Source organism: Flagellimonas eckloniae, assembly GCF_001413955.1.
In the GTDB taxonomy this organism is placed as follows: Bacteria; Bacteroidota; Bacteroidia; order Flavobacteriales; family Flavobacteriaceae; genus Flagellimonas; species Flagellimonas eckloniae.
Genome location: NZ_LCTZ01000002.1, coordinates 1816201 through 1873871, shown reverse-complemented (window position 1 = coordinate 1873871; position 57671 = coordinate 1816201). Strand labels below are relative to the sequence as shown.

At 37.4% G+C, this 57671-nt stretch carries 34 protein-coding genes and 1 tRNA gene (2 of these 35 only partly in view); 31 read left to right on the top strand and 4 right to left on the bottom strand.

Annotated features, from left to right (window positions below; translation table 11 throughout):
• The 6 genes from murC to AAY42_RS07950 all read left to right on the top strand — a co-directional run.
• Positions 1–723 carry the 3' portion of a UDP-N-acetylmuramate--L-alanine ligase gene (gene murC, locus AAY42_RS07975; RefSeq protein ID WP_055394002.1) on the top strand. The gene continues 630 nt to the left of window position 1, outside the view, so 723 of the gene's 1353 nt are visible here — the last part of the coding sequence; its start codon lies beyond the left edge, outside the window; its stop codon occupies positions 721–723.
• A complete protein-coding gene (locus AAY42_RS07970) occupies positions 713–1432 on the top strand; it encodes a cell division protein FtsQ/DivIB (RefSeq protein WP_055394000.1) in 720 nt (239 codons plus the stop codon). The genes murC and AAY42_RS07970 overlap by 11 nt, the downstream gene beginning before the upstream one ends.
• A 3-nt stretch (positions 1433–1435) precedes the next feature.
• A complete protein-coding gene (gene ftsA, locus AAY42_RS07965; RefSeq protein WP_055393997.1) occupies positions 1436–2761 on the top strand; it encodes a cell division protein FtsA in 1326 nt (441 codons plus the stop codon).
• A 41-nt stretch (positions 2762–2802) separates the two neighbouring features.
• A complete protein-coding gene (gene ftsZ / locus AAY42_RS07960; RefSeq protein WP_055393996.1) occupies positions 2803–4767 on the top strand; it encodes a cell division protein FtsZ in 1965 nt (654 codons plus the stop codon).
• Between the two features lie 102 nt (positions 4768–4869).
• Positions 4870–5322 (top strand): GatB/YqeY domain-containing protein, encoded by a 453-nt coding sequence (locus AAY42_RS07955; RefSeq protein ID WP_055393994.1) that lies wholly within the window; start codon positions 4870–4872, stop codon positions 5320–5322.
• Between the two features lie 6 nt (positions 5323–5328).
• A tRNA-Arg gene (locus AAY42_RS07950) sits at positions 5329–5402 on the top strand.
• 101 nt (positions 5403–5503) lie between these two features.
• Here the strand turns inward: AAY42_RS07950 and AAY42_RS07945 are convergent.
• Entirely contained in the window at positions 5504–6121 is a 618-nt protein-coding gene (locus tag AAY42_RS07945) for an RNA polymerase sigma factor (protein ID WP_175288742.1), read from the bottom strand.
• Positions 6122–6242: 121 nt separating this feature from the next.
• Here AAY42_RS07945 and AAY42_RS07940 point away from each other — a divergent pair, with 121 nt between their 5' ends.
• From AAY42_RS07940 to AAY42_RS07900, 8 genes are all read left to right on the top strand, one after another.
• Positions 6243–7397, top strand: a complete 1155-nt coding sequence (locus AAY42_RS07940) for a FecR family protein (protein ID WP_055393990.1) — start codon at positions 6243–6245, stop codon at positions 7395–7397.
• A gap of 133 nt (positions 7398–7530) precedes the next feature.
• The gene (locus AAY42_RS07935; protein WP_082433365.1) at positions 7531–11031 is read left to right on the top strand and encodes a SusC/RagA family TonB-linked outer membrane protein; all 3501 of its coding nucleotides are present in this window, start codon (positions 7531–7533) and stop codon (positions 11029–11031) included.
• 9 nt (positions 11032–11040) lie between these two features.
• Positions 11041–12381: a RagB/SusD family nutrient uptake outer membrane protein gene (locus AAY42_RS07930; RefSeq protein WP_055393986.1), complete on the top strand. Its 1341-nt coding sequence runs from the start codon at positions 11041–11043 to the stop codon at positions 12379–12381.
• Between the two features lie 620 nt (positions 12382–13001).
• A complete protein-coding gene (locus AAY42_RS07920) occupies positions 13002–13790 on the top strand; it encodes a hypothetical protein (RefSeq protein ID WP_055393982.1) in 789 nt (262 codons plus the stop codon).
• A gap of 323 nt (positions 13791–14113) precedes the next feature.
• Positions 14114–16930: a M16 family metallopeptidase gene (locus AAY42_RS07915; RefSeq protein ID WP_055393980.1), complete on the top strand. Its 2817-nt coding sequence runs from the start codon at positions 14114–14116 to the stop codon at positions 16928–16930.
• 440 nt (positions 16931–17370) lie between these two features.
• A complete protein-coding gene (locus AAY42_RS07910; RefSeq protein ID WP_055393977.1) occupies positions 17371–18612 on the top strand; it encodes a M14 family metallopeptidase in 1242 nt (413 codons plus the stop codon).
• A 28-nt stretch (positions 18613–18640) separates the two neighbouring features.
• Positions 18641–21874, top strand: a complete 3234-nt coding sequence (locus tag AAY42_RS07905; RefSeq protein WP_055393975.1) for a SusC/RagA family TonB-linked outer membrane protein — start codon at positions 18641–18643, stop codon at positions 21872–21874.
• Between the two features lie 13 nt (positions 21875–21887).
• Positions 21888–23309 carry a SusD/RagB family nutrient-binding outer membrane lipoprotein gene (locus AAY42_RS07900; RefSeq protein ID WP_055393973.1) on the top strand — a complete coding sequence of 474 codons (1422 nt, stop codon included), beginning with the start codon at positions 21888–21890 and terminating at the stop codon, positions 23307–23309.
• Between the two features lie 100 nt (positions 23310–23409).
• On the opposite strand, the gene AAY42_RS07895 is transcribed toward AAY42_RS07900, so the two are convergent.
• The 3 genes from AAY42_RS07895 to AAY42_RS07885 are packed head-to-tail and all read right to left on the bottom strand — an operon-like array spanning position 23410 to position 27222.
• Entirely contained in the window at positions 23410–24990 is a 1581-nt protein-coding gene (locus AAY42_RS07895; protein ID WP_055393971.1) for an N-acyl-D-amino-acid deacylase family protein, read from the bottom strand.
• Between the two features lie 11 nt (positions 24991–25001).
• Positions 25002–26294, bottom strand: coding sequence for a M20/M25/M40 family metallo-hydrolase (locus AAY42_RS07890; RefSeq protein WP_055393969.1), 1293 nt, complete (start codon positions 26292–26294; stop codon positions 25002–25004).
• Positions 26295–26349: 55 nt separating this feature from the next.
• On the bottom strand, positions 26350–27222 hold the full coding sequence (locus AAY42_RS07885) for an aminotransferase class IV (protein ID WP_055393967.1): 873 nt from the start codon (positions 27220–27222) through the stop codon (positions 26350–26352).
• Between the two features lie 263 nt (positions 27223–27485).
• Between AAY42_RS07885 and pdxR the strand changes: the two genes are divergently transcribed.
• From pdxR to AAY42_RS07800, 17 genes are all read left to right on the top strand, one after another.
• Positions 27486–28976 (top strand): MocR-like pyridoxine biosynthesis transcription factor PdxR, encoded by a 1491-nt coding sequence (gene pdxR, locus AAY42_RS07880; RefSeq protein WP_175288741.1) that lies wholly within the window; start codon positions 27486–27488, stop codon positions 28974–28976.
• A 238-nt stretch (positions 28977–29214) separates the two neighbouring features.
• Positions 29215–30270 carry a sensor histidine kinase gene (locus AAY42_RS07875; protein ID WP_055393964.1) on the top strand — a complete coding sequence of 352 codons (1056 nt, stop codon included), beginning with the start codon at positions 29215–29217 and terminating at the stop codon, positions 30268–30270.
• A gap of 54 nt (positions 30271–30324) precedes the next feature.
• Positions 30325–31035, top strand: a complete 711-nt coding sequence (locus AAY42_RS07870; RefSeq protein ID WP_055393962.1) for a LytR/AlgR family response regulator transcription factor — start codon at positions 30325–30327, stop codon at positions 31033–31035.
• A 549-nt stretch (positions 31036–31584) separates the two neighbouring features.
• Entirely contained in the window at positions 31585–34875 is a 3291-nt protein-coding gene (locus AAY42_RS07865) for a SusC/RagA family TonB-linked outer membrane protein (protein WP_055393960.1), read from the top strand.
• Between the two features lie 10 nt (positions 34876–34885).
• The gene (locus AAY42_RS07860; RefSeq protein WP_082433364.1) at positions 34886–36598 is read left to right on the top strand and encodes a RagB/SusD family nutrient uptake outer membrane protein; all 1713 of its coding nucleotides are present in this window, start codon (positions 34886–34888) and stop codon (positions 36596–36598) included.
• 301 nt (positions 36599–36899) lie between these two features.
• A complete protein-coding gene (locus AAY42_RS07855; RefSeq protein WP_055393956.1) occupies positions 36900–39149 on the top strand; it encodes a GH92 family glycosyl hydrolase in 2250 nt (749 codons plus the stop codon).
• Between the two features lie 11 nt (positions 39150–39160).
• On the top strand, positions 39161–41038 hold the full coding sequence (locus AAY42_RS07850) for a sodium:solute symporter family protein (protein WP_055393954.1): 1878 nt from the start codon (positions 39161–39163) through the stop codon (positions 41036–41038).
• Between the two features lie 8 nt (positions 41039–41046).
• On the top strand, positions 41047–42012 hold the full coding sequence (locus AAY42_RS07845; protein WP_055393952.1) for a glycoside hydrolase family 130 protein: 966 nt from the start codon (positions 41047–41049) through the stop codon (positions 42010–42012).
• A gap of 30 nt (positions 42013–42042) precedes the next feature.
• On the top strand, positions 42043–43650 hold the full coding sequence (locus tag AAY42_RS07840) for a sulfatase family protein (protein WP_082433363.1): 1608 nt from the start codon (positions 42043–42045) through the stop codon (positions 43648–43650).
• A 6-nt stretch (positions 43651–43656) separates the two neighbouring features.
• The gene (locus AAY42_RS07835; protein ID WP_082433362.1) at positions 43657–45171 is read left to right on the top strand and encodes a sulfatase family protein; all 1515 of its coding nucleotides are present in this window, start codon (positions 43657–43659) and stop codon (positions 45169–45171) included.
• 12 nt (positions 45172–45183) lie between these two features.
• On the top strand, positions 45184–46782 hold the full coding sequence (locus tag AAY42_RS07830; RefSeq protein ID WP_139063687.1) for an alpha-L-fucosidase: 1599 nt from the start codon (positions 45184–45186) through the stop codon (positions 46780–46782).
• A gap of 23 nt (positions 46783–46805) precedes the next feature.
• Complete coding sequence (locus tag AAY42_RS07825; protein ID WP_055393947.1) at positions 46806–48398, top strand: sulfatase family protein; 1593 nt, start codon at positions 46806–46808, stop codon at positions 48396–48398.
• Between the two features lie 36 nt (positions 48399–48434).
• Positions 48435–50201 carry an arylsulfatase gene (locus AAY42_RS07820; protein ID WP_055393945.1) on the top strand — a complete coding sequence of 589 codons (1767 nt, stop codon included), beginning with the start codon at positions 48435–48437 and terminating at the stop codon, positions 50199–50201.
• A gap of 23 nt (positions 50202–50224) precedes the next feature.
• On the top strand, positions 50225–52528 hold the full coding sequence (locus AAY42_RS07815) for a glycoside hydrolase family 95 protein (RefSeq protein ID WP_222836838.1): 2304 nt from the start codon (positions 50225–50227) through the stop codon (positions 52526–52528).
• Complete coding sequence (locus tag AAY42_RS07810; RefSeq protein WP_222836837.1) at positions 52525–53889, top strand: sulfatase family protein; 1365 nt, start codon at positions 52525–52527, stop codon at positions 53887–53889. Before AAY42_RS07815 ends, AAY42_RS07810 begins: the two co-directional genes overlap by 4 nt.
• A 12-nt stretch (positions 53890–53901) precedes the next feature.
• Positions 53902–56580, top strand: coding sequence for a glycoside hydrolase family 3 N-terminal domain-containing protein (locus AAY42_RS07805; RefSeq protein WP_082433564.1), 2679 nt, complete (start codon positions 53902–53904; stop codon positions 56578–56580).
• A gap of 6 nt (positions 56581–56586) precedes the next feature.
• Positions 56587–57671: the beginning of a GH92 family glycosyl hydrolase gene (locus AAY42_RS07800; RefSeq protein ID WP_082433360.1), read on the top strand. Its footprint extends 1228 nt past the window's final position; 1085 of the gene's 2313 nt are visible here — the first part of the coding sequence; the start codon lies at positions 56587–56589; the stop codon falls past the right edge of the window.

The following is a 57671-nucleotide window of genomic DNA, read 5'->3' as shown; positions in this document are numbered from 1 at the left end:
CAAAAAATAAAACCTAGCGGAATGCTTTTCATTAGAAATGGACTTCCATTAAAAGGCATTACCTACGGTATTGAGGATGAGTCAGATTACTGCATTGAAAATATTTTAATTGAACATGGTACCTACATATTTGATTTAAAAACGCCAACCGAGATATTGAAGCAAGTTCGTTTCAATAAACCTGGTAGGCACAATTTACTCAATGGATTAGCTGCTTTTGCGATGGCGGTACAAGCCGGTTCCCCGCCGTACCGCCTTGCCAAGGCATTAGGAACTTTTAAGGGGGTTCAAAGAAGATTTTCCTATCAAATTAAGGACTCTGATTTTGTTTTCATTGATGATTACGCACATCATCCCACAGAGATTTCTGCTGTTTATAACGCAATAAAGGAAATGCACCCTAATGAGGAAATAACAGCTGTTTTTCAACCCCATTTGTTTTCGAGAACAAAGGATTTTGCAGACGATTTTGCAAATAACCTTTCAAAATTTGATATGATCTTGTTATTGGAAATCTATCCAGCCAGAGAAGAGCCCATTGAAGGAATTACTTCTGCTTGGCTATTGAACAAGATAGACAACCCAAGGAAAAAGTTGGTTTCTAAGTCAAACCTTATAAACGAAGTAAGGGATTGTAAATCAGGAGTTTTAGTGACAATGGGTGCTGGAGATATTGGATTGGAAGTACCAAAGATAAAAAGAGAATTAGCATATGCGAGTTAATTGGAATTACATAAAATTGACGTTTCTGTCCATTACAATAATTGGACTTTACGGCTTTGCGGAACACCGTAGCAAGAAAAAAAGAGTGAGTGATATCTCTATTAATTTTTTGGGAGACAGTGACTTATATCTTACTGAGGCCTCAGTTAATAAATTGTTAATACAAAATTATGGCGTGGTAAAAAATAGGGCTAAAGAAGAATTAGTTTTGAATACCATAGAGGATGTTATTAGGTCCAATGAAATGGTGAAAAACGCCCAAGTCTATCTTACTGTAAATGGAGAACTTATATCTAAGATTGTTCAGCGTAAGCCAGTTGGAAGAGTTGAGGGAGTCTCTAAATTTTATTTGGATGATTTGGGAGAGCGTATGCCCTTGTCCAGTCATCATTCGGCTAGAGTGCCAATAATTACGGGCAAAATCACGGGAAATAGCCTTGAGGATGCCTACACGATTTTAAATTATATAAACGAGGATGATTTTCTTAGGAAGAATGTTATCGGGATACATATTGAGGAAGAAGGTAAGTATCAATTGAAGTTTCGTTTGGAAAACTTTGTTGTGAATTTGGGAGGAGTTGAAAACCTTAACGAGAAGTTCAAAAATTTTATGGCATTTTATGCAAAAGCTGCTAAAGACAATTCTTTGGAAAAATATGCAACAGTAAGTCTAGAATTCAATAATCAAGTGGTTTGCACCAAAATATAAAGTATGGAACAGGGTAATTATTCAGTTGGTTTGGATATTGGAACTACCAAAATCGTAGCGATTATTGGTAGGGAAAATGAGTACGGTAAAATTGAGATTTTAGGTACAGGTAAGTCAAAAAGCTTAGGTGTGCATAGAGGTGTGGTCAATAATATTACACAGACCATTTCATCTATTCAACAAGCAGTGGAACAAGCAGAAGTGAATTCTGGGCTGAAAATTGGTTCCGTAGTTGTTGGTATTGCAGGGCAACACATTAGAAGTCTTCAGCATAGTGATTACATAACAAGGCCAAATTCTGAAGAAGTCATTGATGATGATGATTTGGAGAAACTTTGTAATCAGGTATATAAATTGGTTATGCTTCCGGGTGAAGAGATTATCCATGTTTTGCCACAAGAGTATAGAGTAGATGGCCAACCGGAAATAAAAGAACCCAAAGGAATGTACGGAGGGCGCTTAGAGGCTAATTTCCATGTTGTGGTTGGACAGGTTTCATCCATCAAAAATATTGGTAGATGCATTAAGAGCGCGGGTCTGGACTTGGCAAATATCACCTTGGAACCATTGGCATCAGCAGAAGCTGTGCTAAGTCAAGAAGAAAAAGAAGCTGGTGTAGCACTGATTGATATAGGTGGTGGTACCACGGATCTTGCAATTTTTAAAGATGGAATTATTCGTCATACCTCAGTAATCCCGTTTGGGGGGAACGTAATAACCGAAGATATAAAGGAAGGTTGCTCAATTATTGAGAAACAAGCCGAATTATTGAAGATAAAATTTGGTTCTGCCTGGCCAGGTGAAAACAAGGATAACGAGATTGTATCCATTCCCGGATTAAGAGGGCGTGAACCAAAAGAAATTACCCTTAAAAACCTCTCTAAGATTATACATGCTAGAGTTGTGGAGATCATAGAGCAAGTGTATGTGGAAATTAAGAACTACGGACATGAGGATCAGAAGAAAAAGTTGATTGCGGGAATTGTCCTTACAGGAGGAGGAAGTCAACTAAAGCATTTAAAACAATTGGTTGAATATATCACTGGCATGGATACACGTATTGGATATCCCAATGAGCACTTGGCTGGAGATTCAGATGAAGAGATTGCAAGTCCGTTATATGCAACCGCGGTTGGTCTTTTAATGAATGCCTTGGAAACAAAATCAATGGAGGCTGTTTTAGAAGAAGAGATTCAAAATGAAGAGCAGGTTTTGGTTGGGCAAGAACATGCGGCTTCGCAACCCAAAAACATATCGACCAGAGAAAGAAAATCCATTTTTGACAAATGGTCCGAGAAGTTGAAAGACTTTTTGGACAACGCAGAATAATAACCCTATAAAGCATACCCTAATAAGTAACAAAAAGCATCATGAGTAAGAACACTGAATTTGATAACATCGCTTTTGATCTTCCAAAGAACAAGAGCAACGTAATAAAAGTAATTGGCGTTGGTGGAGGTGGTGGTAATGCCATCAACCACATGTTCCAGGCCGGAATCAATGGAGTGGATTTTGTAATCTGTAACACTGATGCACAGGCATTGCAGAATAGCCCGGTTCCCAACAAAATTCAGTTGGGTGTGTCATTAACAGAAGGATTGGGTGCAGGTGCCAATCCAGAAGTGGGAGAGCAGGCCGCTTTGGAGAGTATGGAAGATGTAAAAACTATGCTGGAGCATACCACAAAAATGGTTTTTATCACTGCCGGTATGGGTGGTGGAACGGGAACTGGTGCAGCTCCAATTATTGCTAAAGCAGCTAGAGAGTTGGATGTTCTAACTGTAGGTATTGTTACTATACCCTTTCAGTTTGAAGGCGCCATGCGTAACAAACAAGCACAAGCTGGTATTGAAAAATTACGGGCAAACGTAGACTCTTTAATAGTAATCAATAACAATAAGCTACGTGAGGTTTATGGAAATTTGGGTTTCAAAGCCGGTTTTTCAAAGGCAGATGAAGTGTTGGCAACTGCAGCTAAGGGTATTGCAGAAGTAATTACACATCACTACACTCAAAATATTGACCTTAGAGATGCTAAAACGGTTCTTTCCAATAGCGGAACGGCAATAATGGGTTCATCTACGGCCTCAGGGTCGGCTAGAGCTGGTGAGGCTATCATGAAAGCGTTGGATTCCCCATTATTGAATGATAATAAAATTAGTGGGGCCAAGAACGTATTGTTACTTATCGTTTCCGGTTCACAAGAAATTACCATTGATGAGATAGGGGAAATCAATGATCATATCCAAGTTGAAGCGGGACATGGAGCAAACATCATTATGGGTGTTGGTGAAGATGAGAATTTGGGAGATGCCATTGCTGTAACGGTTATTGCTACGGGGTTTAATGTAGACCAACAAGATGATATTGTAAACACGGAAACAAAGAAGGTTTTTTACACCTTGGAAGATGAGCAAATTGCAGAACAGGAACTAACGCCTGATACAACATCCGTCCAAGAAGTGAAAATTGAAGCGCCAGTTGAATTGGAGCCTGTGATTGTCAAGCATACCTTGGAAATGGAAGATGAGGAAGTTGAAGAAGTAAAATCACCGCAAGAGACAGCGCCTGAGGTTGAACTTATTCCAACAACCAATTATATCAGAAATTTTAATGTTTTTTACGAAGAAGTTGTTCCTGAAGGCATTGAAGAAGATTTTGTGATCATTGAAGCCAAGAGCATATTGGAAGACATTGAGGTTGTAGATCCAGAAGTTGTTTCCGCAAAAGAAGAGGAAGACCAGTTTGCGTTGACTTTTGATATGCCCTTGAGTGCGGTAAAAGAGGAGGAGGAAGAAAAAGAACATACAATTACCTTTGATTTGGACGAGAACGTTCGTGATATAAATGTTAATGAATATGTTGAGGTAGACCCGGTTTTGGAATACAATAAAGAAGGGGAAACACGCTACAACTTGGAAGAATACATGGAGTTGGAAACCAAACTTACGGGAGCTAAGTCCGTAGCGGAAACCCATGAACCTAAATTGGTGGAAGATGAGTTGGTATTTGAGAAGAAAACAATTAATACCGAAGCTTCGACAGGAGGGGAACATAATCAAAATGTGGACCCTTTCAACAGTTCTATAAATGATTTATTGAAAGATCGCGCGGACGAGCGAAGAAAAAAACTTAAAAACTTCAATTATAAGTTCCAGAACAATAGGAACAGTATAGATGAAATTGAAAAGCAACCTGCATACAAAAGACAAGGTGTTGATTTAAATGACGTTCCACAGGAACAGAAAGTTTCAAGAACAACACTAAGCGAGGATAGTAATGATGAGATACAATTACGTTCAAATAATTCCTTCTTGCACGATAATGTTGATTAGTAGTGTTTAAATTGACTCCATTTTTTGATGGAAAGCTTAAACCCGTAAGTTAAGAGACTTTCGGGTTTATTTTTTATCTTCGCAGCCCAAAATAAGTATAAGATGAGTTTGCAGGATCAGGTAATGTCAGAGATGAAAACGGCAATGAAAGCTAAGGATACAGTTGCACTGGAATCATTGCGAGCAATTAAGTCTGCAATTCTTTTGGCAAAAACGGATAAAGGTGGTGGAGGAGAACTTTCTGAAGAAGATGAGGTAAAACTAGTTCAAAAGTTGGTGAAGCAACGCAAGGATAGTGCAGCAATTTTCACTGAACAAGGAAGGGATGACTTGGCTGCACCTGAGTTGGCACAGGTAGCTATAATTGAAAAGTTTTTACCTGAACAACTTACCGAAGAAGAAATAGAAAAAGTAGTTGTAATGACCATTGATTCAATTGGTGCATCGGGTATGAAGGATATGGGAAAGGTAATGGGGATGGTTTCCAAGGAATTGGCAGGACAAGCTGATGGAAAAACAATTTCTACAATAGTAAAAGCCAAATTAAGCTCATAAAATAATGGCCACGTAGCTCAGCTGAATAGAGCACTGGATTTCGGCTCCAGCGGTCGTAGGTTTGAATCCTACCGTGGTCACAAAATATTTCAGATTAATTAAAACTCCCCAGATCATTGATTTTGGGGAGTTCTTTTTTGTTATATATTGATTTAATTCCAGAGAAGCCTAATATACAGATTCATTGACCCAGAATTTTTTTTTGATTAGAGGGTAAGCCCATACTTTGCAAAGCATTAACAAGGAAAAATAAAATCGTTGGCTCATCGTTGTTAAACATTTCCCTGATTTTTTTATAAGCAACATGAATTTGCGCCTGTACCGTTCGTGGCGATATGGACAAATAATCTGCAGTTTCTTGTTGGCTCAACCCCTCTAATTTGGTCATTCGTAAGATTTGCTGACACCGTTCAGGCAGGGTTTCAATAATTTTCCTAAGCTTAATGATTTGTTGCTGCTGGTATTCTTCATCTTCAGGCTCTTCCTTCAGGGCATCATATGTCAGTTCGGCATATAGGTTGGCACGTGATATGGAACTTCTATATTGGTCAATATAAAGATTTTTGGAGGTGTGGTACAATAATTTTCTAAATCCAGAAGGATGTAAGGTTTTTCTCTTTTTCCAAAGGGTTACAAAAGCGGTTTGGACGATATCTTCCGCTTGCTGCCGATCTTGTGTTAAGGACAGGGCGTACCCTAAAAGTGAACCGTGATATTTTTCAAAGAACACTTTAAATGCCTGACTATCACCATTAATGATTTGTTGTTCCAGCATTTCATTGGTTTTAAAATTTGCCATACTTGGGACCGAGATTGAAGTCATTAACGAATGAACTCTACATAAATGTAGAAAAAAAGTTAAGAAATGGTTAGGTATCTTTTGTTTGGTATCCGTTATCTAATAAAAGAATACAACAGTGATGACCGAAAACGAAGAAAAACTGATTCACAAATTCATCAATAAAACCTTGACCGAAAGTGAATGGAAAAGTTTTTTAAAGTGGTTGGAGAAACCGGAAAATAAGAAACAGTTCAACACCTATGTTCGGGCTGATTATTATGTTCATTTATCAAATCAAGATAACGATAAGGATTCCAAGTATCTGAAAATTGCCGAAGCGCTAAAAACTCCAGAGGCAAAAGTTAGAAAACTTTGGGACAATCCAATTAGAGTTGCAGCTGCGTCAGTCATTCTTTTAGTGGGATTCACTTTTTTAGGGTACTATTTGAATAAAGATTCAGTTTCATCAATTAAAGTTGTAAAAACTACCATTGAGCAAGGTACGGATGGAGCTACGTTAACCTTGGATGATGGAACCGAGGTAAATTTAAAGAAAGGTAGTTCCTATAAAAATCAATATCTGAAGAGTAATGGCGAAGAATTGGTCTATGTGGCCAAGGAGGACCACGAAGAAATAGATTACAATTACATAACTGTCAAACGCGGAAAACAATTTACCATAGCACTCTCTGATGGAACAAAAATATGGTTGAATTCAGATTCAAAGATCAAGTACACTACGAGTTTTGTTTCTGGGCAACAAAGGCTTGTTGAACTAATTTATGGCGAGGCTTATTTTGATGTAAGTCCAGCTAAAGAATTAAACGGTGATGATGGTTTTACGGTAATTCACAAACATCAAAGTGTTTCAGTACTGGGTACAGAATTCAATATCAAGGCATATTCTGATGAACAAAAGGTATTTACCACCTTGGTTGAAGGTTCGGTTGAAGTGATGACCGGAAATATGCAATCTATTCTTGTGCCCAATCATCAATCGGTGGTCGATACGAAAAATGATGGAATTGATATAAGAAGGGCAGATGTGCTAAGTGAAACGGCATGGAAGAAGGGGCTCTTTATGTTTAAGAACAAGGACCTATCAAATATCGTGGTAACATTATCAAGATGGTATGATGTGGATATTGAAATTGAAAATAAATCATTAAAAGAAATAGAGTTTAAAGGTACTTTGAGTAAAAACCAACCTTTGGAAGAAATATTGAACTTGATTAAGAACACTAAATACATCAACAGTTATGAAATAAAAGAAAATAAAGTGGTGATCCGATAAGATAAATTGCCCACTATGGGATATAGATCACTTAAATAGAAAAAGAGGGATAGAATTACCAACATCTCACCGACGATAATCCTTCCCTCCGGGCAAATAACTAATTACTCATTAACTAAATGCAACCAAATTTATGAAAAACCAAATAAAGAGGGCTTTACGAATCCTTTATGGGAGACAGCTCTTACTTTTAATTATGAGAGGTTATCTTTTACTTTTTTGTACTCTTATAATGGGAATGAACACTAATGAAGTGTTGTCGCAGAAAACTGTAATCATTGAAAGGGATCAAGAATTAACGGTGGATGAAGTGTTTGATCTTATTATGGAGCAGACGGATTATCACTTTATCTACCAAGTAGATTTGTTTAAAGATAGGCCTAAAATAAGGGTAAAGAAAGGTAAGGTTAGGGTAGATAAATTATTGCAAAAGAGTCTTTCAAGTTCTTCAGTAACCCTAAATGTTACCGATTCCAATACCATCATTATTCAACCTAAAGGGCTACCTGAAAAAAAACGACAACAGAATATATTGGTCACAGGTTCAATTACAGACGAGCAGGGGCTTCCTTTGCCAGGGGTTACCGTACGGATAAAGGATACTAATACAGGAGTTGCAGCTGATTTTGATGGTAACTATCAAATAACAGTACCCGATGAGGCTGCCATCCTTGTTTTTACCAGTGTGGGCTACAATAGCAAGGAAGTAGTAGTAGGAACTCAGCGTACCATTAATGTTCAATTAGAAGTAGCTGTGACAAGTTTGGAGGAGACAATACTTGTTGGATATGGAAAAGTAAAAAAAGAAGCATATACGGGTTCGGTCGGTGTTGTAGATGTAGAAAACATTGCAAATCAAGGTAACATATTAAATATTGATCAGGCATTGCAAGGACAGGTAGCCGGCGTTCAGGTAAGTAACCCAAGTGGAAAGCCCGGAGCTGCAGCTAGAGTACGTATTAGGGGGAGTTCTTCTATTTTGGGAACCAACCAACCATTGTATGTGATAGATGGTGTTCCTATATCTCCTTCTACTGAAATACCTGGGTATACGAGTCTTATTAATGATATTAACAATAACGAAGCTGTTACTCTTGAGAGTGAGGGTTTTAATAATGATTTAGGTTTTATAGATTTTAACAATGTAGAAAGTATTTCAATTCTTAAAGATGCTACTGCAACAGCCATTTATGGTTCTAGAGCAGCTGCAGGTGTGGTTGTTATTACTACAAAAGATGGCGGGAAGTCAAAAAAACCACAGTTTGAATTTTCAATAACTCAAAGATCTAATTTTATTGAAAAAATAGATGTTCTAAATGCAAGCCAATATGAGGAAATATATACAGAAGCTATAGAAAATTATGTGAATTCTGGTGGTGCTATCCCAGCAACGGACTCATTTGCTTTAGGAGTTTTGGATGGTACAGAAATAGATACGTCTGTTGATACAGATTGGCTAGATTTAATTGGGAATTCAAATACAAGCACTACTAATTATGCGTTCAATGTGAGAGGTGCTGGCGAAAGGGGGTCTTATTATTCAGCTTTGAGTCTGCAAAATGATAATGGTGCCATTGAAGGAGATAAATTGACCAGATATGCTTTTGCCCTCAATTTAAGACAAAACCTAAAAGACAATTTATCCTTTTTTAGCAATATAAGTTTGGGAAGGATAGAAAGTGATTATGCATTGTCCAGCCTTTATAGTGTTTTGAATGCTGCTTCCTCCATTAGGCCAGATGAAACACCTTATGATGAGGATGGTAATTTAGTGGCCCGTTTTGGAGATATATACAACCCACTTTCTTCAAAAGAAAGAAGGATTACGTCAACAAATTTTTCCATGTTGACAAGTATGGGGTTAGAATACGAACCCATACAAAATTTGTATATAAAAACAACGGGAATACTGCAATATATAGATAATGAAAGCTATGCATTTTATCCAAGTTATACCCAAAGTGGTTTGGCAACAAATGGTAAGGGTAATCTTATTGATAGAAAAACATTTAATCCAACCATCGAAACCACTGTGGCCTATGATATGGTATTAGGTCGAAGCAATCTCAATATATTAGTTGGAAATACATTTCTAAGCGAACGCAGTGAAACCAATAGTTACTACGGGGAAAATTTTCCTAATGATGACACGCTTATTGGTTTAAGTTATGCAGGTGAAGATCTTTCTATTCAACAGGCTATAACAGAAAGTACCCTTCTATCTTTTTTCTCTAGAGTTTTGTATGATTATGATAATAGGTACTTAATCAGTTTTGCGGGTAGAATTGATGGATCTTCTAAGTTTGGAGCCAACAACCGATGGGCATCGTTTCCTTCTGTGGGAATAGGTTGGAATATACATAGAGAAAAATTAGCGGAAAACTGGTCCGGACTAAATTTTTTAAAACTTAGGGCCAGTATTGGCCAATCAGGAAATGTAACGTTTAATCCCAACCAATCCTTTAGCCTATTTGGTGCGCAAAATGGTGTGTTGGGAGTCTATAACGGGGATACTGGTGTGGTTCCCTTGGTAATAGGTAACCCAGACCTAAAATGGGAAATAACCACGCAAAAGGATTTTGGGCTGGAATTTGCGGTTCTCAATAATAAAATAAGAGGTGAAATTGGGTATTATCAAAAAGACACCAAAGATGTTCTATATCAAACAGAACTGCCCTCCTCTAGCGGATTGACTAGCGTTATCACCAATTTAGGGGATACTCAAAATAAAGGCTATGAACTGTCACTTAACTTTGATATTGTAAACACAAAGTATTTGAGGTGGAATCTCAATTTTAATGCAGCAACAGCCAAGAGTAAATTAATACGTTTAAACACTACCTACCAAGATGAATTTGGAGGAGGGGTTACATTGGGCGGATTATATTTTAAAGAAGGTGAACCGTTGGGTTTAATAAAAGGTTATGTAGCCAACGGACTATTTGAAAGCCAAGAACAAATAGATGTATTAAACGAAAATGCTCCAGATGGTGTTTACCAAGGAACCTTGACCAGCCCGGGGGATATTTATTATGCTGATTTAGATGGGGACGGAGAAGTTACCTATTCCTCTTTTAACAGTGATTTACCGGATTTACAAACTATTGGTAGTATCGAGCCTGATTTTTTTGGAGGTATTAATTCCACCTTAAATTATAAAGGAATGTCTTTAAATGTATTTGCCAATTATAGTGTTGGTAATGATATTTACTGGGCAGCTGGATCAAATAGTTATAGTTATACAAGTGGAAATGAACAAGGCAATAAGCAAACATATGCTTTGAATCGCTGGACTCAAGAGAATCCCAATGCAAAATATCCCAGAGCTGTTTATAGAACAAGCTACACTGGTGGAAACTATAACAATAGGCTTTCAAGTCTTTATGTATTTTCTGGGGATTATCTAAGGATTAAAACTATCACCTTGGGCTACAATCTACCAAAAGAGGTATTGAAGAATATAAATTTTCAAAATTTGTATTTGTATATAACAGGGACCAATTTATTTACATTTACCAAATACCCTGGAGCAGATCCGGAGGTTTCAAATACTTCCAGTTTTAGAATACCTAGTGATAATAACAACTATCCTGTATCCAAGCAGCTTATCGCTGGTATTAGGCTTACATTTTAAATTAATATCATGAAAAATATAACTATTTTATTGAGCGTTTTTGCTGGTATCTTATTGAGCTCTTGTGATGATGTGCTCGATGTGAAACCAGAAAATTATCTATTTGAGGAACAACTGGTAACGGATGATAAAAGTGCGCAAACCTCACTGGTTGGGGTATATACGCAATTAAATGGAACATATATACATCAGTTTGCTGAAATTACGACACCTCTTATGGATGGTTCGGTGATACCTGGTAGCACTGCAGCTTATTACAATGAGGCGGCAAGTAATGGCTTTGAGCCTTCTTCTGGAATTATAAATAACATTTATGAGAATATTTATGCCGTTGCAAACTCTGCAAATGCAACAATAAAAAACGTATCTGGTAATACTTTGGTCTCAGAAGCAGAATCTAAAAGAATTTTAGGAGAGGCTTACTTTATGAGAGCCTTTGGTCATTTTGAAGTTTTACGTCTCTTTGGACAATTTTACGATGTTTCAAGTGCTTATGGGATTGTTCTAAAAAAAGAGCTTTCTACAGTTGCAAATAGTCAGATTGCAAGGTCATCGGTACAAGAAAGTTATGATTTTATTGTAAGTGATCTGGATGAAAGTATAGCCCGTAATGTAATTTTTTCACAAAATTATTACGCATCTTCCACAACAGCTAAGGCTTATAAGGCAAATGTATTGCTATACATGGGAGGAGAGGCTAATTATACGGAAGCAATTGGTTTGGTAGATGAGGTAATAGCTTCGGGGGAAGTTACATTGGAACCCAATTTTGAAGATATTTTTAGCAATGGTGAAGCGAATAGCGAAGTCATTTTTACAAGAGTGGCTGCAGAAGGGCAATCAAGTAAATTTTCCTTTTACTATCAAACCGCTATAAAGGCATCAGATTGGATAAAGGATTATTTACTTGATGACCCAAGAGCACCATACTCATATGATGACAGTAATAACAGAGTTAAAAAAATATATACTTCGGAAATTGGTGGTGGCCCAAGAAATTTTATGCGTTTGGCAGAAGTCTATTTAATAAAAGCAGAGTGTCAGGCAAGATTAAATCAATTAACAGAAGCAGAAGCAACACTGAATATAATTCGAAACAGAGCTTACAGTGGTGCCGCTCCAGCATTGATTTATACAACACAACAAGAACTATTGGATTTAGTTTTTGATGAGTATGTAAAAGAGCTATGTTTTGAAACAGGTACGGTGTTATCAGCAGCTATTCGTTTTGGAAAACTGGAAGAGATAAAGGTTGATGTAACAAGTCCAGATCAATATATACTTCCCATACCAGTTTCTGAGTTAGAAGCAAATTTGGTATTTGGAGCGCAAAACCCTGGGTACGAGTAACTACAAGTATTATTTGATTTGAGTTAGTTTTTTGAAAATAGGGCTTTGGACTTCCCCAAAGGTTTAGAGCTCTATTCTACTAAGATTTAATATGATTTTTTGAGTAGTTGAACTTAGCCTTAATAATTATGGTATTGCGCAAATATATTAATAGGATAGAGCAATTAGACCAGCTTATCAGGCTAGAGTCTACTGGAAATCCGGAAGAATGTGCAAAAAAGCTAAACATTTCCAAAAGGAGTTTATATAGTTTGATTGATGAACTCAAAAAGGACTTTAAATGTCCTATTATATACAGCAGACATAAACGAAGTTATATATATACAAAAGAAGGAACGATTTCGGGCTTTCATTTTAAATCAAAGTATAAAATAAAAAGTAAGTAAAATACTACAATTTAACATATGATGCTATATTTCTGCACCAATGCTTTTTAGTTTTAAGGAAAATAAACCTCTGATTAAGGGCTAATAGATATAAACAGTTCTTCATGTTTAACCTTAAAACGTATTTGCCAATGAGACAAAGTATCTAACTAATAACTAGAGGGATATATTGGAAGACCAATAAACCTCGCAGACTTTACAATAAAATATTTTAATAATTAAAATTTTAATATCATGAAAAAAATAATAGTTATACTGAGCCTAGTTTTTGTTTTTTCCTGTAATAGTGAGAACGATGAAACACAAAGTTTAATAAGTAGTGATATCGAGTCTGAATTTCAACAAGTTCTACCTGACAATGTAGAAGGCATTCATGAAATTGACTCTAATAATGAAAGTTTAAATGCTTTTCTCTCAAGTACAAATGTCAATGGTCTCGATTTAAATTTAGATGAGGTCAGTATGATTAAATTTAAAGGTGGTGAAGGTAAATATGCTATATCTATTCCGTTTAAAAGTTCTGATAGGCACATGTCAGAAAATTTGTTTGTCTATTTTCTAGATTCAGATTTAACAAAATTTAAATCAGTAATTCATTCTGTTGAAACTTATTATAATGATGATAATATAGAAAAGATAATAGTGGGGGCTTCTCCATTTGACAGAAATTTATTCTTTAAAAGGGAATATAAAAATGATTCCTTATCCAGCAAAACGTCAAATGCCTTGAGTTGTCAATGTTATTTTCCATTGTTTTCTATCGTAGATATTAACGGGAATGGGCAAATTAGTATCGAGGAATTTCAGATTGTAGATGATGGACCAATTAGCCCATTCTCATGCAATGGATTTAATTTCAATGCTTTGGATCAAGACGGAGATGCACAAATAAACCAAAATGAATACCCAGATTGTTTTTCTGAGTGCGTGAATTGTGTTTTGAATAGTTTGAATTGTAGCCCTTCGGATACTCTTTGTGTGTTAGCTGCTTATGCAGATTGTGGTTTTAATAGTTGTTTGTAGTTAATGTTTTTTATAAATTTTGTTAAAACTGGTTTTAAGCTGAGTGCTAAACATACAGAGAATCAAATCAATATAATACTAGTTTTCAAATATGTCTTTTGGACTAGTTGAATGTATGACCTGAATATGGAAAGCCTTCTATTTTCGAAACAATTGTGCAATAATTGCCAAAGCAAAATAAAAAGATATTTGCTTTGGCAATTTTTTTAAAATTTAATGTAATCTTTTGATTTAAAGAAGCATGTGATGTATCTATACTAGCTAAAAATGCGAATAGGATAATCTGTGTTTTTAGTAACAATTAATTATATAATTAATCAATCATGAAACAAATAACAGCACTACTAACATCAATTTTATACGTATTCAGTTTTAGTCTGCTAGGGCAAGTTGAAGACTTAAACACCAATATTCCCATGGATCCATCAGTAAAAATGGGCAAATTAAAAAATGGCTTAACCTATTATATAAGACACAATGCAAAACCAAAGAATAAAGCGGAATTACGACTCGTAGTAAAAGCGGGGTCTGTTTTAGAAGACGAAGATCAACAAGGATTAGCACATTTTTTGGAACATATGGCTTTTAACGGGACTAAGAACTTCCCCAAAAATGAACTTATAGATTACCTCCAGAGCTTAGGAATTGAGTTTGGAGCCGATTTAAATGCCCATACAGGTTTTGATGAAACCGTATATAAATTGTCTGTACCAACAGACACAGAAACTTTTGACACAAGTTTACAGGTATTACGTGATTGGGCAGACGGGATTACATTTGATGATGAAGAGATAGATAACGAAAGAGGTGTTGTTGCAGAAGAGTTAAGAGCCAGGAGCGGTGCAGGCATGCGTATGTATTATCAATCTATTCCCGTAATTACAAATAATTCCAGATACGCTTCAAGATCGCCAATTGGGACTTTGGATGTTATTATGAATTCTAAGTACGAAGCCATGAAACGCTTTTATAGAGACTGGTACCGTCCAGATTTAATGGCTTTGGTATTGGTCGGGGATTTTGATGTTGCTGAAGTTGAAAGCAAAATAAAAAAGTTATTTGAAAGCATTAAACCGGTAATTAACCCAAAAGAAAGGATCTATTATGAGATTCCCGAAAATCAAGAACCCACAGTCACTGTAATTTCTGATAAAGAAGCCAGAGGAGTAAGTATATCGATATATATTAAAAAGGAAGAAAAGGATGTAACAACTTTAGGCGATTACAGGCAGGTATTATTACAAAAAATATATACGGGTATGTTACGTCAAAGACTCTCCGAAGTAGCATTGATACCAAATGCACCATTTTTATCGGCAAGTGCTGTAATTGGTAACTTTCTAGGAAATATGGATTGTTATTACCTAAGAGCCAGTCTCAAGGAAAATAACATTAACAATGGTATAGATGCTTTGCTCACGGAAAGTGAACGTGCAAGGCAATACGGTTTTACGCCCCCGGAGTTTGAACGTTATAAGGCACTATTGTTAAATAATGCCGATATACGTAGAAAAGAAACAGGAAAGCTATCCTCAAAACAGTATTACATAGAAAAGTATATCGATAATTTCACAGATAATGAACCCATTCCAAGTGATGAATTCATATATGAATTTTATAAGGATATTTTACCAACAATTCAAGTTGGGGAAGTAAATAAAATTGCCAAAGAATGGGTTAGGAAAGATAATATAGCTGTGGTTGTAAACGCTATCGAAAAATCAGACTTAGTATTGCCTTCAGAAAATGAAGTTCTTCAAATACTTAATGATGTAGCATCAAAAGATATTAAGCCTTACAAAGATAATCTTGGTGATGCTAAATTGATGGATGTTAGACCTAAACCTGGCAAAATTAAAAGTTCTGAATATAATGAAAAGATAGATGTTACAACCTGGAAACTGGCCAATGGTGTTACGGTTATTGCAAAACCAACACAGTTTCAAAATGACTTAATTTCCATGAGCGGTTTCAGGCCCGGAGGGAGTTCGGTTGCCCCGGATTCTTTATATGTTTCTGCAAGATATGCAGGAATTATAGTAGGGAGTAGTGGTATTAATGACATATCAAAAACAGATTTAAAAAAAATAAATATGGGTAAAACTGTAAAAGTTTCACCACGTATAAATTATTTTGATGATTTGTTTTCTGGCAGTAGTTCATCGGCAGATCTTGAACGAATGCTCCAAATGGTAAATTTATATTTTACCAAGCCTAATAAAGATGCTGCTGTTTTTGAGGCCAATAAGGAAAACTTAAAGTCTGTATATAAAGATCAGGACAGTAGTCCGGGAACTTTGTTCGAAAAAAGAATAAGTGAGGTCATGACAGGAAATCACCTTAGGGCAATTCCTTTAACTGAACAGCAAATTGAAAATGAACTGGATTTGGATGAGGTATATGATTTTTACAAAGACCGTTTTTCGTCTGCAAATGGCTTCACTTTTGTTTTTGTAGGCAGTTTTGATATCGATATTCTTAAAGAATTTGTGAAGCTGTATCTAGGAAGTCTTCCATCAAATTTAAACGAGAAAAGTATGTGGAAAGATACTGGGTTAAGATATGCAGAGGGTGGTGCTATCAAAGAAACTATTGTAAAAGGGATAGATGACAAAAGCAAAGTTGATATGCGTTTTACTTCTGCATTTGATTTTTCACTTGAAGAGAAGGACAAATTAAGTTTACTCGGTAAATTGTTAAAGATAAAATTAACAGAGGAAATGCGCGAAAAAATGTCTGGTGTATATGGTGTTCAAGTTTCAGGCTTTGCTTCGGATAAACCTTATGATTGGCATAGAATGAATATTCGATTTACCTGCGACCCTGAAAATGTTGATAAATTAAAAGAAAAAGTTTTTGAAGAAATAGAAAAACTAAAGAAAAATGGGGCATCTAAAGAAGATGTAAATAAAATTAAAGAAGCAGAATTAGCTAATGCTAAAGAATATTTGGAATACAATAGTTATTGGGCTGGTAAATTAAAAAACGCTTATGAGTACAAATTAAATCCTGAGTCGATTTTAGATTATGAGACTAAGATTAATAAAATAGATTCTAAAATGTTTAAAGATGCTGCAAACACCTATTTTGATATAAAAAATTATGCAGAATTTATTTTAATACCGGAAAAAGTGCGATAGAATTCTTTACCAGAATGAAACATCCCTAAAATTTATAGTTTTAGGGATGTTTTGTTTAAACTTTTGCGGAACTTGAAATGATATGGTGGTTTGATTTAATAAAAATTGATTGTAAAAGAGAGTAATAAAACAAAAAAAATATGCTCTTGATATTAAAAATATGGGTTAAAAATAATTTTATACACTTAAAAGAATAAAACTCGGGGTTTAGTAAATGTGAATTTCAAAATGTGAATTTTTAGAATAACATTTAAATGATGGGACCAATTTTAGGAATGTCATAAGAACTTGAATAAGTAGAGGTTAATTATTATCGGGGTTTACTTTTTAGAATATAGACTATTTAATTGGTATGCTTTTAAAGCATGAATTGGTATGTATCATTTATGTTAAATTAACCTTAATTTAGGAATGAATAGCTAATTCAAAACCTCAAAATCATGCTGAACCCCGCAAGATTTTTATCTCCTAAACTCGCAATATTTCTTGCTGTTTTGTGTTCTTCATGTTCGGGTCTCCGAACCGTTAAGTTTCCAAAAAAGATTGATACCCAAGATAAGCCAATAACCCTACAGGATAGGCAAACTAAGTTTATACCTGACATGGGAGTTTATGTAAGTAATGATTTTCCAAGTGCTAGATTAAATGATATAAGCGTCAAGAATGATAGCACTATAATTGTACAAGTTCAGCCAGAAAATCAGCCCATAAATAATAGTGCATATTTTGCATTTAAAGCTTGGGGTGCTAAGAAAAAACAAATTAATTTCCAATTTGAGTATCCAAACGGTTACCAGCATAGATACATTCCAAAATACAAGGTTGCCAATGGATCATGGCAGCAGGCCGACTCTACCATGTTCTCACACATGGATAGTGTAGCCATCCTTAAGATTAAAATATCTCCAGATACTGTACTTATAGCTGCACAGGAACTTCAAACAATACAAAATGTCAAGAGTTGGTATACTGAACTTCAAACCAAAACTTCTTCTAGAACACGGGTTAATATAATAGGGAAAAGCCATCTGGGGAATGATATCCCCATGCTTGATATTTATGATGGTTCTTCCGAGGGTAAAGATATTATTGTACTGTTAACGAGACAGCATCCACCAGAGGTTACAGGTTATTTGGCATTTCAAAGTTTTTTGGAGACTGTGGTAAAGCCTACGGATCTTAACACTGCTTTTTTTAAAAAGTATCGTGTTTTAGCGTTTCCACTAATGAATCCAGATGGTGTGGATTTAGGGCATTGGAGGCATAATGCAGGAGGTGTTGACCTTAATAGGGATTGGAGCAAGTACAGGCAACCAGAAATAGCTGCGGTAGTTAGCAGGATAGAACAGCTTGTAAAAGAGTACAAGGTGAAAGTACTATTGGGATTGGATTTTCACTCTACATGGCACGATGTTTTTTACACCAATGTTCAGCGGGAAAACACCAATCTTCCCAGTTTTGTTTCGGACTGGTTTGCTAGCCTGGAAGCCAACATTCCAAATTATAAGGTAAATGAAAAAAGTGCCACTAGCACAAGACCCGTATCTAAAGGCTGGTTCTTAAAACGCTTCAATGCAGTTGGGATAACGTATGAAATAGGGGATGAGACCCCAAGGGATTTTATAACATTAAAAGGAAAAATATCAGCTAATGAAATGATGAAATTATTAACAACTAACTAAAAATTAACACTCAAAAACAATTTACTTTATGAGAAAATCAACCTTAACACTCTTGCTATTTTTTCTAGTGGCAGGAATTGGGTATTCCCAAATTTCGATTTCTGGAACGGTCTCCGATGAGACAGGTCCCTTGCCAGGGGCTTCAGTTTTTGTAAAAGGGACTACCAATGGAACTACGACCGATTTTGATGGAAATTATACCATTGAAGCAAACTCAGGAGAAACACTTGTGGTATCTTTTATTGGATACAAAACTGAAGAACGGACTATTGGTTCGGAAACTACAATGAATTTTGCACTGGAATCGGATGCAGAAAGTTTATCTGAAGTTGTAGTAACCGCACTTGGTTTTGTAGAACAACGAGATAAAATGGCATCTACCTATTCAAAGATTGATGCGGACAAACTTGTTCAGCCGGTGGAAAACAAGATTATTGATGGAATGGCTGGTAAAGCAGCCGGTGTAAGTATTAATGCAACTTCTGGTGACCCGGGAGCAGGTTCCAATATTCAGATTAGGGGAACAAGTTCACTAAGCGGTTCAAGCCAACCTTTGATTGTTGTGGATGGTATTCCACTAAACAATGACAATATTTCAGGGTCTGGAGATAGTGATGAATCCGCTGGTGTATCTCAACAATCACGTTTAAATGATATCAATCCAGACGACATTGAATCATTTCAGGTTTTTAAAGGAGCTTCGGCAGGTGCATTATATGGTTCAAGAGCCTTGAATGGTGTAATTGTAATTACCACAAAGAAGGGTAAAGCTGGAAAATTTGATGTTTCATTTTCTTCAGGTATTGCAATAGACAAAATTTCATACAAACATCCATTGCAGACTACCTTTGGACAAGGTAATGGCGGAAGTTTTAGTCCTACCGCGCAACGATCTTGGGGTGATATTATAGCGGATCGATCCGGTGGAGCAGATGATGTGGATACTTCAGGTGAGTTTTTCGAATCCTTGGTTTCCGATAATATTATATACCCAATAACGCAAAAGAATTCAAGAGAAGTTTTCACCGACAGAAACTTTGATCAGGTTTTTGGAACGGGTATTACCTATGATAATCGAGTTTCTGTAAGTAGCGGTACTGACAAAGGAACATACTTTATAAGCGCTGGTAACGTAAATCAAGAAGGGATCGTTAATAGTAGTACTTATAAGAAAACTAATTTTTCAATTAACATGACCCAAAACTTGACGGACAAGTTAAGAACCAATTTTAAGGCCAATTATGTGCATACAGGGTCAAATAGAACGCAGCAAGGTTCAAATACCGCAGGTTTATATTTAGGGCTGTTACGTACACCTGCAGATTTTGATCAATCTGATTATATTGGTAATTATCACAGTGATACAGGATCTATTACACCAAATAGGCACCGTGCTTACCGAAGGTATTTGGCTAACACTGATAATGCAATCTATAACAATCCATTGTGGACCATTAACGAGCAGCAAAGTACGGCCAAAGTAAATAGGTTAATTGGTACTGGAGAAGTTACGTATCAATGGAATGACAACATAAGTACTATTGTAAGAGGTGGTGTGGATTTCTATGTTGATACAAGAGTTTATTTTTTCCCATATTATACGGCAGGTGCCGCTAGACGATATGGTCTGTTAAATGATGAAACCATTAATAATGAGGAATATAACGGGGATTTATTGACAAATTTTAATTACGAGTTGACCGAAAAATTAAACACAAACATAATAGTTGGGTTTGGTATTAATGATAGAAGGCGTAAACGAATTTTTACCGCTGCGGACAATTTCATTGCTAATTTTAGAAGCCCATTGGATGCCGCAGAACTCTCAGCAATTGAAAACATAACCTCTGAAACTACCAGAACTTCTAGAAAAAACATCCGTTTTTATGGTACTGCGAATTTTGATTATGCAGATCAGTTGGTTTTACAACTGGGTGGTGCTTATGAAAAGCATTCTGTATTGCCAAAATCCAATAATGGTTTCTTTTATCCCAGTGCCGAATTGGGTTGGACGTTTACAAAGGCATTAAAAGATACCGGACCCTTGTCTTTTGGTAAAATACGGTTGGCTTATGGTCAGGTAGCAAACGTTCCTATTGCACACAGGGAACAGACAGTGTTTGAAGTTGGAACATTTTCATCATTTTCTGATGAAATTACCCTGGAAAATTTTGGAGGAGGTTTCCAATTGGATGAGCGTTTAGGAAATGCGGAGCTAAAACCTGAAATCAAAACAGAATATGAAGTAGGTCTAGATCTTCGATTCCTAAGAAACAGGTTAGCATTGTCCACGACATATTATACCAATACCACGGAAGACGTTTTATTGGACCTTGCTTTGGTTCCATCACTTGGTTTTGATGAAATATATGCCAATGGAGCTTCGATAGAAAATGATGGTATTGAGATTGAATTCCGGTATGATTTTCTCAGAAATCAAGATTGGAGAGGTTCCATTGCATTAAACTATAGCAAAAACGAAAATATAGTACGTGGAGTACAAGGTAATGGAGAATTTATCCAAGAGTTTTCAGAAGGGACCTCAATTCAGTCCGTTGCTATAGATGGCCAACCTTTAGGTGTTCTATATACGCAAGGAGCTTTGAGAAATGATGATGGAAGTTTTGTTTTAGACGCCAATGGTTTTCCACAGATAGATACAGGAGGAAATCTTATTGTTGGAGACCCAAACCCAGATTGGAGAGGTGGTTTTCAATTTGATTTGTCTTACAAGAATTTGTCATTGGCCGCATCGTTCGATACTAGTCAAGGAAATGATTTGGCACAGCGAACCCGGTTTATTTTATCTTTCTTTGGTACACATGCAGATGTAGGCAATACAATCACGCTTAGTGAAGACCTTGTGAACTATGATGGCGATGTGATTCCTGCTGGTTCAGTAGTTAGGGGAAACATAGGAAATTTTGGTGGTGGAAATGTGCTATTGGATGAAGATTATTATACCTCCCTATACGGTTTTGGAGATGGAGTACTAAATGAGTTCGCAGTTGAAGATGGCAGCTGGACCCGACTTAGGGAGTTATCACTTTCCTACACAATCAATTCAGATAATTTTAGAAAAGCTACAGGCTTGGATTCAGTAGAGTTTACAGCTTCAGGTCGTAATTTGATTATCTGGACAGATGTTGTAGGTATTGATCCCGATATCAATCAATTTGGTGTTGGTAGGGCTCGCGGTTTGGATTATTTCTCTAATCCTGGGGCAAGGACTTATGCTTTTGGAATCAATTTTAATTTTTAATCAGTAGGAAGTTATGAAATCTAGATACAAAATAATTTTATCGTTGATTTTTCTGACATCTGCATCCGGTTGTGATGATTATTTAGATGTAAATGAAAATCCAAATCAGTTAGTAGAGGTTCCTTCCGGAGATTTACTGCTTAGAGGAACCTTATTGGCAAATGCCCAAGTACAGCAAGGACAGCTAGCAAGAACAAGCATGTATTATACAGGAGGGTTGATTGGATTGCAATTGGTGCAACAAACACTGTATAATTATGATTACACCCCTGGGGATTCCGATGCTGTCTGGGGGCATCTATACAATGGTATTTTGGTTCAGAATAAGGAAATACGAAGACTTTCTCCCGATGTTGGTTTGCTACAAGGTATTGTTGATGTAAATGAGGCATTGGCGGTAGGTACCGCAGCATCTCTTTTTGGAGATATACCTTACTCCACAGCTGTACCAGATAATCCAGGAATAGCTTCAGAAGACCCAACTTTAGATGGGCAGGCTGATGTGTATGCCGCATTACAAACCTTATTGGACAATGCGATTCCTAAATTGCAAAATGGTTCAACCACAAGCAATACGGATGATCAGGATAACTATTTCGGAGGAGATGGAGATAGTTGGGTTGCAGCTGCATATACATTAAAAGCTCGATACTATTTACAAACAAAACAGTATGCCCAAGCATTGGCAAATGTTGTTAATGGCATCAGTAGTAGCGCGGGCACTATGTCTTATAATCCTATTGGAGACGTTAATGGGAATAGTAACCTTTTATTCAATTTCGTTAATAGCTCAAGAGCTGGAGATATGACAGGTGACGGTACATTTTATAGAGATTTGGTAGACCCAGCTGGCGCAAGTAGCAGAAGTAATGCTAAAACAGACGAAACAGCTAGAGCAAGCTATTCCTATATCAGTGGAGATGGAGAGCAAACAGGGGGTATTGATGACGCTACTACGCCAATGAAGTTGGTTAGTTACGAGGAGAATCTACTTATTTGGGCAGAATGCTTGATAAGGGCCAATGATGATGTACAAGGTGCCATTGATAAGTTGAATGAACTTAGGGCTTATTTGGACACAGGCGCTGCGTTTAATCTTATAGCCGGCGATGAGACCTTTAACTACGATTCCTATGTGCTTGCTGACTTTGAAGCTGGTGGTATGGAAAATGCGGATAACATTGCTACGGATAGAGCGGTACTTCGAGAAATCATCGAAGAGCGATATGTCACTGGTTTCAGTACATATATGCCTTTTAATGATGTTAGAAGATTACGTGCGGAAACGGATATTTTAGTACCATTTCCTTTGAACAGTACCACAGTAACCGTAAACCCGCAGCGCTTTTTATATGCTCAGGAAGAAATTAATAATAATAGCAACATTCCTAACCCAATACCGGATTTGTTTACGCCAACACCTGTTAATCAATAAAATGGTTAGCAGTTAATTTGAGTTAGCTTAGTTTCTCACTTTAAAAAGGGATGCAATTTGCATCCCTTTTTTATTGGTTGACAAGAAAATCTGTTTTATGCTATTTTGAAGCATTTTTTCGCAATACCCTCCCCGCTTTCAAGCTCTTGAATTTTGATTCATCAATGGAAATTTGACCATTAATCAAGACATAATGAATTCCTTCTGAATACTGATGGGGCTCCTCAAATGTTGATTTATCAATAATAGTATTGGAATCAAAAATGACAATATCCGCCATCATATCTTTTTTAATCGCCCCTCTATTTGCTAGTCCAAGTGAGGTGGCTGGTAGCGAGGTCATTTTATAGATTGCTTCAGGAAGGGTAATAGTTGATTTTTCCCTAACATAATGCCCCAGTACCCTTGGGAATGTACCGTACCATCTAGGATGGGGATGTCCTTGTCCTGGTTTCACGAGCCGGCCATCAGATGCAATCATGGTTTGGGGATGTTTCATGATACGTTCTACATCCTCTTCATGCATAGCATGATAGATACAAGAGGCACCTCCATTGACTTGAGCTTCTATAACTAAATCGGCACCATTCTCTAGAGTGGGTTCCAGTTCTCTTAATTCGCACCAGTATTTTAGTGTTTTACCTTCCAACTCCTTCATCCATTTTACTTTGGCAAATTGAATACGGGTTAAATCGTTTCCACCTCTATCATTTAGAATATTATAAATTATTCCCGCTTTAATACTATCTCTAAGTTGTACATTTTTCACTCTTTCCTTAAAAGCTTCAGTTCCACCAGCCCTTGCCCAACTTGGAATAAGAACGGAAATTCCTGTATGGCTTGCACTATACGGGTACTGGTCCATTTTAATATCTAAACCTGAGGCTCTGGCTGAATCTACCATTGCCAATGTAACTGTACTTTTCCCCCACATTGGTTTTCCTATGGCTTTATGATGGGTGAGTATCACAGGAATATCCGCCTTTTTAGAGATGCTAATTGCTTCCGCCACGGCATCGAAAAGTCCAAGACCTTCATCTCTTAGATGCGAGGTGTAAATGCCATCCATTTTGGAGGCTTCCTTTGAAAGGTCTATAACCTCTTCTACCTTGGAGAAAGCTCCGGGCAAATATTTAAGACCTGTAGATAAGCCAAATGCTCCATCTTCCATGGCTTGTTGCACCTGTGCTTTCATTTCCTCCAGTTCCTTTGCTGTTGGCGCTCTATTATCAAGGTTCATCACATTTTTCCGAACAGTATTATGTCCGATTAAATAGGCCACATTCATTCCAATTCCTATCTGCTTAAGAGTATCCATATACGACTTCATTGGCCAAGGACTGGAACCATCCGGACCTCCCAATGCAGTGGTAACCCCCTGTCTTATATGACTTTCGCAGTCTGAAAGCTCCAAAAGTGGGTCCAAATGGGCATGCATGTCTATGAAACCTGGGGCAACTGCAAGACCTTTGGCATCGATTGTTCTAACGGCCTTAAATTCGGATAGGTCTCCAATGTTTACAATAACAGAATCTTTGATTGCGATATCGGCATTAAAAGGAGCATTGCCGGAGCCATCATAAACTTCTCCGTTTAAAATAAGAATGTCATACGGTTGTTTGCCGCAACCAGAAAGACAAATCGCTACTAAAACCAATTGAAAGATTACTTTATTCTTCATGTATTCCCGATTTATTTTGATATTCCTGCTTCGGCCAAGGTAAGTAGCAGAGCCAGTTTTATTGCTTCAGCACCATTGTCGTTCATCCACCATTCACCTAAAGAATGAGCCGAACCTCCTTTTCCTCCACGGCCTATGGTTATAGCGGGAATGCCCATTGATATTGGAATATTGGCATTTGTGGACCCAATGGTTAGTTTTGGTTCTGCATTAAAGTAGTTGGAAACTGCAATTGCCCGTTGTACCAGGGCATTCTCAATTGGAGTTTCTCCCGAGGGTCTATCCCCAATTTTAACCAGTTCCAATTTTATTGAATCTTTCACTCCAGATTCGTTGTATTCATCCACAGCTTTCCGCATCGATACTTTAAATATGCTATCTATTTGTTTGAGTCTTTCCGCACTGATAGACCTCATGTCTACTTCCATCCAAGATTCAAAAGGAATGGAATTTACTGAGGTGCCACCCCCGATACGACCAATATTAAAACTTGTTTTTGGGCCTTTTGAAGTAAATTCCGATGCGTGTAAAGTAAACTCCTTAATGGAGGCTCCTAAGGCATGATGCGGATTGGCCAAGCCAAACGCACCCCATGAATGTCCTCCTTTTCCAGAAAAAACGGCTTTGTACCTCACAGAACCCAAACCAGCGTTGTTAACCCTTCCCATTTTTCCACCATCTATGGAAATCCAAGAATCAATTTTAGTTTTACCTTTTTTAAATAGATGTTTTACACCTCTAAGATCACCTAAACCTTCTTCACCAACAGATCCGATGAATAAAATATCGGATTTTGTTCTTACTTCTGCTTTTTTGATTGCTTTTACAGTTGCAATGATCATTGCGAGTCCTCTTGTATCATCTCCAATTCCAGGGGCATAGAGTGTATCTCCTTTTTGTTTGACAGTAACATCTGTGTCTTCAGGAAAAACCGTGTCCAAGTGAGCGTCCAAAGCAACTACTTTACCTTCTTCCGAACCTTTTTTTAACCCAATTACGTTTCCTATTTCATCAATCCATACTTTATCTGCTCCAGCATCTTCAAGCATGGATTTAAACTTTTCCGCTCTCACACTTTCTTTAAACGGTGGGGCAGGAATTTCCGTTAATACGATAAGATCCTTATTGGTTTCGTTCTCAATATCATCCACAATGGCAAAAGCTTTTTTTACAGCTTTTCTTTCGCCAAGCTTTATAATCTCCTTTATATAAGATTTTTCAGGTTGAGGTATTTCTTGACCAAGGACAAAATGAATATTGGTTATCAATACAATTAGGATACTCGTAAGGTTGATTATTTTCATTGAATTTAGTTTTGGTTCATAAACATATTAGAGCTTCCCATTCATAAAAGTAGTGCTAAATGGTTATGGATTTTCTGTTCAGATTTTGTTTTAATTCTAAAAAAGCATTTTGAAGTCTTTGTGTGATGGGGCCAATAGTTCCATCAGAAGTATAAAAATGGCTATCAATACTACCAATAGATGCTATTTGCGTAGCGGTACCCGTTAGAAAAGCCTCATCCATTTTACTGATATTTTCCGCTGGGATTGCATCTTCTTTAACCTCTATTTCAAGCTTTTTACATAGCTGTATAACAAGCTGTCTCGTAATGCCATTCAATATGTATGCGTTGGCAGGGTGGGTATAAACAATCTTGTCTTTCACAAAAAAAACATTGCTATGGGATGCTTCTGTTACATTTCCATTTCGTATAAAAATTGATTCGTACATTCCTTGCTCAGCTGCTAGATTGTTTGCCATTACATTTCCCAGTAGGGAAGTGGTTTTAATATCGCATCGGTGCCATCTATTGTCAACAGTCGTAACTGTAGCAATACTCTTTTGGTTGATGTCCGGCAATGTAAATGGAACTGCATACATTACAATTGTTGGTTGTGGAGCTTTTGGAAAAGCATGCGACCTAATGGCAACTCCTCTTGTAATTTGAATGTAGACCATACAACTTTTATCATCTAGTTTTGTAGCAAGTAATAAATTTTCAATTTCTTTAAATAGGGTGGAGACATTAAAATCCAAGCCTATTTTTTTAAGACACCCCGCAAGCCTATCCAGATGTTCTTCGCCATAAAAAAAGTTTTTGCCAATTTGAACCATTACTTCATATACACCATCTCCAAATAAAAAACCTCTATCAAAAATGGAGATTTTAGCTTCTTCATGAGGAACTATTTTTCCATTTATATATACGTTTTCAGGATAATTATTCATAGTAAGAATGAAAGTATATGTTGCATTTGCAATGGGTATCCGGGTGCATTGTGACCAACATAGGCAGGTAAGGGTTTTAGAGTCTTTTTTCTAAAAGTAAAGCCTCTATTTTATTGTCAAGAGGAATTCAATCGATTTGGGTTATTTGAATCATTATTTTCAATTAAATATTTAATATTTAGTTATTTAAATGACCAAATCAATATTATGAAATGTTTTTCTACCTTTCCCATACCAATTTTATTTTTTACAGCGTTTCAATTTTGAAGACCAAACTTAACAGCTTACTTATTTCACATGGCTTTAGTTCAACGGAAGGAGGACAAAGTCTCTATGTGAAACTTTCAAACTCTTTCATAAACGCCATCAACAAAAAAAAACTGGTGCAAGGATATCAGTTACCCCCAACCCGATTGCTAGCCCAGGATATGGGCTTATCGCGAAGCACGGTAGTGAAGGCCTATGAAATACTGTGCTTGGAAAATTACGTTTATTCAGTGCAGGGTTCTGGATTTTATGTAAATGATATAAGGAACAAGAAAATAAAGTATAGTCTAAGAACCCAAAAGGAAGCAACGAAGTATCCCGATATCTCAAAGAGGGCAACCCAATTTAGTGCCAATGTCACCTTAATGAACAGAGGACATGAGCGGGGCATTGCTTTTAGACCAGGTTTACCGCCTTTAGATGTTTTTCCGGTAAGACAATGGCAAAAGTTGACCAATAATTATTGGAGAGATATCAAATATTCCGATATGTCCTATAAGCATACACTTGGTTTAGACTGTTTAAGAAAAAATATAGCGGATTATTTAAAACTCTACAGGAATATTCAGTGCGACTATTCACAGATCATCATAGTTACGGGCTCATTACATTCCCTATCCATTATAGGGGATTTACTTATAAATGCAGATGATGAAGTAGTTGTTGAAAATCCTACATATGCAAATGCGCTTGCTGTTTTTAAAAGTTTGAAAGCAAGGGTTATTCCAACTCAAATCGATTCAGAAGGACTATCAATTTCAAGCTTGGACAAGGTTAAACTTAAGAAAGGGAAGCTGATTTATACTACGCCTTCAAATCAATATCCCACTGGTGTTCAAATGAGTTTAAAAAGGAGATTGGAACTTTTGGATTGGGCCAAGGAAAATAAGATGATGATTATTGAAGACGATTATGATAATGAATTTAGCAACTGGGAAAGTCCAATTACCTCCATATTTGGTTTGGATAAGGGGCATCGGGTTTTTTATCAGGGAACGTTTAATAAAATATTGCATCCTTCAATAAGATTGGGGTATTTAATTGCACCTCCACATTTTGTGGATAGCATTAAAGCCATGTTTGAACAATCCTTTCGATTTATCTCTCCGGTTACCCAAAAGGTTATGTCAGATTTTATTGAGAAGGACTATATTAATCAGCATTTAAGAAAAGTCATTCAAGTTGTTAATGAGCGTAAGCTATTTTTTGTAGATCAGTTTCAAAATCTTTTTGACAAAAACATAAAGATTCAACCGGCCAACCAAGGCCTTCATCTTATGGCCAGACTTCCTGATGATATGAATGATATTGAGATAACCAAAGTATTGATGGATGATGGAATTGTATCTTTTCCATATAGCAAGTACTTTTTGAGAAACGAAAAGGAAAAAGGATTGGTAATGGGTTTTTCATCTGTCAGTAAACCAGTAATCAAGCAAAAACTGGAAAAAATGTCCAGAACTTTTTATGACTACCAAAGATCATAAATGGTATTAAATTGGACTTTTTATAAGGTTGAATTGATGTACAAAAAGTTGGTGGTTTGTGTAGTTCCGATTGGAGAACGGAGAATGAATTTTGATAAAAAGAGTTTACCTTCTAAATGAAAAAAAAATTTCAGTATTTAAAAATTCATAAATTTAACTGCAGGAAAACGAAATCAGGTGAACAAAGAATCAGCTGATTTGAAGCCAATAAGGCCAACCAACCAAGCATCTCTCAAAAATGAATTTTGACTCCAGACAACTATATAAGGTATCATTGGTACATCACATTACCTTTTGGTCCGTATATTTTCTGTTCAATGTTTTTAGATGGGGAAGCTATTTTGACGATTATGGATATTCCTTTAAGACCAATTTATTGGGTTTCCCTATCCACATGGCTCTGTGTTACTTCAATATTTATTTTTTGATGCCAAAGTTGGTTTTCAAGAAAAGGTATTTGTCCTACATTATATTCATTTTGTCCGCTATATTTTTAATGGTATTGGTCAAGTTTAATCTTACGTACTTTTTGGTAAGTCAAGATGTTTGGCCAGAAGGACCGGCAACGATTAATAAGATAACACTCAATTATACCATTGATATGATGATTGGGGAATTATATGTGGTGACCTTTGTTACGGCAATTAAAATAACACTGGATTTTTTAGCAGAGCATAAAAGGGTCACGGATCTTGAAAAAGCACAATTGGAAACGGAATTGTTGTTTTTAAAAACGCAGATTTCACCACACTTCTTTTTTAATACGCTGAACAACATTTATTCTCTTGCCGTTGAAAAGTCAAAAAACACTCCCAAAATTATCCTTAAGTTATCTGAGCTGATGCGTTATTTGCTTTACGAAACCAAAAACAGGAAGCAGACGTTGGAAAATGAAATCTTATGCATTCAAAATTATTTGGATTTGGAAAAAGTTCGCCATAACGAACTGTTGGAAATTGACATGTCCATTTCTGGAGATATCCAAGATAAAAAGATTGCGCCCATATTGTTGCTGTCGTTTGTAGAAAACGCTTTCAAGCATGGAGTGAACAAGAATATAGGAAAAGTTAAAATTGATATTGACCTAGCTGTTAAAAATGATTTTCTGTATTTTAAAATTTCCAATCCCATGCCGGCTCCGGTTAAGGATGAAAAACGCTTTAGTCAATCCAATGGCATAGGTTTGGAAAATGTTAAAAAAAGACTTGCTTTAGGATACAAACGAAGTGATTATAAATTAACCATTAACAATACGAACAATATGTTTGTGGTTAAACTTAAGATCAAGGTTTAAGACTGTTCAAAAGAACTGCATAAGGTTGGTCTTGGAAAAAGAAAATTTAGATTGATGAAAATAAAGTGCTTAATTATTGATGATGAACCGTTGGCCATCAGCATTATTAAAAAGTATTTGGAACAAATTGAAGATTTTGAGGTTACGGATACATTTAGTAATGGAATTGACGGACTAAATTTTCTTAAGAGCAATGAAGTAGATGTTATTTTCTTGGATATCAACATGCCAGTATTGGATGGCATCAGTTTTATTAAAAGCCTAGAATCTCCTCCCTTATTGATTATTACTAGTGCATATGATGAATTTGCAATTGAGACCTACGAACTGGATGTATTGGACTATTTGATCAAGCCTATCGAGTTTCCCAGGTTTATGAAGGCATTGAACAAGATAAATAGAAGGCTTGATGGTTCCAAGGCTTCAGCTGAAAGTAATAAAGACCGTCCATATATTTTTGTCAAGATTGACAAGAAGAAGATGAAAAAGATTTTTTTAGATGAAATATTGGTAGTGGAATCGTTAAAGGATTATTTACGGATCAACACTACTACCGGTAAATACATAATTCACAGTACCCTATCTGATTTCACCAATTTGTTGCCGGAACGGGATTTTATCCGGATTCATAGATCATATACCATAGCTCTGGATAAAATAGATGCGGTTGAAGGAAATAGTGTTGAAATTGAAGGCCTAAGATATGTGATAGGTAGATCTTATCTGGATGAGGCTAAACAAAAAATCCTGAATTCTTCCATATAGTTTAAGGAATACTAGTCTTTTAAAATCATAAAGGATTACTTTCAGAAGGCTTTGCGAATACTCCTTATTTTTCTTTTAAAAGGAATAAAAAGGCATGTTAATCCAAACAGATGGTGTTGCGAAAACGTAAAAAATCAATTCGCTCCAGAGTTGTAAGAATTACGCCTCAACAATCTTTTTAAGAAAATTTTTTCATAAAATTCTCACAATTTTGGTCGATTGAGAAAAGTTGTTGGTCGAAATTTTAAGATGCAGGAAAATCAAATATCTAAGTTTAACTTATCATTAAGAGTAGTGAAAAAAATTGTAAGGCTACCACTTAAAATTGGTTTTGCTTTACAATTTTATAACTACGGATTTTTGACAATTTAGATTGACATATTGCTAAAGCCCAATAGGAATTTGTATTGAAGAAGTTTCAAAGGCTTTAACAAAGATAGAATAGTCCAAACATCTTAAGTTTTAGTAAGACCAAGGCTATTATAATGAGAGGATTTAATTCCTAAAAAACTTAACTAATTTATTACCAATTGTTAACTAGACAAGTTTATGAGAACCAAACCAAACAGCGCTCTTCCTTATCTTAGAAGAAGAGTATTGATTTTTACGAAAGTCTTTGTTTTTCTCAGTTTTACAACGGTATTTGGGTTTATGCCCAATGATGTTGAAGATGGGAAAATGTTGAACAAAGCTAAAACAGTGCAACAGCAAGTTACAGGTGTTGTAACAGATGCGGATGGCAATCCACTTCCGGGAGCCAGTATTGTTGAAAAAGGTACTGTTAATGGTACCCAAACAGATTTTGATGGTAACTATACCATTTCCGTACCGGACGGAGCTACTCTGGTATTTACCTATATAGGTTTTGCTACCAAGGAAATAGCAATAAGCAATCAAACAAATCTAAATGTAACGCTTGAAGAAGATACATCCATACTTGATGAAGTTGTGGTTGTAGGATATGGTACACAGAAGAAGGTGAATTTAACTGCAGCCGTATCTCAAGTGGGAGCTGAGGTTTTTCAAAACAGACCTACAGCTAACGCTTTTAGATCGTTACAAGGAACTGTGCCTGGTCTGCAGATTACCAACTCTTCGTCTGGTGGTGAACCTGGTGCACCATCAAACATTAATATTCGTGGTTTTATAACTACGGATCTTACTGAAAACAGTGGTATAAGTAATGCCGGTCCATTAGTACTTATTGATGGTATTGAACAAAGCTTAAATGATATTGATCCAGAGGATATAGAATCTGTTTCTGTACTTAAAGATGCTGCAGCCGCTTCTATATATGGTTCCCGTGCTGCAGGTGGAGCCGTATTGGTTATAACCAAAAGTGGTAAGAACAGTAATGGAAAAATGAGAGTAAATTACAGTACAAGTGTTTCATTTACCAAACCTACAAGATGGCCAAAAAATGCAAGTCCAATCAACTTTGCCTATGCAGTAAATGATGCTCGAATAAACAATAATCAAAATCCATATCATGATGAAACGGATTTGGCGAATATTCTGGCAAATATGGAAAACCCTGGAAGTGCTCCTAGTATTACAGCAAATGCGGCAAATACGAACTGGAGTTATTCTTCTATTGGGATTGATGCAACAGGTGCCACAAACTGGGAGGAAGTTATTCTAAAGAAGTGGGCACAACGTACCAAGCATAATCTAAGTCTTAGTGGAGGAACCGAAGAATTGAATTATTACTTATCGGTTGGTGCTTATGATGAAGATGGGCTCTTAAAGGTTGGTGATGAATCTTTCCAGAGATATAATGTGGATGCCAAAATTTCAGCCAAGCCTAAAGATTGGTTGACCTTAGAACTTTTGACTAAATTAAGAAAAAGCAATTCTGATTTTCCTATAGCATCGGCTGGAGATACGAATGCAAGAAATAAATCTAGGGCATTGGATTTAATTTCAAAATTAAAGCCAGGTATTCCTTTAGTAGACCCAATATACGGTTCGGGTCAATTGCAACATAATTATTTCATGTTTTGGGATACGCAGCGTTCTACAACGGAGAACGATCAACTTGTTTTATTGCCTCGAATTATTATTGAACCTATTAAAAATTTAAAGTTTAATGCCAACTTAAATTACAGAAGAGACAATAATACCCTGGAGTCAAGCATTCTATCAAATCAAGTGATAAGGCCTCAAGGCTTAATTGATGCGCCCGTTCAAGCCAGTACTTTTTATGGTGTAACGTTTCAAAACCAAGAATATTTTTCCCCAAACCTTTTTGCCACATACAATGCGTCACTTGGAAATCATAATATAGACGTACTTGCTGGTTATCAAAGTGAGGTAAATAAATTCCATGCCTTAAACGGACAAACGGATTTTTTAGTTACGAATAACATAGTCTCTTTAAATGCTTCATTAGATGATCTTCAAGAAGTAAATGAAACTATAACACATTGGGCAACCCAAAGTGTTTTTAGTAGGTTCAGATATAATTACAAAGAAAAGTATTTATTGGAATTTAGTTATCGAAGGGATGGCTCATCAAGATTTGAACCAGATAACAGATGGTCTGGCTTCCCTAGTTATTCTGCTGGATACAATGTTGCAAGAGAGGATTTTTGGCCTATTGATGCCATACAAACCTTTAAGTTGAGGGGGTCCTATGGTACTTTGGGGAATCAAAATGTTCCTCTTAACCAATATTTATCTACCATAGATATAAATTCACCAGGAGGGTCTTTCTTATTTAATGGGCAGCAAGAAGTATCCTCTGATACGCCAGATTTAGTTACCCAAAATTTAACATGGGAGACAGTCAAAACCACTGACATTGGCTTTGACCTTCAAGCGTTCAATAAACTCGATGTAGCCTTTTCTTGGTATAGAACGGATATTGAGGGTATAGCGGCGCAAGGGTTGGATTTACCTTCTCAGCTAGGTACCTCTGCTGCTTTGACAAATATAGGAACATCGCGAGTTGAAGGATGGGAAGTGGAAGCTTCGTGGAGACAGCAATTCGGGGATTTTGGTTTTAGCATAAGAGGAGTATTATCAGATTACCAAAGAACAATGGTAGAATATCCTAACGAAACAGGCTCTTTGGCACAATCATTTTATGAAGGTCAAGATCTTGGAGAAATTTGGGGATTACAGTGGGATGGTTGGTTCCAAACAGATGATGAGTATGATACCTATCCCATAGATCAATCTTTTGTAAATGGAGATTTTGAAGCAGGAGATACCAAATACAAAGACCTTAATGATGATGGTGTAATTGACAGAGGGGAATTTGTTGTGGGTGACACTGGAGATTGGGATATTATTGGAAATTCCACGCCGCGATATCAATATTCTGCAACCTTGGCTATGAATTACAAAAACTTTGATTTTAATATGTTGGTTCAAGGTGTGGGAAAACGCGATGTATTGTTGTCAAATCACCAAAGATTTAGAGGTCCTGGACAGGGTCCATTCCATATTAACGTGTGGGAAGAACATTTGGATTATTTTAGAGCTGCTGACACAGAAAGCCCTTTAGGACCAAATACCGATGCCTATTTTCCAGCTCCATATACGGCAAATCCGGGCAGAAATAACAGAAATTATCGGTATGCTGTAGATAGGTATATACAAAATGGAGCTTATGCACGATTAAAGAGTTTGCAAATAGGATATACTATCCCTAGGGAAACTACTGAAAAGTTTGGTATTAACACGATTAGGTTATTTGCAACGGGTGAAAACCTTATCACTATTGATGATCTCTTGTTTTTTGACCCTGAAATAGTTACAGCGGGTACATTTGGTAGTGCACAGTCCTACCCATTGTCCAAGATTGTCTCACTAGGTCTAAACGTATCATTTTAAAAAAAAAATCATGAAAAATATATTTAAGACATTCGTTTTGTGTTCACTGATTTGTCTTTCGTCTTGCGATGACGACTTCTTGGAAAGAACACCTTTAGATACTATAACGGAAGCTTCCTTCTATAAAACGCCTCAAGATTTAAGAACCGCCGCTAATGCCTTTTATGCCGATCTTCCTGGATGGCAGTCCACAAGTGTTGGCTTCAATGTGCTGCCAGATATGAGTGAGGACATGGGTACTGCTGAAAATCCCAGTAATAGACTCAGTGGTATAAGTTTAGATGTCCCTACGTCAGCTAGCAATACAGTATGGAGTTTTGATGAGGTTCGAGAGACCAACTTTTTTTTAGACCGTTCATTACAAGCTGAAGGGGATGAAGTACTGATTAATCAATACAGGGGTGAAGGTTTTTTCTTTAGAGCTTATCACTATGTTAATTTATTGGAACGCTATGGTGCAGCACCAATTTTTGACCAATATTTTACGGATCAAGATGAAGAATTTGTTTTTGCACCAAGAAACCCTCGAAATGAAGTGGCGGATTTTATCATTGCTGATTTGGACATGGCCATATCTATGCTACAATCTTTTCCAGAAATTGATGGGAATCCCCGCATAAGTAAGGAAGCTGCGCAACTGCTAAAAGCCAGGGTAGCCCTTTATGAAGGTACTTGGGAAAAGTATCATAATGGAACTGATTTCGGCGTTGTCGGCTCCGATGGCACCTCTTATTTACAAATTGCCGCTGAAACTGCAGAAGATATAATGGATAGTGGTGTGTTTTCATTGCATAGTGACTATGGTTCGCTTTTTAATCAAATTGGATTGAGTGGCAACAGTGAGGTAATGCTTTGGAGAGACTATGATGATCTAAACTTGGGCATTAATAATGTTCTTCAACTGTCTTGGCCAAACAGATGTGGCTATACAAGATTTGCCGTCCGTAGTTATTTATGTACCGATGGTGATCCTATTTCGGTAAGTCCTCTTTATCAAGGAGATCAGGACCTATCAACTATAGAGGACAATAGGGACCCAAGACTTGCGGCCACTATTATGGTGCCTGGTGATGTTTTGGTGAAAGATACCGATGATAGTGAAATTCTTTGGGCTAATCCAGATTTTACTACTGCCAACGCAGGTCTTACTGGATATGAGTCCCAAAAATACAGGGATGTGAATATTGATGCTGATCGTAGCAACTTTACTAGAGAGACCTCTAGAATAATAATGCGTTATGCTGAGGTCCTATTAATTTTTGCAGAAGCCAAGGCAGAATTAGGATCAATCACCCAGGGAGATTTGGATAAATCCATAAATCTATTACGAGCCCGTGTAAGTATGCCAAGCATGACTTTGGGAGCAATTACTGCGGATCCAGATTGGCCTAACTATGGCTATACTTTATCGGATGTTCTCTATGAGATAAGAAGAGAACGTTCTGTTGAACTTATGGCAGAAGGGTTTAGGGCCAATGACATATATAGATGGAGAGCGCATGCGCTTATTGATGGTGATCAACCTAGAGGAGCTTTTTATGACGATGGCATTGTGAATGTTGAATTGGCTCCAACAAGTGTAACGCTGGATGCGGATGGTTATATTTTACCTTTCGCAGCAACAGGAAATTTCAATTTTGACGAGACTAGAGTTTATTTATTGCCTATACCATTAGATGAATTAATCCTTAATCCAAACCTGGATCAAAACCCAGGTTGGTAATAAATAGTGCTCTTTGCAATGTTTGTTGTTTGATTAAAAGAAATAGTTAGAGTTAGTTTAGTTTAGAGCAGTTCAAGCAAGGGCTCCGGCGGTGTTACCTCGGAGCTCTTTATTCTAATTCTTCTATATAAGATTTTATAATCCAATTGAAGCTTCTCCCAATTAGTGTATTGAAATTATTTAGCGTATGGAAAATGAAGCTATTTAAATGAAAATTGTCACTGATGATATCTAGAAGCGTTTGAAACAATATGAGAATTAGTGTATGACAATAATAATAAGTGCATAACAGATTGATTTTATGAAATACACTTCGTTATTCTGTTTATTGATATTGGTTCTTTTCTTTTTGGGCTGTAACGAAAAAACGGCACAAAAAAATCGCAATCAAAAATCTTTGGTTGATTTTGTGGATCCTTTTATTGGAACAGGTGGACATGGACATACGTATCCAGGGGCAACCGTTCCTTTTGGAATGCTTCAGGTTAGTCCGGTAAATGGGATAAGTGGTTGGGACTGGTGTTCGGGATATCATTATTCAGATTCTATAGCCATTGGTTTCAGTCATTTAAGTTTAAGTGGAACAGGTATTGGAGATTTAGCGGATGTATTGTTTATGCCTATAAACAAAAAAGTGGATTTGTCAACAATGCCCATTTCTCGCGATTCACTGTCCTATAAATCATCTTACAGCCACACAAACGAAGAAGCACACCCCGGCTATTATCAAGTCTTTCTTGAAGATCATCATATAAATGTTGAATTAACAACATCCAAGCGAACGGCAATACATAAATATTCATATCAACCAAAAGATATACAATCAGTTGTTGTGGATTTGGGTTTTGGCATCAATTGGGATAAGGCAACCAAAACTTCTTTTCAAGTTGAAAATGATTCTACCATAAGTGGTTACCGGTTTAGTACTGGATGGGCAAAAAATCAAAAAGTGTTTTTTGTTGCCAAGTTTTCCAAAGCTATTGCTGAACACAATGTGTATGTAGATAAAAGAGCTGTAAATGCCAATATGGGTATGGGTACAAAAACAGCCGTACAGTTATTTTTTAACGAAAAAGAGGACAATGAACTCTTTGTGAAAGTGGCCCTTTCCTCAGTAAGTATTGACAATGCAAAAGAGAATTTGGATGGTAGAGGTTTCAATTTTGAAAAAGTAAAAGCAGAGGCAGAAAATACCTGGAAAAGCGCGTTATCAAAAATTGAGGTGGAAACCGCAATAGATTCCCTCAAAACTATCTTTTATACTTCGTTGTACCATTCTCAATTGGCACCTGTGACATTTAGCGACAAAAATGGCCAATTCAGAAAAGAAGATGACAGTATAGTTACAGCAGAAAATTATACAGCATATTCAACCTTATCCCTTTGGGATACATTTAGAGCAGAGCACCCATTACTCATATTGGTTGCGCCAGATAGGGTTTCGGATATGGTGAATACCATGCTCTCTTATTATGAGACAAAAAAGATACTTCCTGTTTGGACACTTTATGCCAATGAAACAAATACAATGACGGGCTATCATTCCATTCCAGTGATTGTTGAGGCATACCTAAAAGGAATTAAGGGTTTTGATGCCAAAAAAGCCTATGAAGCGATGAAAACGACCATGATGCAAGATGAGCGGGGATTGGAATATTATAAAAAGCACGGTTATATCCCGTACACAGCAATGGACGAATCAGTGACAATTACTTTGGAATATGCCTATGATGATTGGTGTATTGCACAAATGGCAAAAGCTTTGGGTAAAGAGGAAGATTATAAGTTCTTTTTAAACCGTTCCAGGGCGTATCAACATTTATTTGATGAAGAGACCGGGTTTATGAGAGGTAAATCGGTTGACGGAAATTCATGGAACGAACCTTTCGACCCAAAATATTCAAACCATAGAGAACATACGGATTATACAGAAGGTAATGCATGGCAACATAGCTGGTTTGTGCCACATGACCCTAAAGATTTCGTGTCCCTCCATGGAAACAATGAAATTTTTTCGGAACGCTTAGAACAACTTTTTACCGAAAGTTCTGAGATAACAGGGAATAATGCCTCAGTGGATATCTCAGGTTTAATTGGCCAGTATGCACATGGTAATGAACCAAGTCACCATATCGCTTATTTATTTAATCATGCCAATAAACCATGGCGAACACAATATTGGGCACACCATATTTTGAATACGCAGTACAATACCACTCCAAATGGTTTGAGTGGTAATGAGGATTGCGGTCAAATGAGTGCATGGTACGTATTGAGTTCAATAGGTCTGTATCCCATGAACCCGGCTTCAACGGAATATGAGATTGGAAGCCCAATTTTTGAAAAGGCAACTATACGTGTTTCCAAAGACAAAAAATTTACAATTGAAGCTGAGAATGTTTCCAAGGATAATATTTACATACAATCGGCAACACTCAATGGAAACCCGTTTAATCAAACAACAATTTCACACCAACAAATAACAGAGGGAGGGAAGCTTCATTTTGTTATGGGAAATATCCCTAATGAAAATTGGGGAATTACTAAATAGCCAAACCAAAAATGCATCATATAGATATTTTAATAATAGCGCTTTATATTGTATTGACACTTGGTGTTGGTATTTGGGTTTCCAAACGGGCTTCAAAAGGGCTAAACTCTTATTTCTTAGGAGGTAAAAGTATCAAGTGGTATTATTTAGGATTGAGTAATGGCTCGGGGATGTTCGATATATCCGGTACGGCCTGGATGGTGGGCATATTGTTTCTTTATGGGACAAAGAGTTTTATGTTCATGTGGATGTGGCCGGTTTTTAACCAGATTTTCATCATGGTTTTTTTGGCCGCTTGGATCAGACGTTCGAACATAATGACCGGTTCTGAGTGGATTTTGACACGATTTGGAGACGACAAATCGGGTAGGGCCTCCCATCTTATCGTGGCTATTTTTGCAATTGTGGCAACCATTGGTTTCATCGCTTATTTTTTTGAAGGAGTAGGGAAATTTATGACCATAATTTTACCATGGGATTTGGCATTTGTCATCAATGGAGAGGTATTGCTTAGTTCTGACCAGAGCTATGCATTTCTTATTATATTCCTAACAACGCTGTATACGATTAAGGGGGGGATGTTCTCGGTAGTGGCAACAGAAGTTTTACAATACTTGATTATGGTGGTTGCAGGAATTTTGGTGGCCATATATGCATTTGTTTCCGTGACAGATGTTGAAATAAATAATGTTATTTCGACAGAATGGACCAATATTTTCTTTTCCAATCAGCTTAACGGTTCATGGGGCGAAAAATATGAGGCCTTTAATGGCCTCATTGATTCCCACGGTTATAAAATGTTCGGTGCTTTTATTGGAATGTCGCTCTTTAAGGGATTTTTTGCGAGCGTAGCCGGTCCTATTCCAAGTTTCGATATGCAACGAATCCTATCAACCAGGTCCGTAAAGGAAGCTGCTTACATGAGTGGATTTACCAATTTAATTTTGTTTATTCCCCGTTACCTACTTATTTCAGGGATTGTTGTTTTGGCACTTGTATATCTTGCTCCCTCAATGGCAATGTCATCAGAACTCTCCTTGGGAGATTTAGAGATAATACTGCCCAAGGTCATAAATCATCACATTCCAGTTGGTATAAAGGGATTACTCTTGGCAGGACTTCTTGCTGCATTTATGTCCACTTTTTCTGCTTTCGTAAATTCTGGACCCGCCTATATCGTTAATGATATTTACAAGAAATACTTTAAACCAATCGCGGAACCAAAGCATTATATCAAGGCCAGTCATATTGCATCTTTTGCTGTGGTCCTCTTGGGAGTCACCATGGGCTTTTTTGCCGATTCTATAAACTCCATTACGCTTTGGATTACCAGTGCACTTTATGGTGGGTATGTTGCTGCCAATTTTTTAAAATGGATTTGGTGGCGCTTCAACGGTTGGGGCTATTTCTGGGGAATGGCCTCTGGATTGGTTATTGCAACCGTCCAGTTTTTACTATATCAAAATAAAGGTAATTTTGAGATAGATTCCAATCTGTTTTATTTTTCTCAAATTCCCGCCATCTACTTATTTCCCATTATTTTTATTGTATCACTTCTAGGCTCTTTTTTAGGAACATTACTTACCCCTGCTACTAAAATGGAAACATTAAAAAACTTTTATGTTAATGTTAGACCATGGGGATGGTGGCATCCAGTCTATGTTGTACTAAAAAAAGAAGACAAGAATTTTAAAAAGAATAGAGATTTTACAAAGGATATGCTTAATTGTGCAATTGGCATTATTTGGCAATCCAGTATGATATTGTTGCCAATTTATTTTATGATTAGGGATTATCCAAAGACATGGATAGCTTTAGGGGTATTTATTATAAGCTCAATTATTTTAAAATATACTTGGTTGGATAAAGTAAGAAAGTATAGCAATTAAAAACACATATGAATTTGATTCCTTGGCAGGATAAGCCAAATAATTGGAAAGATATTTTATGGCGCTACAGTGCCAACCCTATAATAGATAGATATGCAATTCCTTCATCCAATAGCATTTTCAACAGTGCTGTTGTAGAATATAAAGATGGCTTTGCAGGTGTTTTTAGATGCGACAACAAAGCCGTTCAGATGAACATTTTTGCTGGTTTTAGTAAGGATGGTATCCATTGGGATATAAACCACGACCCCATACAGATGAAAGCTGGGAATACCCAAATGATAGATTCTGATTATAAATACGATCCACGGGTTGTTTTTATAGAGGACAGGTATTGGATTACCTGGTGCAACGGTTATCATGGCCCCACTATTGGAATTGGCTATACCTTCGATTTCAAGGAATTTTTTCAGTGTGAGAATGCTTTTCTACCTTTCAATAGAAATGGAGTATTGTTTCCCAAAAAAATCAATGGCAAATATGCCATGTTGAGTCGACCAAGTGATAATGGTCATACCCCATTTGGAGATATCTATATAAGTTACAGCCCAGATATGAAATATTGGGGGGAGCATCGCTGCGTGATGAAGGCAACGAATTTTGAGGATAGTGCTTGGCAATGTACAAAAGTAGGAGCAGGCCCAATTCCTATTCTCACAAACGATGGTTGGTTAATGCTGTATCATGGAGTTATAAATACATGTAATGGATTTCGATATGCTATGGGAGCTGCCATTTTGGATGAACATCAACCAGATATAGTGAAATATAGAACACAACCCTATTTGTTGGGGCCGTCAGAATTATATGAGCAAATTGGGGATGTACCCAACGTAGTTTTCCCGTGTGCTGCACTTCACGATAGCGAGGAGGATAAACTCGCAATCTATTATGGAGCGGCTGATACCGTTGTTGCCCTCGTTTTTGGAAGATTGAGCGAGGTAATTCAGTTTACCAAGGAAAATAGTCTTTAGTAAGTGAACGAAAAATGTAAAGATTCCAATATGAAAAGTTTATGGCAATCAATCCTAGAAAAACCCTTCATCATTTTATGTTTTGCCTTGACCTTTATGTCTTGCAAAACGGTTAAAGAGGAAAAAACGCAAAGACCCAATATTGTATTTATCATGAGTGATGATCATGCCTATCAAGCCATTAGTGCCTACGGACATGGACTTAACGATACCCCCAATATTGATAGGATTGCAAAAGAAGGAGCTATTTTTAACAAAGGATTTGTTACGAATTCTATTTGTGCACCAAGTAGGGCAGTTATGCTTACAGGAAAACATAGCCATGTAAATGGAAAGGTGGACAATATCAATGCTTTTAATTGGGACCAGGAAAATTTTGCAAAAACATTGCAAAAGTCAGGTTACGAAACAGCTTTGATAGGTAAAATTCATCTAAAGGGACTGCCCCAGGGATTTGATTACAGCAATGTACTCCCAGGACAAGGACAATATTACTCCCCAGATTTTATCGAAAACGGCGTAAAAAAAAATTACCCAGGCTATGTAACCAATGTGACAACGAATATTGCCTTGGATTGGCTTGAAAACAAACGAGAGATGGATAAGCCCTTTCTATTGTTATATCACCAAAAAGCACCACACAGAACATGGATGCCTGAGGAAAAATACTTTAGCCTGTTTGATGATAAGACTTTTGATCCCCCAGCAAACTTTTTTGATGATTATGAAGGAAGGCCTGCCGCAGCTGCCCATGAAATGGGAATTTTCAAGGATATGGATTTGGTGTATGATTTGAAAATGTTGGATAAAGAAGGGAAAATACAAACCAAATACCGAAATTCTTTTCAAGGAAGATATAATAGGATGGATGAGAAGCAGAAAGAAGCTTGGGATGCCTATTACGACCCTGTTATTGCCGACTTTAAATCAAGAAATCTAGAAGGAAGAGAGTTGGCTCTCTGGAAATACAATAGATATATGCAGGATTACCTCCGGACTATTCAGTCGGTGGATGATGGAGTTGGAGAGGTTCTGGATTATCTAAAAGAAAATGGATTGGAGGAGAACACAATAGTTGTGTACACTTCGGACCAAGGTTTCTATTTAGGAGAGCATGGTTGGTTCGATAAGCGCTTTATGTACGAAGAATCTTTTCGAACACCCCTGCTCATGAAATATCCCAAAGAAATAGAACCTGGAACTGTTGTTGATGAGATGGTTCAAAACTTGGATTTTGCCCCAACATTTCTGGATTATGCAGGAGCAGAGATCTCGGAAGAGATTCAAGGAGAATCGTTTAGACAATTGGTCAATGGCAAAGTAAGTGAATGGAGGGATGCCATTTATTATACTTACTATGAGTTTCCGGCAGAACACCACGTGAAACGTCATTATGGGGTTAGGACAGATCGCTACAAATTAATTCATTTTTATTATGACATAGATCATTGGGAATTGTATGACCTTGAAAAGGACCCTTCAGAAATGACCAATGTTTATAATGATGTATCCTATTCAGATGTCCAGAAAGTTATGCACGAACGTCTGAAAGAAATGCGAACAAAATACGGCGATAGCGACGAGTTGGATGAAATGCATTTGGAGAAATTCTTAAAATCAAAAAACTTAAAAAAATAAGGAACAATGCAATACGTAATGAAATTCTTGGCTTTGTCGATTTTCATTTTACTTGTTGGGTGCAAAGAACAAAGGGTTCCGGAAATAGCAAAAAAACCAAATATTCTATTTCTATTTACAGATGATCAACGTGCGGGCATTATTGGAGCCATGAATACATATGATGTTCTAACTCCAAATATGGATACATTGGTTGAAAACGGAACATCATTTACCAACGCTTATATTCTTGGAGCTACCACGGCTGCAGTCTGTTCTCCAAGTAGGGCCATGTTAATGACAGGGAGGCACTATTTTAATATAGAACCAAACGTATATGCCCAATTTGCTTTCCCGTTGGAAGACAGGGGAAAAAGTAATAAGCTTACCTTTCCTGAGTATTTCAAGGCTAACGGATATAACACATTTGCTACGGGTAAACAACATAATGGTAAGGATTGGGTGGAAAGAGGTTTTCACCATGTGAAATCAGCTTTTTTAGGAGGTATGACGACACATTTTGGGACAAAAGTGAAGGATTATAAACCAGAAACAGGTTGGTCAGAACCCTATCAACAAAAGGAAAAGTTTAGTAGTGAAGTCTTTGCTGATGCTGCTGTTGATTTCCTTGGGAGTTATTCGGGAGAAAATCCCTTTTTAATGTATGTATCCTTCACTGCTCCCCATGATCCCAGAACGGCTCCACAAGAATATAATGAACTGTACCCTTCCGACTCCATTGAGCTACCAAAAAACTTTATGCCGGAACATCCTTTTGAAATTGCTGATGAAAAAATTAGGGATGAGCGTTTAGCACCTTTTCCAAGAACGGATTCTATTGTGAAAAAAGAAATTTCTGATTATTATGCTATGATTACAGCTACCGATGCTCAAATTGGACGCATAGTAAAAGCATTGGAAGATTCAGGACAAAGTAAAAATACTATCATTGTTTTCTCTGGAGATAATGGACTGGCAGTTGGCCAGCATGGGTTATTGGGCAAACAAAATGTATATGAGCATAGTGTGGGTGTTCCATTGGTTTTCTGTGGTCCTAATATACCGCAAAACACAAAGGTCGATGCCTTGGCTTATCTACACGATGTTTTCCCAACACTTTGCGGTTTAACGGGATTGGAAATTCCAGAGTCCGTTCAAACCAAAGATTTAACACAGGTGATAAAGGGCGAGACCAGAACAGTGAGAAACAGTATGATGTATGCCTACAATTCATGGCCAGGAGATCTTATTGAAGGTAAAGGTCGTAAGCACAATCCGGGAGGAGGACATAGAGCTGTTAGAAAAGGAGACTATAAACTAATAGTAAGCGCAAAGCATGATGTATATACCTATCAGTTGTTCGATTTAAAAAACGATCCTTGGGAGCTATCTAACTTAATTGAAGATGAAAATTATGCTGCTGTAAAAGATGATTTAATGAATGAGTTGAAAAAGCTAATCGCAGAAACAGGGGATCCAGCGGACTTGACTAAAAAGGAGTTTGGACTTTTTGATAATCCTGAAGCATATAGATTTAGATAATTGATATTTGGCATGAAGTATTTTGGTGTTTTAAGCTTTCTTCTGTTTGTGTCTGTTGCAAATGCCGTTTTTTCGCAACGACAGGAATTAACATGGGATGAACTTGCAGCGCAGTACGAATGCCCAGAATGGTTCAGGGATGCCAAGTTTGGAATTTGGTTTCACTGGGGACCACAAAGTGTTCCGGAGCAAGGCGGAGGGTGGTATGCGCGCCATATGTACATGAAGGATGTCGGGAAACAAAAATTCGGAAAAATGGCAAATCCTTATCATTTGCAGACCTACGGACACCCTTCAGAATTTGGTTTTAAGGATGTCATTAATTTATGGAAAGCTGAAAAATTTGAGGCTGATGCCTTAATTAAATTTTCCAAAGAAAATGGTGCGAAATATATAGTCGCTTTAGCAAACCATCATGACCATTTTGACCTTTTTGATTCTTCGCACCACCCCTGGAACTCAGTAAACGTTGGTCCAAAAAGAGATATTATCGGGGAGTTTGAGGCGGCAACCCGTAAAGCTGGTTTGAAATTTGGGGTAACAAGCCACGATGATCGTTTCCTGAATTGGTGGAAACCGGCCTTTGGTGCTGATAAAACAGGAGAAAAAGTAGGTGTGCCTTATGATGGAAGACTCGCTAAGGAAGATGGAAAAGGAAAATGGTGGGAAGGTCTAGATCCTGCGGATTTGTATGGACCCATTCCAGAAAACAGAACCCCTGAGCGCATTGAAGCAATAAAAAAGAATTGGCAAGAACGGCATATAGAGCTTGTGAACAAATACAAACCAGACCTGCTCTATAATGATGGATTCAATTTTACCTATGGGGAATATGGTAAGGAAGTAAGCCGTAAATTATATAACAATAGCCTTAAGCAACATGGGTCCATTGAAGCGGTTATGCTGCTAAAAAGAAAGGCTAAGGGTACTGTGAATGAAGTGGAGTCTGGCGGTAGCAATACATTGAGGGAATATCCGTGGCAATCCGAAATCACATTTACGGATTGGTTCTACAAAAAAGATCGCCACCTGACCCACAATGCTCGAACCATTTTAGAAATGTTGATAGAAGCTACAAGTAAAAATGGAAACCTATTGCTAAACATAGAATTACATCCGGATGGATCTATCCCTGCTGAACAAAAGATAATTATAGAAACCGTTGGGGATTGGCTAAAGATAAACGGAGAAGCCATTTATGGGACCAGGCCTTGGAAAGTTTATGGTGATGGCAAGAGCGTACGTGGGGAAAATGAACAAAACGGGCAAGGTGAAGTCAGAAATGCAGGTGATGATATTGTGGCCAAGAAAAAAACTGGTGAGCACTATAACCAAAGAACAACAGCTTCGGATGCTTATGCATCTGATGAAGTGAGATTTACCAAAAAGGGTGATAATTTATACATTATGATTATGAACCCTAAAAAGGGTGAAATTAAAATATCGACATTTGGGTTAAATAATGAGTTGAACCCGGGAAGATTAAAGAAATTATCAAGGTTGGATAATGGAACTAAAGTAAAGTTCAAACAGACAAGAACGGCTTTGTCTCTTGCTGTTCCTACCATTAATGGAAGAAGTTATCCCATGGTTCTAAAAGCGATTTTTTAACCTAGTATTTTAATTAAAAGAAAATGAAGACAAAATTTTACTTTACTGTTCTTTCAATCTTGTTTTTGGCAAATTTCAGCTGTAAAAATAAGGTAGAGGGAAAGGTAGAAATGGTTGAGCAGGAAAGACCGAACATTCTTTACATTATGTCCGATGATCATACCTCGCAAGCCTGGGGAATCTACGGAGGTATCTTGGAAAATTATGTGCATACACCCAATATTAAAAGGTTGGCCAAAGAGGGCACTGTACTGGACAATTGTTTAGTGTCAAACTCCATTTGTACTCCGAGTAGGGCAACGGTGCTTACAGGTCAGTATAGCCATATTAACGGAGTTATCACCTTGGGAGCAGGACTATCGCCAAAGCACCCGACAATTGCCGGTGTATTGCAAAGAGGCGGCTACCAAACCTCGGTAATAGGAAAGTGGCACTTAAAACAGGAACCTACAGATGATTTCGATTATTACTGTGTATTGCCCGGACAAGGAAGATATTGGGACCCGATAATGAAAACTAAAGAAAATTGGAAAGATTACACCGAAGGGGGTATGCCATACAAAGGCTTTAGCACCGATGTAATTGCTGATAAAACCATCGATTGGATAGAAAATAGGGATACATCCAAACCCTTTATGGCCATGTGTCATTTTAAGGCCACCCATGAGCCATTTGATTATCCGGAAAGATTCAGTCATTTATATAGAGATGGGGATATCCCAATTCCCGATACATTTTATGATGAGGGGCCTGAAACAACGGGAAGGTCTTTCCGTGGACAATCAATAGACAGTTTAAAAGCAAGGTATCTAAGGGCTTCCAAAGACCCAGAAAATGTGCCTGGTTATATGAAATATCCAGAATTACCATTGACTGTTGATGGGTTAACCAAAATGGAAGCACGTTACAAAACCTATCAAAAGTACGTAAAGGATTTTATGCGTTGCGGGGCTGCGATTGATGATAACATAGGAAAACTTTTAAAATATCTAGATGAATCAGGGCTGGCAGAAAATACCATAGTTATCTATACGGCGGATCAAGGGTATTTCTTGGGGGAACATGGTTGGTTTGATAAGCGATTGATTTATGAAGAGTCTATCCATATGCCATTCGTTATCCGATATCCAAAGGAAATACCAGCAGGTCAACGAAATTCAGATTTAATTGAAAATGCTGATTTCTCTGCCTTGTTTGCAGACTATGCTGGATTGGAATATCCAAAAACCATGCAAGGACGTAGCTTTCGAGAAAACTTGAAAGGAAATACACCAGCCGACTGGCGCGAGTACGGTTATTATCGCTATTGGGACCATTCAAGTGATCGTCCAGGGCATTTTGGAATACGGGGTCAACGATTCAAGTTGGCATTCTATTATGGAAATGCATTAAAAGTTAACGGGTACACCAAGGAAAATCAACCCACAAAATTTTGGGACTTCTTCGATTTGGAAAAAGATCCCAACGAAACACACAATGCTTATAATGATGAAGAATATCAAGATGTCATCAAAGAAATGAAAGCTGAAATTTTAAGGCAACGTGAAACACTTGGTGATACGGATAAGGACAATCCTGAAGTGTTACAAATTATGGAAGATCATTGGAATAGTTAAAGGTAAATAATGAAGTTTTTACAGTACACGACGGTAATGAAGTTAGTAATAATAAGCCTATTTACTATAGGTTTAAATATGATGTCTTGTGCTGAAAAAGTTGATAAAACTCAAGAAAAACCAAATATAATTCTAATTATAGCGGATGACCAAGGTTTTGGAGATTTGGGATATTATGGAAACCCAAATATTAAGACCCCAGTTTTGGATAGTCTAGCAGAACGCAGTGTACGTTTTGATGAATTTTTGGTAAACCCGGTTTGCGCTCCCACTCGATCTGCATTAATGACTGGTAAATACTCTATGAGCACAGGCGTACACGACACCTACAGGGGAGGTGCCATGATGGCAACTGAAGAGGTCACCATAGCTGAGCTGCTTAAGGAAGCTAACTACAAAACAGGAATGATAGGTAAATGGCACTTAGGTGATAATTACCCAATGCGTCCGCAAGACCAAGGTTTTGAATATACATTAAATCATCTTTCAGGAGGAATTGGACAATATGGAGACTGGCCAAATACATTAAAAAGGGACAGCAGTTACTTTAATCCTATTCTTTGGAACAATGGAAAACAGCTTCAGACCAAGGGATATTGTACAGATGTGTTTACAAAAGCTGCGATGGAGTATGTGGAAGAGAACAAAGACAATCCATTTTTTCTATACCTGTCTTTTAATGCCCCTCACGGTCCTTTACAACTTCCACAGGAGTATTATGATATGTATAAGGATACGGATCCAGATGAAGGATTAATAGATCAGGGTAATCCGTATCCAAAAGTGACCGAGCATAGTAGGGAGAATGCCAGAAAGGTATATGGTATGGTGACCAACATTGATGACAACCTAAGATTACTTTTCAATAAACTGGAAAGTTTGGGTATAGAGGAAAACACCTTGGTTATTTTCATGACGGACAATGGCCCGCAGCATCCAAGATATATTTCTGGTATGCGGGGAAGAAAAGGTTCCGTATTTCAAGGAGGCGTAAGAGTCCCCAGTTTTTGGTATTATCCCAAGATGTTTAAAGAAGCTCGGGATATTAAAGCTCCCGCCGCCCATTACGATATCTTACCAACATTGGCAGAACTTGCAGGAGCAAAAATACCTGTAGGCCTGGAAATTGAAGGAGAAAGTTTAATGCCCCTGTTGACCAAGGCGGAAGACAATTTTCCTAATCGTATAATAAATCGATACTGGTCAAGAACCGCTCCCGTGAGGTACAGAAATGTATCTACCCGAAAAGGAAACCTAAAACTTGTGGGCGTAGGTCAGGATGATGAAGGAAATGATAAGTTCGAATTATTTGATTTGAGCAAAGATTATTTTGAACAAAATGATATTTCAGGTGAGAATGAAGCCATCGTAAAAGAATTGAAGTCTGAAATGGACATTTGGCTTACTACAATGGAATCATCCAAACATATTGTGGAATCTCCTAAACCGATTATCGGAACAACTTTTGAAAACCCGGTTATGCTTAATCAGAACGATGCTCATTTTGAAAAAGTAGTGGGCATCAAGAAGGATTTTATTTATTGGGATGCCAAAATTGATGAAACAAAGTCTTTTGATATAACCATACACCTTGACAAAGGCCTAAACCATAACGGCAATTTAGAATTGGTTATTGGAGATGATAGTAGAAAAATGGAGTTTGAAGGAAAGGGGCAAACCCAGCTCAGTTTTAAAAATATACTGTTGAACAAAGGGGATGTTAAAATCATGCCCAAGCTATATGTTGAAAGAAACGGAACATTGGTATACGTGTATCCATTTTATTTAGAAATAAAAGGTTGAATAGAAAGATGAAATTACCCTACATGAAAATGACAAAATTGATTGGTATCGCTGCATTACTTTTCTTGGTCCAATATGATTTGTTGTCACAGGAAGGTATGAAGCTTGCTTATGATGTTCCCGCGAAAAAATGGACTGAGGCACTACCCATTGGAAATGGAAATTTGGGTGCGATGGTCTATGGTGGTGTGGAACAAGAACATATTCAGTTTAATGAAGAAACCTTATGGAGGGGGCAACCACATGATTATTCCAATAAAGGTGCAGGAAATTATCTAGCGGAAATAAGGCAATTGTTAACCGATGGGAAACAGCGGGAAGCTCAAGACCTGGCTACAAAAGAGTTTATGAGCGAACCGCTAAAACAAATTCATTATCAGCCTTTTGGTGACATTCACATCAATTTTGATGGACATGAAAAGTATTCAAATTATTCAAGGACTTTAGATATAGAAAATGCAATCAGCAACGTATCATACAAAGTAAATGATGTTGCTTTTGAACGTGAAGTGTTCTCTAGTTTTCCGGACAAAGTCATGGTTGTACATCTAACCTCAAGCAAATCAAAAGCATTAAGTTTTAAAATTTGGTTAGATGCTATTCATGAAGATAAACAACTGAAAACAAGTGGTAAATCCCAAACACTAGAAGTAAAAATAAAAGACGGGGTTTTAAAGGGTGTTTCAACAATAAAAGTAGATACTGATGGTATTGTAGAAGTTGAAGATGGTAAGCTAAAAATAGTTGATGCATCCAAAGCCACTATCTATATGTCGGCAGCAACTAATTATATCAATTTTAAAGATGTATCGGGCAATCCTTATCAACAGGTAAGTGAAACCTTAAAAGGTATTGAATCCAAAAAGTTTGGTAAAATAAAGAAAAGACATATCAAAGATTATCAGTCTTTATATAATCGTTTTCAGTTGGACTTTGGGGATAACGGAAAATCGAAAGTGACTACCAATAAAAGGATTTATGACTTTTGGAAAGACCCCAATGACCCCCAATTAATTGCTTTATATGTGCAATACGCACGGTACTTGATGATTGCCTCAAGTCGACCAGGAAGCAAACCACCTACACTTCAAGGGCTTTGGAACGATAAGATAAAACCACCATGGTTCAGTAGTTATACGACCAATATAAATTTGGAAATGAACTATTGGCCTGTGGAAGTGACCAACTTGAGCGAATGCCACGAACCCTTGTTTGATTTTATCGAGGATATTTCAAAAACGGGAAGCATCGTGGCCAAGGAACATTATAATGCAGAGGGGTGGATCGTTCATCACAATGTGGATATTTGGAGAGGGGCGGCTCCGGTAAATGCATCCAACCACGGAATATGGCTTTCAGGCGGCGCATGGCTTTGTTCACATATCTGGGAACACTATTTGTTTACCAAGGACAAAGAATTTTTAAAAGAAAATTATCCGCTCATGCGTGATGCGGCATTGTTTTATTCTCAATTTTTATATAAGGATCCCAACACAGGCTACCTGATAAGTTCACCATCAAATTCTCCTGAAATTGGAGGCTTGGTTGCGGGCCCAACCATGGACCATCAAATCATACGCGCCTTATTTAAAACGATTGTGGAAGCGTCAGCTATTCTAGAGACGGACCATGATTTTTCAGAAAAGTTAAAAACAATACTTCCACAAATTGCTCCAAATAAAATAGGAAAGCACGGGCAATTACAGGAGTGGATGGAAGATAGGGATGATCCTGAAAATCATCACAGGCACGTATCGCATTTATGGGCCGTCTATCCCGGAAAAGGAATTAATTATGAAGAAACGCCAGAGCTGATGAAAGCTGCAAAGCAATCATTGGAATACCGAGGGGATAATGGTACGGGCTGGAGTTTGGCTTGGAAAATAAATTTTTGGTCACGATTTAAGGATGGAAATAGAGCGTATAAGCTATTGAATATTTTATTGAGCCCGGCTGAGGTTCCCGAACGTAAAATTAGGGGAGGGTCTTACCCCAACCTTTTTGATGCACATCCACCATTTCAAATCGATGGAAATTTTGGAGGGGCCTCGGGAATTGTTGAAATGCTACTACAAAGTCATTTGGATAAAATAGAATTATTGCCCGCCTTACCTGATGCATTGGCAGATGGTACTGTTTCAGGTGTTTGCGCAAGAGGTGGTTTTGAGCTGTCCTTTACCTGGAAAAATTCAGTTTTACAAGAGGTTGAGGTGCTTTCAAAAAGTGGGGAAAACTGCACTTTGGTTTATAATAACAAAATGGTTGAATTTAATACAAAGCCCGGAAAAAAATACAAGTTTGATGGTTTTTTAAATAAACAAAAATGACGAGAAAACTAATTGTAATAATCTTTCTTTTGAGTTGTAATACCGTTATGGTTGCACAAAATAAGAGTTCTATGCCCAATGTAATTATCATCTTTACAGATGACCAGGGCTATCAGGATGTGGGTGTTTTTGGTTCTCCGCTTATAAAAACACCAAATCTTGACCAAATGGCCGCAGACGGTATACGCTTTACTGATTTTTATTCTGCTTCACCGGTATGTTCCCCATCACGTGCAGCCTTGCTGACGGGTTCGTACCCTACTAGAGTTGGAGTACCCAAGGTGCTATGGCCAAATAGGCCTGGAGGATTGTCCAACCAGGAATGGACTATAGCGGATATGCTCAAAGCCCAGCAATATGCTACGGCTTGCATAGGTAAATGGCATTTAGGGGATGAGCTACACTATTTGCCAACAAAACAAGGTTTCGACTCATATTTTGGAATCCCCTTCAGCAATGATATGTCAGTTAACCCAAATTGCAAGGTAGCGGAAAACATTATTTTTAGGGAAGGAATGACTTTGGATAGTCTTCGTGAGAAAAAGTGGCGTAAAAGTAAAGTTCCACTAATGAAGCAAGATGCGGTAGTAGAATATCCAGTAGACCAAACCACACTTACAAAGCGTTACACGGAAAGTGCAGTTGATTTTATAACTGAAAACAAAGACGCCCCCTTCTTTTTATACTTGGCCCATACAATGCCCCACATTCCTCTGTATGCCTCCAAAGGTTTTAAGGGAAAAAGTAAAAGAGGTCTATATGGTGATGTTATTGAAGAAGTAGATTGGAGCGTAGGTAAAATTTTAAGGACTTTGGAAATTTTGGGCATTGATGATACTACGCTGGTCATCTATACTTCGGATAATGGTCCATGGAAATTGGACAACGGTCGTGGTGGTAGTGCTTTGCCATTAAGAGGATTTAAATTTCAAACGTATGAAGGTGGTATGCGTGTACCCATGATTGCTCAATGGAAAGGAAAAATAGCTGCAGGGAGTGTGTGCAGTCAAGTTGCTTCTACCATAGATTTTCTGCCTACCATAGCTTATTTAACCGATGGTGAAATGTCGGGTAAACCCATAGATGGAAAGAATATTTGGAAATTATTATCAGGTAAGAAGACAAAATCACCTCATGAAAAAGAAGGCTTTTTCTATTATAAGGACACAATTGCCGAGGCTATACGATATAAAGACTGGAAGCTACGCGTAGTAAAAGATAAAATAGAATTATACAATCTGTCCAAAGATATTTCAGAAGAAAATAATGTTGCGGAAGGCAATCCTAAAGTAGTAAGAAAATTACGTGAAAAACTCGAGGATTTTGATGCCGATTTAAAACAAAATACACATCGATTTTAATTGATTGAAAAATTGGAGTACTTAAAAAAGATAGTGATAATCACCTTTTCAGGCTTGTGCATATGGGCATGTTCCAAGAAATCGAACGATGAAAATCTAGGGTATAAAAACCCAAAACTTTCGGTACAGGAACGTGTAGACGATCTTATGGGAAGAATGACTCTGGAAGAAAAGTTCTGGCAAATGTTTATGATTCCCGGCGATTTAAGCATTGGCAAGGACAAGCTTAAACACGGCATTTTCGGGTTTCAAATATCATCTAAAGGAAAGAATGACAATGCCGCAGAACAAATCATGGATTATGGTTCCACGGGAAGTGCCGAACAAATGGCTCAGGATATCAACGAAATTCAACGTTATTTTTTGGAAGAATCACGTTTGGGCATACCCATAATCCCATTTAATGAAGCCTTACATGGTTTGGCACGTGATGGGGCAACAGCATACCCACAAGCCATAGCCCTTGCTGCAACCTGGGACACCACTTTGGTGGGTAAGGTAGCCAAGGCCATTACCAAAGAGACTAAAACAAGAGGGATACGTCAAATTCTATCACCAGTATTAAACATTGCACGTGATGTACGTTGGGGGCGTACCGAAGAAACTTATGGGGAAGACCCGTATTTGACCACGCAAATGGCATCGGCATTTATTGGAGCTTTTGAACGGGAGGATGTTATTACAACACCAAAACATTTTGTGGCCAATGTGGGAGCTGGGGGCCGGGACAGTTACCCTATCAGCTTTAACGAGCGTTTATTGGAAGAAGTCTACTTTCCAGCATTTAAAACGGTATTCCAAAAAACAGGCGCGCGGTCTGTAATGACCTCTTATAATTCTGTTGATGGCACACCATGTACTTCCAACGAATGGTTACTGAGTAAAAAACTGAAAGAAGAATGGGGTTTTGATGGTTTTGTGATTTCCGATGCAGGAGCAACAGGAGGCGCCAATGTATTACATTTTACAGCTAAAGATTATGCCGAAGCTACAGAGGATGCCGTGGAAGCGGGATTGGATGTTATGTTTCAAACCAATTACAATCATAAACCATTGTTTTGGGAAGCTTTTGAAAATGGAATGGTAGATGAAAAGGCCATAGATGAAGCCGTTAGGCGTATTTTAAAAGTGAAGTTTGAATTGGGCCTATTTGAAAATCCTTATGTTGATGTTGAAGAAGCTGCTAAATGGAACGGACATAAAACTCATCGTGAATTAGCCAGAACAGCTGCATCTAAATCTATGGTATTGTTACAAAATAACGATAACGTATTGCCATTAGAAAAATCAATGAAAGTAGCATTGATTGGTTATGATGCTAAAGCAGCACGTTTAGGGGGCTATAGTGGTCCAGGTAATGATAAAGTGTCCGTGTATGATGGTATAATCAATAAAATTGGGGAAGCAAATGTATCATATGCAGAAGGTGTGCCATTTAAAGAACAATCGTACAAAGTAGTTGCATCAGACTTTTTATCAAATACAAAACACGGAAAAGAAGAAGTTGGTTTACAAGCAGAATATTTTGATAATATAAAATTAAGTGGAGAAGCTAAAGTAGAACGCATTGATAAGAAAATTCAATTTGGTTGGACCCTCTTTTCTCCACATAAAGATTTGCCGTATGATTGGTTTTCAGCAAGATGGACAGGGAAATTAAAAGCTCCAGAAACAGGTGTTTTCAATATTGGTATCGAGGGAAATGACGGCTATCGTTTGTACTTGGATGACGAGTTGCTTATTGATAACTGGCAAAAACAATCTTATAATACTATTGTAAAACCATTCAAGTTTCAGGCAGGAAAAACCTACGACATCAAACTAGAGTATTTTGAATCGGCAGGAAATGCAAAATTCAAAATGATTTGGGATTACGGTGTAGAAGATATGGTTGATGAACAAATTGGCAACGCAGTTGCAATCGCTAAACAAAGTGATATTGCTGTAGTAGTAGCAGGAATTCACGAAGGCGAATTTCAAGATAGGGCCTTATTAGACCTTCCAGGACATCAAGAAGCCTTAATTAAAGCAGTTGCTAAAACAGGCAAACCAACAGTTGTTATATTAGTTGGTGGTAGTGCCATAACTATGGCTAATTGGAAGCCCAATGTAGATGGTATTGTAATGTCTTGGTATTCTGGTGAAAATGGAGGAAACGGATTGGCAGATATACTGTTTGGGGATGAAAATCCTGCAGGACGTTTACCCATTACATTTCCAGTTGATGCAGCACAATGTCCATTGTATTATAACAATAAGCCCACAGGACGGGGTGATAATTACCATAATCTTACCGGGCAACCGTTGTTCCCATTTGGTTTTGGGTTGAGTTATACCACTTTCGAATATTCCAATTTAGAATTCAGTAAAAATAATATCGCAACTAGCGAAACGGTCCAAGTTTCGTGTATGGTAAAGAATACTGGAGAAATTGATGGTGATGAGGTCATTCAACTATACATTCGAGATGAATTGGCTTCAGTAGTACGTCCCATTAAAGAACTTAAAGGCTTTCAAAGAATTTCGCTAAAAGCAGGAGAACAAAAACAAGTAACTTTTCAAATAGGACCAGAAGAACTCTCTATGTTGGATAAAGATTTAAAACGAGTTGTAGAATCTGGAGATTTTAGAATTATGATTGGGGCATCATCAAAAGATATAAGGTTAAGAGGGAAATTGCATGTGAATTAAAATAGTATGGGGATACGGAAATTAAATTTGGGATTTTTGGCTACCATTTATTGGCTGGTAGTTTTTGCCAATTCCTGTACTCCAAGTGTCCAGCAAAAACAGCCTGTGGATTATATCAATCCTATTATTGGAGCGGTTACCTATGGTAAAAAGACAAAAGATACACATGGTTTTGGAAAAACATTTCCTGGGGCGGCCACGCCTTTTGGCTTAGTACAGCTAAGTCCAGATACCTTTACAGGAGGTGACAATGGTTCGGGGTATTCATATGAACACGAAACTTTGGAGGGTTTTAGCTTTACACATATGAGTGGTGTGGGATGGTTTGGGGATTTAGGAAACTTTTTAGTTACACCAACAACAGGGAAGTTAAAAACAAATAGAGGTTTTCCCAAGAATCCCGAAGGCGGGTATCGTTCCCGATTTTCACACGAGACAGAAGTCACAAAAGCGGGTTATTATGCTGTTACGCTGGATGATTATCATGTGAAAGCAGAATTGACAGCTGCACCAAGGGCGGGGATTATACGTTTTACCTTCCCCGAAAATGATAGCTCCAGAATACAAATAGATCTATCCCGAAGGGTGGGAGGAACGTCCACAGAGCAGTATATCAAAGTTGTAAATGAAAATGCCATTTCTGGTTGGATGAAATGTCCACCCGAAGGAGGAGGCTGGGGTGCTGGGGCCGGAAATGCCGATTACACAGTCTATTTTTATTGCCAGTTCAGTAAACCACTTAAGGATTATGGATTTTGGAGTGCCAATATTCCTGATGTGCCCCGAAAAATGCGCTTTATAAGGCAAGATGACTATCAACTAGCTGTGGAAAATGCCCAAATTTTTGAAGGCAAAAAGGAACTTCAAGGAAAACATATAGGGTTTTATACCAATTTCAGTACCACGGAAGGGGAACAGGTTTTGGTAAAGAGTGGTATTTCATTTGTAAATGAGGAAGGAGCAAAGGCAAACTTGGAGCATGACATTGACCATTGGGATTTTGATAAAGTCAGTGAAGATGCGCACATTTTGTGGAATGACTCTATAAAAGATATTTCTGTTACAGGGGCAACCGAGGTAGAAAAAACTAT

Excerpts from the sequence above, each read along its gene's own strand:
- AAY42_RS07845 (WP_055393952.1), top strand. The coding sequence starts at position 41,047 with ATGAATTTGATTCCTTGGCAGGATAAGCCAAATAATTGGAAAGATATT.
- AAY42_RS07885 (WP_055393967.1), bottom strand. The coding sequence starts at position 27,222 with ATGAATAATTATCCTGAAAACGTATATATAAATGGAAAAATAGTTCCT.
- ftsZ (WP_055393996.1), top strand. The coding sequence starts at position 2,803 with ATGAGTAAGAACACTGAATTTGATAACATCGCTTTTGATCTTCCAAAG.
- AAY42_RS07835 (WP_082433362.1), top strand. The coding sequence starts at position 43,657 with ATGCAATACGTAATGAAATTCTTGGCTTTGTCGATTTTCATTTTACTT.
- AAY42_RS07875 (WP_055393964.1), top strand. The coding sequence starts at position 29,215 with ATGAATTTTGACTCCAGACAACTATATAAGGTATCATTGGTACATCAC.
- AAY42_RS07935 (WP_082433365.1), top strand. The coding sequence starts at position 7,531 with ATGAAAAACCAAATAAAGAGGGCTTTACGAATCCTTTATGGGAGACAG.
- AAY42_RS07860 (WP_082433364.1), top strand. The coding sequence starts at position 34,886 with ATGAAAAATATATTTAAGACATTCGTTTTGTGTTCACTGATTTGTCTT.
- AAY42_RS07865 (WP_055393960.1), top strand. The coding sequence starts at position 31,585 with ATGAGAACCAAACCAAACAGCGCTCTTCCTTATCTTAGAAGAAGAGTA.
- AAY42_RS07820 (WP_055393945.1), top strand. The coding sequence starts at position 48,435 with ATGAAGTTAGTAATAATAAGCCTATTTACTATAGGTTTAAATATGATG.
- AAY42_RS07895 (WP_055393971.1), bottom strand. The coding sequence starts at position 24,990 with ATGAAGAATAAAGTAATCTTTCAATTGGTTTTAGTAGCGATTTGTCTT.
- AAY42_RS07905 (WP_055393975.1), top strand. The coding sequence starts at position 18,641 with ATGAGAAAATCAACCTTAACACTCTTGCTATTTTTTCTAGTGGCAGGA.
- ftsA (WP_055393997.1), top strand. The coding sequence starts at position 1,436 with ATGGAACAGGGTAATTATTCAGTTGGTTTGGATATTGGAACTACCAAA.
- AAY42_RS07900 (WP_055393973.1), top strand. The coding sequence starts at position 21,888 with ATGAAATCTAGATACAAAATAATTTTATCGTTGATTTTTCTGACATCT.
- AAY42_RS07890 (WP_055393969.1), bottom strand. The coding sequence starts at position 26,294 with ATGAAAATAATCAACCTTACGAGTATCCTAATTGTATTGATAACCAAT.
- AAY42_RS07920 (WP_055393982.1), top strand. The coding sequence starts at position 13,002 with ATGAAAAAAATAATAGTTATACTGAGCCTAGTTTTTGTTTTTTCCTGT.
- AAY42_RS07855 (WP_055393956.1), top strand. The coding sequence starts at position 36,900 with ATGAAATACACTTCGTTATTCTGTTTATTGATATTGGTTCTTTTCTTT.
- AAY42_RS07840 (WP_082433363.1), top strand. The coding sequence starts at position 42,043 with ATGAAAAGTTTATGGCAATCAATCCTAGAAAAACCCTTCATCATTTTA.
- AAY42_RS07850 (WP_055393954.1), top strand. The coding sequence starts at position 39,161 with ATGCATCATATAGATATTTTAATAATAGCGCTTTATATTGTATTGACA.
- AAY42_RS07825 (WP_055393947.1), top strand. The coding sequence starts at position 46,806 with ATGAAGACAAAATTTTACTTTACTGTTCTTTCAATCTTGTTTTTGGCA.
- AAY42_RS07815 (WP_222836838.1), top strand. The coding sequence starts at position 50,225 with ATGAAAATGACAAAATTGATTGGTATCGCTGCATTACTTTTCTTGGTC.
- AAY42_RS07970 (WP_055394000.1), top strand. The coding sequence starts at position 713 with ATGCGAGTTAATTGGAATTACATAAAATTGACGTTTCTGTCCATTACA.
- AAY42_RS07870 (WP_055393962.1), top strand. The coding sequence starts at position 30,325 with ATGAAAATAAAGTGCTTAATTATTGATGATGAACCGTTGGCCATCAGC.
- AAY42_RS07810 (WP_222836837.1), top strand. The coding sequence starts at position 52,525 with ATGACGAGAAAACTAATTGTAATAATCTTTCTTTTGAGTTGTAATACC.
- AAY42_RS07945 (WP_175288742.1), bottom strand. The coding sequence starts at position 6,121 with ATGGCAAATTTTAAAACCAATGAAATGCTGGAACAACAAATCATTAAT.
- AAY42_RS07910 (WP_055393977.1), top strand. The coding sequence starts at position 17,371 with ATGCTGAACCCCGCAAGATTTTTATCTCCTAAACTCGCAATATTTCTT.
- AAY42_RS07940 (WP_055393990.1), top strand. The coding sequence starts at position 6,243 with ATGACCGAAAACGAAGAAAAACTGATTCACAAATTCATCAATAAAACC.
- AAY42_RS07930 (WP_055393986.1), top strand. The coding sequence starts at position 11,041 with ATGAAAAATATAACTATTTTATTGAGCGTTTTTGCTGGTATCTTATTG.
- AAY42_RS07915 (WP_055393980.1), top strand. The coding sequence starts at position 14,114 with ATGAAACAAATAACAGCACTACTAACATCAATTTTATACGTATTCAGT.
- AAY42_RS07955 (WP_055393994.1), top strand. The coding sequence starts at position 4,870 with ATGAGTTTGCAGGATCAGGTAATGTCAGAGATGAAAACGGCAATGAAA.
- AAY42_RS07830 (WP_139063687.1), top strand. The coding sequence starts at position 45,184 with ATGAAGTATTTTGGTGTTTTAAGCTTTCTTCTGTTTGTGTCTGTTGCA.